The sequence below is a fragment of the Flavobacterium sp. xlx-214 genome (assembly GCF_013874595.1).
Classification (GTDB): Bacteria; Bacteroidota; Bacteroidia; order Flavobacteriales; family Flavobacteriaceae; genus Flavobacterium.
This window is the reverse complement of the sequence record NZ_CP059431.1, coordinates 2,595,217-2,651,823: the sequence shown is the minus strand read 5'-3', so window position 1 is coordinate 2,651,823 and position 56,607 is coordinate 2,595,217. Positions and strand designations below refer to the sequence as shown.

Below are 56,607 nucleotides of genomic sequence, written 5' to 3'. Positions count from 1 at the left end.
TAATTTCGCGTTAAATCAAAAAACAAAATAAAGAGGGGGTAATTGTATTTAAGTTCGTAATTTTGCAGTGTAATAAATTTGAATAAATCATGATGAATATTCCAGATTCTAGTAATCCTAGAGTCGTTATCATAGGTGGTGGTTTTGCTGGTGTATCTTTGGCAAGAAAATTAAAAAATAAAAACTTTCAGGTAGTGTTGTTAGACAAGCACAATTACCATAATTTTCAGCCTTTAATGTATCAGGTAGCTACGGGTGGATTAGAATCAGGATCCATTGCTTATCCAATTCGTAAAATTATTAAAGAGCATAAAGAAGCTTTCTTTAGAATGGCTTTGGTAGAGCAAATTGATACCAAAAATAAAAAGGTAATTACCGATATTGGTACTATTTATTACGATTATTTGGTTATTGCCACAGGTTCTACCAATAATTATTTTGGAAACAAGGAAATTGAAAAAAACAGTATGGTAATGAAAACCATACCAGAAGCATTAAATATTCGCAGTTTAATTTTAGAGAATTTTGAATTAGCATTGCAAACCAATGATGCAGCTGAACGAAAAGCTTTAATGAATTTTGTTATTGTTGGAGCCGGACCTACAGGAGTTGAACTTGCTGGAGCTTTAGCTGAAATGAAAAAAGCGGTTTTACCAAAAGATTATCCAGATTTAGATGTTTCAATGATGGAGATTAACTTGGTGCAAGGTTCACAAAACGTATTAGATGCAATGACCAACAAATCGTCTAAAGCAGCAGAAAAATATCTAAAAGCGTTAGGCGTAAAAATACATTTAAAAACCATTGTTACAGGTTATGATGGTAATACTGTATCTACTAAAGATGGTCTTTCTTTTAAAACGCAAGCTGTTATTTGGTCTGCCGGAGTTAAAGGAGCTCCTACCGAAGGTATTGCCGAAACTTTAGATAGAGCCAACCGTATTCGTGTAAATGATTATAACCAAGTTGAAGGTTTTGAGGATATTTTTGCTTTGGGTGATGTTGCAGCAATGTATGGTGAAAAATATCAATACGGTCATCCAATGATGGCACAGCCTGCAATTCAACAAGGACAACTTTTAGCTGAAAATTTAGAGCGTTTGGTAAAAAAACAATCGCTTAAGAAGTTTGTTTATAACGATAAAGGATCCATGGCAACTATTGGTCGTAATAAAGCGGTAGTTGATTTACCTAAATTGCATTTCAATGGTGTATTTGCATGGTTTGTTTGGATGTTTGTGCATCTTTTTTCATTGATAGGATTTAAAAATAAAACACTTGTTTTCTGGAGTTGGGTTTATAATTATTTTGTGTTTGATAGAGAATCACGTGTAATAATCCGTCCTTTTAGAAAAAATAGAGATTTAGAACAACAAATGAATCAATAAATTTCAGGAAATTTTTTGTTGTAATTAATCAATAAATCTACAAATTTATTGTATGATTGTATACCATCTTTTTGGTTGTTCATTTTTAAAAAACGACCATAAAGTTGTTTGAAAAAAAACGAAGAAATATTTCTTTTACTTTCCCAAAAAGCTTCACTGTCTGTAATATTTTGTTGCACACCGTAATGTAATTGGTTAAAAAGTGATTGATATGTTTCTTCGTTTTCATTTCTATATTGTCTTAAACAATACTTCAAAGCATATAAATTTGCTGTGTATTGAAACTGTAAATCATCGCTTTGTTTCATCACCTGATATCCAAAAAAATTAGCTTCGGTTTCACTTGCAATTCCTAATTGATGTGCCATTTCATGTGCTACTGTAATGGGCATGCCAATAGTTGGTATCTCAATATTTACTTGATTTTCATGTGTAAATGGGTTAAAATATCCACTAAAGCCCATATAAGATTGTAACCACGAATAAAACGATGGTTTTACCTGATTAATTTCAGTTTTTGCAAGGATATTTTGCAATTTACTAGGCAGTTTTTTATAATTATCAATTGCTTCTACATTAAATTGCTTTAAATTTTTCTCTAAAACTACTTTTTTAGAAACATTGTTGGTTAATGATAATTGTTGGTTATTTACAATTGAAATTAAATGTTGCGTAAAAATGTCTAAATCGTTTTTTTCGTAACCAATTGTTAAATCAAGTTGCTTTGCCACAGAAAATTTATAATTGTTAAATCCCCACATCAATTGAAACAATCCAAAAAAAAGAAGAATACATGTGGTTAGAAATAAACCTAATTTTTTAAATTCTTTGCCTTTAATGTACTTAATTGATTTAAAAACTAGATAAACAACTATAAAAGCATACAAAATATCTCCTATAGAAAAAGGAAGCCAATTTGTTGTAAAGTGTAAGAAATAATCAATGCCAGCATATATCTTTTGATTATATATAGTTGAGAAAAAATGAGGGAATTGTGGCGCAATTAAATACCCGCATATTACAACAATCAACAAACCAATAACTAAGAGATATTTTTTTTGCATTTTTTAATTTTTTATTTAGAACAAATAAAAATAATAATGTATATTTGTACTCGTTAAAGATAAGGATAATGAGTAAATGTAATTCTTTGGATGATGTAATTTATTTTTGCGACGGAAAAAAATGTTGTAGATATAATGAAGAGGCTAAGTCGTGTATTAAAAGCTTGTTATCAGAAACAGGTCTTAATAAAAGTATTTCATTAGAAAAAATGAAATGCCAAGGAATGTGCAAAAGCGCTCCTGTATTTTATATTGATTCTGAGAAGAAATATAAAAAAGAAGTAACTAAGAAAAAAGCAAAAAAAATATTTGATAAATATTTTATTGCTTAAATTGATTTTAATTATTGTTTTATTTTGTATGATTAGAGTATGCCTTTGGCATACTCTTTTTTCTATTCTACATAAACTTACCTAAAATCCAGTACAGAATTATAAAAACAATGATGGTACCAAAGCAGCCAAAGCCTGCTTTTTTAGCACCCCAACCTGCAATTAATGCGCGCAATAAATCTTTCATAATTTTCTTTTTTTAATAAAGATAATTGAAAGTTATTTTTTTTCCAACTTTTTAACTATATCCCAATAAACATCTAATTCATTTAAAGATAAGTTTCCTAATTGTTTACTATCTTTTTTTATTAGATCTTCCATTTTTGTAAATCGGTTTATGAATTTGTTATTTGTTTTATTCAAAGCTTCTTCGGGATCTATATCACAAAAACGGGCATAATTAATTAGTGCAAATAATACATCGCCAAACTCTTGTTCTTGCTTTTCAAAATTATTTGACGAAACTTCAAACTTAAATTCATCTAGCTCTTCTTCAACTTTTTTCCAAACATCTTCTTTATTATCCCAATCAAAGCCTACTCCTTTTACTTTATCTTGAATTCTATATGCTTTTACAATTGCAGGCAAACTTTTAGGAACACCACTTAAAACCGACTTGTTGCCTTCTTTTAGTTTAAGCTTTTCCCAATTCTCTTTTACCGTTTTTTCATCATTTGCTTCTACATTTCCATAAATATGCGGGTGACGGTAAATCAACTTTTCGCAAAGTGTATTACAAACATCTTCAATATCAAACAATTGTGTTTCACTTCCTATTTTAGCATAAAATACTAAATGAAGAAGTAAATCGCCAATTTCTTTCTTAATTTCGGTAGGATTGTTTTCAGAAATTGCATCATTTAACTCATAAACTTCTTCTATTGTTAAATGTTTTAATGATTGAAAGGTTTGTTTTTGATCCCAAGGACATTTCTCTCTTAAATCGTCCATGATATCTAACAATCTTTCAAATGCTTTTAATTGATTAGCTCTGTTGTTCATAAATAATCAGATATAAAAAATCCAGCACAAGGCTGGATTTTGTTTTATTCTTCGCTTTCTTCTTTCTTTTTTCTAGTGCGTTTTGCTTTTGGTTTTTCTTCAGCTTCTACTTCTACAGTTTCTGGCTGAGCTACTGCATCAATAGTTACAGAACCAGTTGTTGTAACAGCTGCTTCGTTTAATCTAGTAACATAGTTTGCCTTTTGTAAAATATTATACCAATTTAAAACTTTTTTGATATCTGACACATAAACTCGGTCACGATCAAAATCTGGAACAATTTCACCAAAATAAACTAATAATTCATCATTACTTGCTTTATGGTCTAATGCAGTTCCGTTGTTTTCTTTTTTTGCAATACGTGCAAAAACTTCAAACAATTTTAATTCATCTGTTTCAGTATAAATCGAAATTTCTGATAATAAGCTTACATTACTGCGTAAACCTACAGTTAATTTTTTTCCATCGATTAACGATTCTGCAATAAATCCAGATCTTGTTTGGATTTTTAATTCATATAGTCCTGGTTTTCCAGATATAGCTAAAACTTTTTCTACGCTCATTATTTAATTTTTTACAAGGTCACAAATATCCTAATTTGAAATTAATATCCAAAATTATCTTCCCTTTTTATTAATAAATTTCATTTTATAATCAGGAAATACTTTTCCTTCCATAATATTATTTAATCTTTTGGTATTTAATTTCTTTTTTAAAGTTGAAATTTTATCAGTAAATAAAATACCTTCTATATGGTCATATTCATGTTGAATTACCCTAGCTGCATAGCCTGAAAAATCTTTGGTATGCTTAGTGAAATTTTCATCGTAATATTCAATTGTGATATTTGGCTTACGATATACGTCTTCACGTACACCAGGAATACTTAAACAACCTTCGTTAAAAGCCCACTCTTTGCCTTCTTCGTTTAAAATTTTGGCATTTATAAAAGTACTTGAAAAATTGGCAAGAAATTCTTGCTCTTCTTTTGATAAATCTTCATCTTCACTAAAAGGTTTGGTACTAACAACAAATAAACGAATAGGTAAACCTATTTGCGGTGCAGCTAAACCAACGCCATATGCATGATCCATTGTTTCATACATATTACTTATAAGCTCTTGTAATTGAGGATATTCTGGAGTTATTTCTTCACATTTTTTACGTAAAACAGGATCTCCGTATCCTACAATAGATAAAATCATTTTTCCTTTTTTAAAATAATAATGGCAAAGTTACAAAATATAGTAAAAATTGCAGTTAATTATTTTAACTTTAATGTTTGAAATAAGTATTCAATTCTTATTTAATGTACTTCTTACAATGTTTGATAAATTAATTTTAAAATTTGGCGACAATCAGTTTTATAACGCTATAAAAATTACGTTTACGGCAATAATTGCTTTTTTTATTTTTTCTAGTACAGCCGATTTTTCTGCTGCTTTTACAGTTACTTTGGGCGCCATGTTATGTGCACCTATTGATATATCGAGTAATTTTAAACATAAAGTTATTGGTTTAATATTGGTTTCGCTTTTAATTCCAATAATTTCTTTTACACTGACTATAACATATGATTACTTTTTTTTGTTTTCGTTACTTTTCTGTGTTTTTGTCTTTTTTTCGGCTATAATATCGTTGTATGGTCACAGAGCTAATTTATTATCGTTTACCTTATTATTAACTATTAGTTTATCATTTATTCATCATGATGAACCCGAAATATTAATAACCAATTGCTTGTATTTATTGGCTGGAGGTTTATTTTACACAATAATTTCAATTGTTTTCTACTTTATAAAACCAAGCAGATACATTAATTTAGAGGTTGCAGAATGTATTGAAATTACCAGTGAATACCTTAATTTACGTTCTCAATTATGGTTACCAAACGCCGATAGAGAAAAAATCAATCATGAGTTATTAAAAAAGCAAGTTAGAATTAACGAATTACACGAACATATTCGTGAATATTTGGTTTACAATAAAGCTAGAACGTTAAACTCTAATAACAATAGAAAGCTTTTAGTAGCATTAACATCGTTGGTAGAAATTTTAGAATTAGCTATGGCAAATACTTTTGACCATAAAGAATTCATTAACTTTTTTAAAGATGATGCTAGCATACTTGAAGAATATCAAACACTGGCTAGTAATTTCTCTAAAACGCTACAAGCATTATCATTTACAATAAAAACAAACAAAAAATACCATTCTCCTTATAGTTTAACAAACGATTTTAAAAACTTAAAAATTAAAATTGATCAATACGTAAAAAATCAAAACATATCAATTTTTGATGAGCATGCTGTTCATGTTAATAACCTACTTTTTTACGCTGATAAGCAGGTTGAGAAAATAAAAGGTTTGGAACGAATTTATAAAGAGCGTGTTAATGCTGATGAATTAAGAGGTAAATACCGCGATTTAGAAAAGTTTTTCACACCAGAACATTATCGTTTTAAAACATTGGTTGAGCATTTGAATTTTAAATCTACCACTTTTAGATATGCATTGCGTATTACTTTAACCATGTTTGTTGGTTTAATTATAGGTAAGATTTTTAATTTTGAAAACGCTTATTGGATTTTACTAACCATTGTTGTTATTATGCGTCCAGGTTATGGTCTTACCAAACAAAGATCAACTCATCGGGTAATAGGAACTGTTATTGGCGGTATTTTAGGAATATCGACTCTTATCCTAATCGATAATAACATTATTTTAAGCATTTTAACAATTATTTCAATGCTTTTAGGATATTGGCTTACAGGTGTTGATTATAAAATAGGCGTTACTTTTGTTACCTATTATGTAATATTAATTTATGGTTTATTATCGGGCAACGCAGAGTCGCAATTAGTTTATAGAATTTTAGATACAGTTGTTGGTGCTTTACTTGCTTATTTTGCTACACGCTTTATTTGGCCAACCTGGGAGCTTTACTCAATGAATAATCATCTAGAAAATTCATTAAAAGCAATCAAGCACTATATAATTGAAGTAAAATATTATTACATAAAAAAGGGAGAACCTTCAACATCATACAAAATAGCTCGAAAAAATGCTTTTATTGAAGTAGGTAATTTAATGGCGAGTTTTCAAAGAATGATTCAAGAGCCAAAGCGTAAACAGTTGAATAGAGCCGAATTGTATGAATTAACTGTTTTAAACCAGACCCTTGTTTCATCTGCAACAAGTATTGGAACGTATATTCGTTTTCATAAAACAACCGAAGCTTCAAAATCATTCAAATTGGTTATGGATTACATTAACAATAACCTTAGCAAGTCATTACACAACCTTGATTTTGATTCGGAAATCACTCAAGATATTGAAGATGATTTTAAAATTAGTATTACACAATTAAAGGCAATTCGCAGACAAGAAGTTGAATTGATGAACATTGATGAAGCACATAAAATTCAAAAGTTAGAAGAAGCCCAACTAATTATAGATCAATTAATTTGGATGAGTAACTTATCAGAACAAATTGAAAAAATAACACTGAAAATGAAGTGATTTTAAAGTGTTGAAATAGATTTTATAGCTAAAAAAGGAAGAGTAAATTCCCTTCCTTTTTATAATTTATGTAATTTAGAATGTTACTCCACTTTCTTTTTAGGGATAGTGTGGCTATTTATTTTTAACTACTAATCTAAACCCTTCACCGTGAATATTTAAAATTTCAACATTCTCATCAGATTTTAGATATTTTCTAAGTTTAGCAATGTACACATCCATACTACGAGATGTGAAATAATTATCATCTCTCCAAATTTTTGTTAAGGCAACTTCACGTGGCATTAAATCATTTTCATATAAAGCTAACATTTTTAAAAGCTCGTTTTCTTTTGGAGATAATTTAATTGGCTCATCATTCTCAAAAGTTAAGAAACGTAATTTTGAATTTAAATGAAATCTACCTATTTCAAATTCAAACTTTGTATTTTCAGCTTTTACTTCAGATGATTTACGAAGCATGATTGCTTTGATTTTCATTAATAAAACTTCTGAGTCAAAAGGTTTATTTAAATAATCATCCGCACCTACTTTATATCCTTTTAAAACATCTTCTTTCATTGTTTTAGCTGTAAGGAAAATAATAGGAATTTCTTTATTTTTATCTCTAATCTCACGTGCTAAAGTAAATCCGTCTTTATAAGGCATCATTACATCTAAAATACACAAATCATATGTGTCTTTTTTGAATTTTTCGAAACCTTCCATACCATTTTTGGCTAAAGTTACATCGAAATCATTCATCACTAAATAATCTTTTAAAATAGATCCGAAATTTGGATCATCCTCTACTAATAAGATTTTTTTGTTACTTACTTCCATTGTTTACCTATTTGTTGTTTGTTACTTTTTAATTAATTAGTGGCAATTTTACTATGAAGGTACTGCCTTTACCTTTTTCACTTTCTACATATACTTGACCATTATGGTCATCAACTATTTGTTTTACATAAGCCAAACCTAAACCGTGACCTTTTACATTGTGCACATCGCCAGTATGTTCTCTGTAAAACTTGTCAAATATTTTCTTGGTTGCTGTTTTGCTCATACCAGCACCTTGATCTTTAATTCTAACCACAATAAAATCTTTAATATTCTCTGTAGTTATGTTTATTACAGGCGCATTAGGCGAATATTTAATTGCATTGTCTAAAATATTCACAAAAACACTTGTAAAATGTGTTGGGTTGATTAAAACAGTATCGCGTTGAGCATTTAAATTTGTGGTTAAAGTACCTTCACGATCCTCAATTAATAAAGAAATATGATCAATGGCTACTTCTAAAATCTCTGTCAATTCAATTTTTTCTTTCGGAATATCTAATTCTTTCTTTTCTAATTTTGATATTCTAAGAATATTTTCAATTTGCGCATGCATTCTTTTATTTTCTTCACGAATCATTTGTACATAACGCATTACCTTTTCATTATCATCAATAATTTTAGGGTTTTTAATGGCATCTAAAGCTAGGTTAATAGTAGCAATAGGTGTTTTAAACTCATGAGTCATATTATTGATAAAATCGTTCTTAATTTCTGAAATTTGTCTTTGCGTAATTAATTGACGAATTGCACTGTAATACGCTGCAATGATGACAATTGTAAACAAAAGAGAAATTAAAATAAAAGGCAATAAATCTGATGCTAAAAACTTTTGTTTTTGAGGAAAACTGATATACAGCTGGTATTTTGAATGATTTTCAATATCGGTTAAAATAGGAATTGAATACGTGTTGTTTTCTTTGAAAACAAAGTTTCCTGATTTTATAGATGTTGCTAAACCATTATTAAAAACCGCAAATTCAAAATTAGTATCTAATTTATTATGAGCTAATTCTTGTTTTATCAATGAACTTAAATTCTTAACATTTAAGCGTTCTTCAATGGCATAAGTTGAAACAACATCATTATAGGTATAATCAAGTACCATTCTATTTAAATCAACAACATCACCTTCTTTAACAATAACTTCATCAGGCTGTGTGTCTTTATTTAAAGATCTGTGGATATCGTTTCCTAAACCATCAATTGATTCACTTTTTCCGCGAAAAATTTCTGTTTTTCTTTTACTTACGTAATTTTTGTAATCTTTCTTTTTGCCACTAGCGCTATCAATTAAGGCAGAACCTAAAATAGCATCGTTTAAATTTTCAACAGAAATGATATTGGTATAAACAATTTCTTCATTTGTTTCGGTGTTTTTTTCTGTATGAAAAATTTTCCTAACTTCTGTTTTATCAGGCACTTTACCTGTTTTATTTCTATAATCTAATAGTTTTTTCTGAAAATCATATCTTTCTTTTTCCTTTACTTTGTCAGCAACTTTTCCTATGGTTTGACTAACTAAATGCTGAAATTGAATGTCTTTATTTTCATATGTTGTGCTAATCCAATACAGCTGAATTAAAATAATTCCTAATAAAGCCATACTCATTAAAACAACCAAAAACTGAAATCTATATCTATTCATTACTTTTAAAATACATTCAAATTTAACATTTTAACAATTAATAATATACTCATTTAACCTAAAGTTAACAATAGAGTTATTGAATTAAAATTTTATCTAAAATGCTGTCAATCTGTAAAAATGCATTATTTAATTCGATATTTTGCACTACAAAGTTTGCTTTGAGTTCTTTTTCCTCTTCGCTCATTTGATTTTTAATTCTGTTTAAAACTTCTTCTTTTGAAACACCATCTCTTTTGATAACTCTCTGAATTCTAATATCTTCTGGAGCTGTTATTAAAATAGTAAAATCACAAGACTTGTAAGCGTTTGATTCAAACAAAACAGCACTTTCCTTTACAATTATTGCAGCTTTTTTATTATTTTCTTTAAAATCTTCAAAGTCTAAAGCAACTGCTGGGTGTACAATATTGTTTAATTGTGCTAACTTTTCTGAATTGTTGAAAACAATACTTGCAATTTTTTTTCGATCAAGCAATCCATTTGCTAAAAGAACTTCATTATTAAAAAGGGCATTAACCTTATCAATAATTTCCTGATGTTCCATAACCCTCTTTCCAGCATCATCTGCAATATAAACAGGTATTCCTTTTGTTTCAATATAGCGCGTTATGGTAGTTTTACCACTGCCTATACCACCTGTTAAACCGATAATCTTTGTCATTACTTAAAAAACATTTCAGGTAAAGCCGTTTCGGCTTTTTCTTTTTTAATATTTAGCAAAAAATAACTATACAAAAACCCTGCCCCATATCCATAAAACTGAATAAAAGTTGCAATTATCGTTAAAAATGCAATTTTTATATTTTTAGTTTTGATAAAACTTTCTACAAATAATATCAAAAAATACAAAATATAACAGCCAATAAAATATTTAAAGTTAATTAAGAGAAGTAATATTGAAGCAATAAGTCCTAAGATAAAAACAGATGGAAACCAAAATGTAATTTTTGCGTATTGCGGATATCTTTGATTTAAAATAGGGCGTGCTTTTCCAAACTTGTTGACTTGTTTGTAGAATTTTTCCCAATCTATTCTTCGTTTGTGGAAAACATATGCATTTGGTATTAACGCTGTTTTAAAACCAAGATTCCATAACCTAATTGATAAATCAGGATCTTCGCCTGGATGAATTTTTCCAAAACCATTAGATGCTTCAAAAGCAGTTTTAGAGATTCCCATATTAAAACTTCTTGGCTGAAATTTTCCCAATTTCTCACTTCCACCTCTTATACCTCCAGTAGTTAAAAAAGACGTCATGCTTTGATTAATAGCCTTTTGAACATCAGAAAAAGATTCATGTGCAGCATCTGGTCCTCCAAAACAATCAACAAAATTCTTACTTAAATAAGCATCAACTTCGTTTAAATAGTTTGCAGGAATAATACAATCAGAATCTAAAATAATGAAATACGAACCTTTAGCTACCCTCATTCCAAAATTGCGAGAATCGCCTGGACCAGAATTCGATTTATAATAGTAAGAAATATTTAAAACAGCTTGATACTTAGCTACAATAGCATCGCATTTTACAGTAGAACCATCTTCAACAACCACTATTTCAAACTCATTTTTATATTGTTGATGTACCAAACTTTCTAAAAGTTCATCAATTTCATCGGGTCTGTTGTACACCGGTATTACAAACGAATAATACATTTAATAAGAGATAAATTACTTAACAAAGTTATCATGAAACATTTTATTAATAAAATTTATAGCCAAAATATTCTTAAAACATAATTTTTTGCATCATTTTTGCCTTAAAATTACACTGCAATTCTCTAATTATTTAGTGAATTTAATGTATTATTTTTTTAACTTTAACAGGCTTTTATTTTTAAGCATATAATTATGAATGTAAACGAAATTAAAATATTATGGGTTGATGATGAAATTGACCTATTAAAACCACACATCTTATTTTTAGAGAAAAAGGGATATATAGTAACCACGGCAACAAACGGCCAGGATGCTATTGATTTGTTTGATGAAGATAATTTTGATGTAGTTTTCTTAGATGAAAACATGCCGGGTATTACTGGTTTAGAAACTTTACAAGAGCTTAAAGAAAAAAAATCGACTACTCCTATAATAATGATTACCAAAAGTGAAGAGGAATATATTATGGATGAAGCAATTGGTTCTAAAATTGCCGATTATTTGATTAAACCTGTAAATCCGAATCAAATTCTTTTAAGTTTAAAAAAGAATTTAGATCATTCTAGATTGGTTTCAGAGAAAACGTCTTTAGATTATCAAAAAGAGTTTCGAAAAATTGCCATGGATATGATGCAAGCAAATTCGCATCAAGATTGGGCAGATCTTTACAAAAGATTAATTTTTTGGGAAATGCAACTTGAAAATATTGAAGATCAAAATTTAACGGAAATTCTAGAAAAACAAAAAGAAGAAGCTAATTTTCAATTTGGCAAATTTGTCGAAAAAAATTACGAAGAATGGATCAATGATGAAGAAATTGCACCTTTATTTTCGCACAAGCTTTTTGTTAGAAAAGTAGTTCCTGAATTACGTTCTGATGAAAATGTTCTTTTTGTGGTGATTGATAATTTACGTTACGATCAATGGAAAGCATTTGAAGGTATTATCAACAATCATTTTAAAGTAGAAAAAGAAGATTATTACTATTCAATACTTCCTACAGCAACACAATATGCTAGAAACGCTATTTTTTCTGGGTTAACGCCGTTACAAATGGAAAAACAATTGCCTCAATACTGGAAAAATGATGTAGATGATGGAGGTAAAAATATGTTTGAAGCCGAGTTTTTAGAAGAGCAACTAAAACGTTTGCGTTTGAATATAAAGCACGAGTATCATAAAATTACCAATTTAAAAGACGGTAAAAAGTTTGCTGATAACTTTAAAGCAATGAAAGACAATAAATTAATTGCTTTGGTTTATAATTTTGTTGATATGATTTCTCATGCTAAAACCGAGATGGAAGTTATTAAAGAACTAGCATCAACAGATAAAGCATATCGATCTTTAACTCAAAGTTGGTTTAGAAATTCGCCTTTATTTGAAATCATTCAACAAGCACAATCGGCTGGTTTTAAATTAATTATCACAACAGATCATGGTACCATCAATTGTAAAAATCCATCACAAGTTATTGGTGATAAAAACACAAGTTTAAATCTTAGATATAAAACAGGTAAATCATTAACATACGAAGCAAAAGATGTATATGCTGTAAAAGATCCTAAACGTATTCAGTTACCAGCTATAAATATTAGTAGTTCGTTTATTTTTGCAAAAAGTGATTATTTTTTGGCGTATATTAACAATTACAATTATTACGTAAGTTATTTTAAAAATACCTATCAACATGGAGGTATTTCGTTAGAAGAAATTATTGTGCCATTTGTAGTCTTAAATCCAAAAAAATAAAATGAATTGTACCTATTCTATAAACGATTTAGATACTGTATCAAAACAATTAATTAAAGCAAGCAAATATAAAACGTGGATTTTTAACGCGTCAATGGGTGCCGGAAAAACAACTTTAATTAAAGCAATTGTGAAAAATTTAGGCGTAAATGATGTAGCTAATAGTCCTACTTTCTCAATTGTAAATGAATATTTAGGAAATAATAACGAAGCTATTTATCACTTTGATTTATATCGTTTAAAAAATAATGAAGAAGCGTATGATATGGGATTAGATGAATATTTTGATGATGACAATTGGTGTTTTGTTGAATGGCCCAATCAAGCTGAAAGTATTTTACCAGATAATTTTCATACTATTTCAATCAATATAATAGATAAAAACACCCGTGAATTAAATTTTGATTAATTATGGATATAACAAGCCCTTTTTCCAAATCGGAATTAATGCCTCAAGAAGAAAAATTAGACGTTCGTAAAAAACGCGGACAATTATATATTGGTATTCCTAAGGAAGATTTTAAAGTGGAAAAACGCATTTGTTTAACTCCAGAATCTGTGAGTATGCTTGTAAAAGCTGGTCATAAAGTTTTAATTGAAGCTGGCGCTGGTGAAGAAGCAAGTTATAACGATTTAAAGTATAGCAATGCTGGTGCAACCATTACAAATGATAGAGAAAAGGTATTTGGATGTCCTATTATTTTAAAAGTAGAACCACCTACATTAGAAGAAATTAAGTTAATTAAACCAAGAACATATCTTTTTTCGGCCTTACAATTAAGAACTCAAAAAAAGGAATATTTTGAAGCCATTGCAAAGAAAAAAATAACCGCTTTATGCTATGAATTTATTAAAGATCGTTATGGTGCGTATCCTTTTTTAAATGCAATTAGTGAAATGGCGGGCATAGCTTCTATTCAAATTGCCACCGATTATATGTGCAGTATGAATGGTGGTAAAGGATTGCTTTTTGGAAATATTACAGGCGTACCGCCAACCGAAGTTGTTATAATAGGTGCTGGTTTGGTTGGCGAATCTGCTGCGCGTACTGCCTTAGCATTGGGAGTTAACGTAAAAGTTTTTGATAATAACATTCATAAATTAAAACGATTACAAAAATCGTTAAATCATCAAATTTTCACATCAACCATACAAGAACGCGTTTTAACTAAAGCATTAATGCGTTGCGATGTGGCAATTGGCGCTGTAAAAGGATGTAATAGATCACCAATATTAGTAAGCGAAGAAATGGTTCAACGTATGAAACCAGGTTCTGTAATTATTGACGTTTGTATTGATAATGGTGGTTGTTTTGAAACTTCAGAAGTAACCTCTCATGAAAATCCTGTCATTAGTAAATTTGATGTAATACATTATGGAGTGCCCAATATTACTGCAAAATATTCTAAAACAGCCTCACTAGCAATAAGCAATATTATTTCGCCCTATCTTTTAGAAATCAGCGAAAGCGGAACCATTGAAGATGCTATTCATTACGATAATACAATACGTTCGGGCATTTATATGTACAAAGGTATTTTAGTGAACGAAGCCATTGCCAAGTGGTTTTCATTGAATTTTAAAGATATTAATTTAATAATTCTATAAGTAATAGAACAAATTATAAGTTGTACTTTTGCACAAATTATTTTTGTATGAAATTTTCACAGCGCTTAGCATATTATTTATTAGGGTTATTTATTGGAGGATTATTTGTTTATATTTTCCTAGATGCAAAAGATACTCAGTTTTGCTATTTACCAAATTGTAGAGTTTTAAAAGACTTAAGAAACAAACCATTAACAATAAGTGACAAAGCGCAAATAAAATTTGATGAAGCTTTAATTAATATGAATGATGTTAAAATGTGTTTAACATATGGCGATGTTGATTTTGATAAAAGCAATGTAAAAGAAGGAAATGGAAAACTTTATGTAATAGAAGGACAAAACTCTAAAAAAGAACCAATTACAGTTGAAATGATAAATTTTAGCGAAAAAGTGACCATTAAGGATGTTTATCCTACCAAAAAATAATTTATTTTTTTTCTAATTGATTTTTAATTACTTAGAAAATAATTAAAAAAAAAACAACGTAAAGCCTTGCAGAATCGGAAAACCTTCCTATATTTGCATCACAATTAAGGAACGAAAGATTTTAATTGTAGACCAAAGGAGAAATGGCAGAGTGGTCGAATGCGGCAGTCTTGAAAACTGTTGACTGTAACAGGTCCGGGGGTTCGAATCCCTCTTTCTCCGCAGAAAAATAACGGCTAGGGGAGATACTCAAGCGGCCAACGAGGACGGACTGTAAATCCGTTGGGAAACCTTCGCAGGTTCGAATCCTGCTCTCCCCACAAAAAAACCAACCTTATTTAGGTTGGTTTTTTTTATATTTAAAAGCTAGTTGAAAACAATATTATTTCTAAAATAGATTTTATTTTATTGTAAAATCTATCTTTAGATTTGGAGATTTAAATAATGCAAAAGAACGACATTTAACAGAGTATGTATTAATTGGAACATTATTAAGTTTTGGATGTGCCATTTTAATTGGTTTACTTTATAACTATTTTATAAGTTTTTTGAATGGATAATATTGAAGATTTTAGAGATTATTGTTTGTCGTTTAAAGGAGTTTCAGAGAAGTTTCCTTTTGATGAAAGAACATTGGTTTTTTATGTAATGAATAAAGTGTTTTGTTTGGTTGATATTGAAGAATTTGAGTATTGTAATTTAAAGTGTGATCCTGATGAAGCTTTAGAATTACGATCGCAGTATGAAGGCGTTAAACCTGGGTATCACATGAATAAAAAACATTGGAATAGTGTTTATTTTAACAGCGATGTGCCTGTAAAACATTTTAAAGAAATGATTGTTAACTCTTACAATCTTGTTGCAAAGGGTTTAAAAAAAGCAGATAAAGATTTTTTACAAAACTTGTAAATATTTCTCCTAAAAACTTGTTGATTTAAAATTTTCAAATAACTTTGTAATTCAAAGTGAATTTTATGAATCAGAAAATTTCAGATGATTTAGCTCATATCAAAAGTATGATGGAACGCTCTTCAAGGTTTATATCCTTAAGTGGTTTATCTGGAGTAGGAGCGGGTATTGTAGGTTTAATAACAGGTGTTTTAGCTATGTATTTCACCAATGGTTTTGTTGGTTTAAATCAAAGCGAGGACATACTTTACAATAGCCAAACTATTTCAAAGTTAATTTTACTTGGAGTTTTTGCTTTGTTTTTTGCCATTTCTTTCGGAAGTTTCTTCACTATTCGAAAAAGTAAAAAATTAGGATTACAAATTTGGACATCAACTACAAAAAAAATATTAAGTAGTTTAACCATTCCGTTAGTAGTTGGCGGTGTTTTTGTGTTGGCTTTATTACAATACGGTTTATATGGCTTAATTGCGGGTACTACTTTAATTTTTTATGGTTTAGCATTGGTAAATGCCGAAAAGTACACTTTTTCTGATATTAAATATTTAGGTTTTTTAGAAATAGTATTAGGGTGTTTATCCTTGTTTTTCATTGGTAAAGGTTTGCTTTTTTGGACAATAGGTTTTGGTGTTTTACATATTATTTACGGAATTATTTTACATAGAAAGTATAACTAGTGAGTATTATTAGCGGTTTAAATAAAGAGTTTGAAAGTAGAGTACGCCTTGGAGTGATGTCTGTTCTTATGGTGAATGATTGGGTTGATTTTACCGAAATGAAAAATCTTTTACAAGTCACCGATGGTAATTTAGCAAGCCATTCTACCGCATTAGAGAAAAGCAATTATATAGAAATAAAAAAGGAGTTTGTGGGGAAAAAGCCACGTACATCTTATAAAATTACCACATTAGGAAAACAAGCTTTTAAGACACATTTACAGTTTCTTGAAAAAATGTTGAAATGATAATTCAATTTTTTTTATCATTTAACTTTGAATTACAAAGTACTTTTAAATTAATGTTTTATGAAAAAGCAATTTTTAATTTTAATTAGCACAGTTTTGTTTGCTATTTTGTTTTACAATCAAGAATTAGGCTTAAACCTATCCATTTTTGCATTGTTTTTATTGGTCATTCAGCTTGTAATGCAACCCAAATTAATGCGCGATAAAAGAGCACTTTTATTAGCAGGGTGTATTGTAGTAACTTGTATATCCAACGCTTGGTTGTTATCGTTTTCTACTTTTATAGCAGTAATGATTTCGTCGTTTGTGTTTCGATATTATTTAATCGATCCACAATTAAAACTCGTTTCACAAGCGTTTAATTTTCTATTGAATTGGCCTGCTTTTGTGGTGCATGTTTTTTTAGTGGATACTTGGCTTGAATTTAAAGAGGACGATTCTAAAAAAACATTTGTGACCATTTTTGCTTATATTATTTTACCTGTTATTATACTATCGGTGTTTTTTGGTTTGTATGTTTCATCAAGCGAAATGCTTAGTAATTGGTATAATAGATATGAGTTTAACATTGATGGATTAATTCTTCTGGTATTGCTTTTTGGATTTTTTATAAGCTTTGTTTTCTGGTATCTAAAAGTTTTTGATTTTCTAAAGTTGATTGATCGTACTTTAAAAACCAATTTCTCAAAAAGCGACATTGAAAGTATCAAACCAACTTTTGATTTTATTCCACTGCAATTTGAAGTACGAAGCGGTATCATCACACTTATTTCGTTAAACGCCATGTTGTTATTTTTTGTGATTGTTTTTAACATAGAAAATGCTCAACAAAGCATTCAACAACTATCCGATTACAGCAATCGTACGCACAATCAAATCTACCTCATTATTGTTTCGGTTTTCTTAGCCATGTTGGTGGTTTTGCTTTTCTTTAAAGGTGCTTTAAACTTTATTAAAGGCAATAAATGGTTGTTACTTTTTACTAAAATTTGGATTGTTCTAAACATCGTTTTGTTAATTTCAGCCTTCTATCAAAACTCGGTTTACATAAATGCTTTGGGTTTAACATACAAGAGGTTAGGGGTTTATTTATTTTTGATTTTATGCGGAATTGGTTTGATATTCTCGTTCTTAAAAATTCAAAATAAAAAGACCAATTTCTACTTAATTGATAAAATGAGCTGGACGCTTTTTTATAGTCTGATATTTTGTTCGATTTTTAATTGGAGTAGCATTATAACCACCTATAATTTACAAAAAGATACTATTGATTTACAGTATTTGGTTTATGAATTAAATGGAAATGAAAAAGATTTGATACCTTATTTTAAAAAGCACAATATGGAAGTTCCTGAAGATGTTTTAACCCGATTAAATTATTACGAGAATTTACCATTTTTATCTAAGCAGTTATATTATAATAATTTTTAAGACAAATTAATGAATTGAAAATCTATTTTATTCTGACTAAAACCAATGGAAGAATGTATCAATACTTAACACTTTTGATATTCCTAATATGATTTAATCATTGAAGGATAAATAAAATCCGAGTTTTTAAACTCGGATTTATTTATTAATATTTCTAATATCTATTTCTGTTGGTTTTCTAACATTAATCTTCATTTCAAATTCACAGGCTCCAAAAGATTCGAAATTTTTTCTTCCTTGAATTAGAGAAACTCTGTTAGGACCGTATTCTTCATTAGGGTTTTCAGTTTGATAAATATCATCCTCCCAAAAACAAATTTCGCAAATTTCATAAGTTCCATTAGGAAAATGTGTTAGAGTATTGTACCCACAACATTTACAAAAGAACTTCCCATTAGCTTGATGTTTTTGGTCATCTATTTTATGCATAATCTTCAAATTAAAGGCAAAGATTTATTTATTTCTACGTTCGTTTCGTAATGGGCGTTGTTCTGTAAACTTCTTTTTAAAATCTTTTCGATCCTTTGTAGGTGCTGGATTTTTATTTACCAACACTTTTTCGGTTTTTGGTAAACTACCTTCTTCTGTTTTGGTACTATCGCCAATTAATCGGTTTAGTTCATCCATTTCAGCATTTGTAATTTCGCGGTATTTTCCCACAGGAACATCTAACGAAATATTTACAATACGGATACGTTTTAAAGCAACAACAGTGTAATCAAAATACTCGCACATACGGCGAATTTGTCGGTTTAATCCTTGAGTTAGAAAGATGCGAAACGTAGTATTACTGATTTTTTCAACTCTACATTCTTTTGTAACTGTATCTAAAATAGGCACGCCACTTCGCATTCTGGTTATAAAACGATCTGTAATTGGCTTGTTAACCGTCACAATATACTCTTTTTCGTGATTATTACGTGCGCGAAGAATTTTATTTACAATATCACCATCATTGGTCATGATAATTAATCCTTCAGAATCTTTATCTAATCGTCCAACAGGAAAAATGCGTTCATGATAATTAATATAATCTACAATATTATTTTTAACAGATTGATTTGTAGTACATTCTATACCAACAGGTTTGTTAAAAGCTAAGTAAATTTTAGCATCGTTGCGCTCGTTAATTAATTTTCCGTTTACACGTACTTCATCAGTTGGTAAAACTTTAGTTCCCATTTCGGGAATTACATCGTTAATAGTAACTCTACCTTGTTCTATAAGTTTATCTGCTTCTCTACGAGAGCAAAAACCTGCTTCAGACAAAAATTTATTTACACGTACACCTTGATCCATCTTACAAAATTACAATTTAAAGCGGTTGTTTTCTAAAAAATAAACAATTTGTTTATTTACGGTTTCATTATACAAACTGTGTCCTAAATTGTGAGTGGTAAAAAAGGGAATTCTGGGATGTTTTTCTAAAATTTCAATGCTATCTTTATAAGGTACAATGGTATCAATATCATCATGAATAATGCCAATAGGAACCAAAATATCATCAATAAAATGGGCGCTATTAAATGTTTTAGGATTTATTTTAAAACGTTTTTCAAATTCTAACAAAAAGTTTTGATATGATTTTTTACTTAACGATAACATATTTTTGTAGTTATCTGTAATACGTAAAAACCGATTTGGAGCTGCCAATGAAACAATTTTTTCTACAAATTTTGGTTTGTATTTAGACATATAATACAACATGGTCATACCACCCAAAGAATGCCCAATTAAGAATTGCGGTTTGTAATGATTGGCTACTTCATTAATAAACTCACTATATAAAACGGCATTAAATTCTTTGCCATCGCTTAAACCTTGCCCAGGCGCATCTAAAGCTACAATACGGTATTTTTTCTTCTTTAAAAACTGAATAACACCTTGCCAGCGATTGGCGTTGCTTTCCCAACCATGAATTAAGAGAATGGTTTCTTTTTCACCTTCCCAAGCATACGTTTTAATACGTTGTTTACCAAAGAACAGATCTTTAGTTTTACTAGAGTTTAAAAAAGTAGGCAAGTTCTTTAACAAACCTTGTCTAGGAACCGAAAATAAAGTATACGCTGTATTTGCCGCAAATTTTGCGTTTAAATAATGTAAGGAGTTGATGTAAAAACCAAACCCTTTTGTTAATAGCGTGTATTTAATTTTTTTAAAGTACTCCATAAAAAAAGCCTCTAGAGTTAGAGGCTTAAATTTATTTTAAATTTTCGATAATTGCATCAATTTTTTCTCTTTCTTCTTGAGCTAAAGCTGCATCTACTAAAATTCTTCCACTGTGCTCATCTGTCATGATTTTTTTACGAGCAGCAATTTCAACTTGTACTTGAGGTGGAATGGTAAAGAACGATCCTGCCGAAGCACCGCGCTCAATAGAAACAACTGCTAAACGGTTTTTAACACCTTCTCTAATTCTTGTGTAAGCTGTTAATAAACGATCGTCAATGATAGAAGAATATTCTTCAGATTTTTCTAATAACGCTTTTTCTTCGCGTTCTGTTTCAGCTAAAATACCTTTTAATTCACTTTCTTTGTGTTTTAAATGTGTTTTTTTGCTATCTAATTTTTCTGAAGTTTGCTCAATAACATGTTTTTTGTGCTCAATATTAGATTTGAACTCTTTAATATGTTTTTCAGATAATTCTATTTCTAAATTTTGATATTCAATTTCTTTAGTTAAAGAGTTGAATTCTCTATTGTTACGAACATCTTTTTGTTGATCGTTGTATTTTTTAATAGCAATTTTGTGCGATTCAATATCGTTTTTCTTTGCTTTAATTTGTTCATCAATTGATTGAACATCGTGTGTAAGCTTCTCTAAACGAGTAGTTAGTCCAGCAACTTCGTCTTTTAAATCTTCTACTTCAAGAGGTAATTCGCCTCTCATGTTTTGAATTTCGTCGATTCTTGAATCAATTAATTGTAGATCGTATAACGCTCTTAATTTTTCTTCAACAGTTTCTGCTTTTTTTGCCATGATTATAGATAGTTAACTGGATTTGTTTTTTTATCAGATAAAATAATTGCAAAAGTAGGGATTTTTTTTGTAAGAAAATCAAAAATGTAATTTTTTACGTAACGTTCGCTTTCAAAATGACCAACATCGGCCAAAAGAATTTGATTTTCGGCTTGAAAAAAGTCGTGGTATTTTAAATCGGCAGTTATTAAAACATCAGCACCATTAGCTTTTGCAGCATTTATAGCAAAACTACCCGAGCCTCCTAAAACAGCAACTTTTTTTACTTTTTTATTTAAAAAATCAGAATGACGAATGCCACCAGTTTGTACTTTATCTTTTACAAAATGAAGAAAATCTAGTTCAGATACTTCTGTTTCTAGCTCGCCAATCATTCCTAAACCAATATTTTGGTGTTGATTTTCTAGTTTGGTAATTTCATAAGCTACTTCTTCATAAGGATGCGCATTGAATAAAGCCTTTAAAATTGAAGATTGTAAATGTTTTTCAAAAGTAACTTCTAACTTTGTTTCTTCTACTTCTGTATAAACATTTTGCGAACCAATTACCGGATTACTTTCATCATTTCCTGCAAATGATCCAATACCATTTGATTGAAAGCTACAATCGTAATAATTACCTATAGATCCTGCACCAGCTGCGAATACCGCTTTTTGCACTTTTGAAAAATCGTTTTTAGGGATAAAAGTCGTGAGTTTGTAAATAAAATTTCCCTTAGGAATTAATATTTTGGTATTGATTAACCCTAAAGTATCGCACAAAATTTTATTAACGCCTAATTTGTGATTATCTAAACCAGTATGAACGGCGTAAATGGCAATGTCGTTTTTAATAGCTTTTATAACAGCACGTTCTACATAATTTTTACCTGTTATTTTTTTGATTCCCGAAAAAAGTATAGGATGAAAACAGACAATTAAGTTGCATTTTTTTTCAATAGCTTCTGTAACAACATCTTCTAAGGCATCGTGGCAAACTAAAATACCTGTAATTGGTTTATTAACATCGCCAACAAGCAAACCTACATTGTCAAAATCTTCAGCATAGGCTGTAGGCGCCATTTCTTCTAGAATCGAAATAATTTGTTTTAACTGCACAATATTCGTTTTAGTGTTTTTCAAAGATAAAAATAATCGTACTTTCGTTAATAATAAAACATTTAAAATGTTCAAAGCATCATTAGGAACCTCTATAAAAGTAACTACAATTATTATTGTTGTACTTTTAGTTTCTATAATATTGTTATTGTTTTTTCTATTTATTATAAGCTTATTAAGTAATAAATTTGAAAATAAGGATGTAATGATGCCTATTTTGGCGTTTGGTATTTTTGGAGTTTTGTTGTACACTTTTAATCAACGCATAAAAGGTTACAATGTTTCAACTGAAGGTATAAAAGTTATAAAGAGGAAAGGAAGTGATTTTATTAAGAAAGAAACTATAGTTGAATTAAAACCTATTACTTATAAAGATATTCGTTTTTCTATTAGAACCTTTGGTATTGGAGGTGTTTTTAGTATGTCTGGTTCTTTTACTAATAATAAATTTGGTGACATGACTTGGTATATTACTCGAAAAGATTCATTATTGATGATTATTACACAGAAGGAAAAGTTTGTTATTTCACCTGATGCCCCTCAAGATTTTATTAAAGAAGTAGAAAAGTTATTAAATGAAAACCCTGCGTAAAATATTATTTCCTTTTTCATTAATTTATGATATTGTTACTAGTATTCGTAACTTTTTGTATGATAAAAATATTTTAAAATCAACATCTTTTAATGTACCTATTATTGCTGTTGGCAATTTATCTGTGGGTGGTACTGGCAAAACGCCAATGGTTGAATATTTGATTCGATTACTTTCTAACAATTATAAAATTGCAACATTAAGTAGAGGATATAAGCGAAAATCAGAAGGTTTTTTATTAGCAAATGCATCTACTAAGATGGAGGAAATTGGTGATGAACCTTTTCAATATCATTCAAAATTTAAAAATATAGATGTTGCTGTTGATGTTAATAGAGTAGAAGGGGTAACCGAAATTTTAAAATTAAAGCCTGAAACCAGTGTAGTTTTATTAGATGATGCTTTTCAACACAGAAAAATAAAGGCAGGTTTTTATATAATGTTAACTGCTTATAACGATTTGTTTTACAATGATTTGTTGTTGCCTGCAGGTAATTTAAGAGAATCAAAAAGAGGTGTAAAACGTGCTGATGTTGTTGTGGTTACAAAATGTCCTGAGCATTTGTCAGATAATGAAATTCAAAAAATCAAAAGTGAAATAGCTGTTGATAGTAAACGTATCTTTTTTACAACAATAAAATACGATTCAAAGATTACAAATACTATTTCAACACTTTCTTTAAATGAAATTGAAGACAATTTTATTGCAGTGGCTGGAATTGCTAAGCCAGAATATTTTTATAAATATTTAAATTGTAGTCTTGAAAATTGTTTAACATTCCCAGATCATCATGATTTTACTTCAAAAGATATTGCGTTGATTTTACAAAAAGCAGGCAATAAAAAAATGGTTACAACAGAGAAAGATTATATGCGTTTGGCTCCTTTTATTGCTAAAGAGCAGTTGTATTATTTACCTATTGCAATAGATTTTCTACAGAATAAGGATGACTTTAATCAAACGGTTACTGATTTTATAGCACAAAATTAAAAAGAGGTTGTTTATTAAACAACCTCTTTTTTGTATAACTAATTTAATTTTTCAACTGTTTGTCTCCAAATTTCTAATTCTGGGATTCCTGGTTTGCGTTTTCCAAAAAACTGAACAATAATATCGCCCATTTCGTTAAAAACTTCAATAGCAGTTACTACACCGTCTTCAGTTGGTTTACGAACAACCCAAGTTTGCGCAATTTTACTCATATCTAAATGCATATTAAAATCAGGATCCATCACATTATACCATTGCTCGTGCCACATGGTTTTACGAATAGGACCTGTATGAATTTGAATATTTCCTTTGTTGCCTGTAAACACCATAATAGGCGTTTTTTCTTTAGCAACTTCTTCTAACATGGTAACAATTGCTTCTTTTGAAATAGGTGCTGCATAGTATTTTGAAGGAGCCAAACGCAATGCCTGTGTACGTGTAACGCCAAATTTACGTAGCATCATAAAGAAATCGTGCGTGTCTTTTAAATCAACCCAAGCTTTTTGAAAACCAACAATATCAATTTCACTGTCGGGCTTTTCATCAACATTTACCTCATAAACCTCCGTTGATTCAGTCGTTTCTTGGTTATCGTTTTTGTATTTATTAACTAAAACATCAAAAGCAGCATCGTTGCTATCAGCAGTTAAAAATATTTTGTGAATAGCTTCGCCATCTTTTCCAAAAAATTGTAAGCTTTTAGAAATACCTCTTGCATTTTCTTCCACTACAGCAAAAGCTTTTTTCCAATGAGTTAAGAAAATACGCATATCAATATCTTCACCTACAAATAAACTTGCGTGTGGCGATGAAAAATCACCATTCAAATAAACACCTTTGCGCTCATGCACACATTCGTTATTACGTGTTAAAGCCATTACTTTTCCTAAAGATTCTATTTCTGATAAAATTTCTTTAAATTCTGGTTTTAAACGTGTTACACCATTGCCTGTTTTTGTTGCTAATAATTCCATTTCGCTTACACCTAATTGTTGTGCAGCATTGCGTATTCTTAAATGAGGATTTTCTTTCTTAAGATTTTCCCATTGTGTTGCTAAATTTTCTGTTGTATTCATATTTTTTAATTTATCCAAATAATATTATAGAGTGTTGTGTTACAGGGTGTTTTGTTATGGTACAAGGATATTTATACACAGTTGTAATGCGTTCTTGAGTTAAAACTTTTGTAGGAACATCAAACATTTCAATAGTGCTGTTGTTCATTAAAATTAAACGATCTGCAAATTGCGATGCTATGTTTAAATCGTGTAAAACCACTAAAGCTGTGTTGTTTTGTTGCGTAAATTCTTTAATTAAATGCAAGGTTTTGAATTGATGCGCAACATCTAAATTATTCAAAGGTTCATCTAACAAAAGTAATTTGTTTTGCACATTATTATCTAACTGGGTAAAAACACGTGCAATGTGTAAACGCTGTTTTTCACCGCCCGATAATTGTTCATAAGCGCGATCGTTTAAGTGATGGGTTTCGGTTTTAGTCATCCATTTAGAAACGATTTCGATATCCGAAGTATTAGCATCATTTTTAAAATAAGGATAGCGACCCATTAATACAATTTCATCATTTTTTAAATTGATTTCGCTTGATTGATGTTGCGAAAATTTGGCTCTGTGTAAAGGGATTTCGCTTCTTGAGTAACTTGAAATTGGCTGATTTTTAAAGTTGAATGTTTGCGCTTGATAAGCAATTTCATTTGCTAAACAGCTTAAAAATGTCGATTTTCCTGCACCATTTGGCCCAACAATAGCAATAAGTTCACCAGCTTGTATTTCCACATCGATTTTTTGCAATAGAAAACGATTCTTTACCTTAAAGTTTAAATCAACAATTTGTATCATTTTAGTTTTCTTTTGTAATTAATTAAAATCGAAATAAAAACGGGCGCGCCCATTAATGCTGTTAAAATACCAATTGGTAATTCGGCTGGAATAACAATTAATCTACTCATAGTATCGGCAATTAAAAAAATAACAGCACCCAAAAGCATTGATAAAGGTAGTAATATGTTGTAATTTGAGTTAAAAACAAATCTTAAAATATACGGAACTACCAAGCCAATAAAACCAATTGTACCATTAAAAGCAACCACGCTACCAACCATTAATGATGAAATAATGATGATTTGACGTTTGTTTTTTTCAATGTCAAATCCTAAATGAACCGCTTCTTTTTCGCCTAACATTAAAGCATTTAAAACTTTTCCTTTTTTTAGAAGAATGATACTACCTACCGCTACAATACCAAAAACAAGGGCAACTTTCCACCAATTTGAACCAGCTAAACTACCTAACGACCAAAAAGTGATGTTTCGCAATTCTTCTTCGGTTGAAATATAAGTTAGAAAACCGGTCACAGCCCCCGATAAAGCAGTTATTGCAACTCCCGATAACAATAATATAAGTATGTGTGTTTTACCATTTGATGTTGCCATTTTGTACACAAACCACATAGTTGTTAAAGCGCCTACAAATGCCATAATGCTTAATAAAACATAACGAAAAAATGCAGGTAATAAGTGCATTACTGTCGATCCAAAAACAATGGTTAATGCAGCAAATAAAACGGCACCAGATGTAATACCTATTAAATCGGGCGATGCCAACGGATTTTTAAACAAGCCTTGCAAACTTGTACCGCTAATTGCTAAAGCCGCTCCTGTTAAAATAGCCATTAAAATTCTGGGTATGCGCAATTCAATCAATACAAAAGAATCGGCTGTATGTGTTTTTGTTTTTAAATATGTGCTTATGATTTCAACCATTGATTGATTAAAATCATAAGCACCTAAATACAATGCCGTTACAAACGCAACCGTTAGTAAAACAAAAAAAGCTAATTTGTAAACAGCAATTTTTTTCTTCATTATTGTAATTTGTTATGTAATTCTATTACAGCTTCGCCTAAACGTGGTCCAAAACCTGATAATAATTGACCATCCATAGTAACTACTTTTTTGTTTTTACCTGCGTTTGTAGCTGCAATACCTTCTACTTTTAACAAGCCATCTACACCACCTAAACTTTGTAAACCACTATCAAACATTAAAATAACATCAGGATTTGTAGTTAACAATGCTTCAGGAGTTAAAGGTTTAAAATCGGTTAAAGCAGCAGCAGCATTTTCAGCTCCAGCTAATTCAATCATGCTGTGTAAAGGCGTTTCTTTTCCTGCAACCATTAAATTACCAGCACCGCGAGCGTAAATAAATAATACTTTAGGTTTTTTATCAAATGGTTTAACAGTTGCAATTTTACTTGAAATGTTATCTAATAAGGGTTGATAATTTTCTTTTTTAAGTGTTTTAGCAATTTCGGTAATTAAATTTTTAGTGCCATCAACACTGTATTGTTGATCGATTAAAATCAAAGAAACATTTGCTTTTTTTAACTGCTCATTTAAAGTTGGGTTTACATCTTTTGATGTTCCAAAAACAACAGTTGGTTTTAAAGCTAAAATACTTTCTGCAGTAATTGAACGTACATGACCTAAATCGGTAGCCTTTAAATCGGTAGGAAAAGTAGAGGTAACATCTTTTCCAACAATAGTACCAGCAGCATCAAGCGAAGCTAATGTTTCTGTAATAGCTCCATTTAATGAAACAATACGATCTGTTTTTACTTCTGTAGTTGTTGTTTCTTTTTCTACAACTGTTTCTTCTGCCTTTTTGTTGCAGCTTGCAAATATTGCAGCTATGGCAAGTACTGAAAATAGTTTTTTCATAATTTTTATTTGTACTGATTAAAAATAATTATCGGCACAAAACTAAAGATTTTTTTAAACAATCAAAATTAATTTAGAATAAATAAAAATAATATTTTACTTTTGCGACATTCAATTAATTTAGAATAAATAAAAATAATGAAAATTCAAAAGGTAATAGTTCCAGTATTTTGTTTGAATGCTTTGATTTCTCAAGCACAAACCGATTCATTGGCTATTTATAAAGATGATACCACTTTAGAAGAAATAGTTATTACAGGTCAGTTTGAACCACAGTCTATTAAAAAGTCAATTAATAATGTGCGTATTATAACCAAAGAAGATATCACCAATTTAGGTGCTGTTAACTTAGGAGATGTTCTAAATCAGTATATAAACATAACGGTCACTCCTAGTAGCTCTACAGGACGTTCTACTGTTTCTATGTTTGGTTTGGATGCTAATTATTTTAAGGTTTTGGTAGATAATGTACCTATAATTAATGAAAGCGGATTAGGAAATAATACTGATTTATCGCAAATTAACTTGAATGATGTAGAGCGTATTGAGATTATTGAAGGGGCAATGGGTGTTACACATGGAGCTAATGCAGTAAGCGGAATTTTAAACATTATTACTAAAAAAAAATCAGCTAATAATTGGGAAATACAATTAACATCTCAAGAAGAAACAGTTGGTAAGGAGTTTTCTTTTTTTGATAAAGGGCGTCATATTCAAGCTTTAAAGGTTAATCATAATATCAACGATAATTGGTTTGTATCAATAGGCTTAAATCGAAATGATTTTCAAGGTTTTCAGGGTAATCAAAAAGGTCAGTTTTATGAATTTAACGATTCAAAACGCGGATATAAATGGTTACCTAAAGAACAATTTCAAGGAAATGCATTGATCAATTATAAGACAGAAGATTTTCAGTTGTTTTACAAGTTTGAGTTTTTAAAAGAAGATGTAGATTATTATAGTTCTACAGTTCAATCAGGTTATAGTGATGTTTTAGGAAGTTATAAATATGGTAACGATGAGCGTTATTTTACTAATAGAATATATCAACATTTAAATGCTTCGGGGCAAATTTATAAGCAAGTAAACTACAATATCTCACTTTCGCACCAGCTGCAAAAAAGAGAAAATGAAAAGTTTCGTTATAATTTAAGTCATGATGTTGAAAGCTTAAATACTAAAAGTAAAGATCAATCAATGGAGGTACTATATTCAACAGGTACTTTTACAAATTTCTTCACAAATAAACTTTTTAATTTACAACTAGGTTACGAAATAGCATCAAATAAAGGATTTGCAGTTGTTGATGCCGAAGCTAATAAAACGAAAGAAGTAAATAAAACGCTTAATAATTATGATTTTTATGCAGTTTCAGAGATAACATTAAACGATAAATTTTCTTTACGACCTGGTTTTAGATATTCATTTCAGTCGTTATTTAATAATCAATATGCTTACTCTTTAGGCACTCGATATTTAATGAGTAATGGTTTTGAAACCCGTGCTGCAATAGGAAAATCTTTTAGAACACCCAATTTTGAAGAGCTTTATTCACGTCAAGTTTTTGACGGACATTATTTTGTAGGAAATGAAAATTTACTTCCAGAAGAAAGTACTTCGTTTGAGGCAAGTATAAAAAAGATAACGCATTTCAAAAATGAAAAAAACACCTCTTTTTTATCCAATCATTTAATGTTAAGTCATAATAATATCCAAGATCGTATTACAAGTGCTTTAATTGGGTATGATGGCGCTACACCAATGTACCAAAATATTAATGTTAGTAAATATAAAAGCATTAATCTATCATCTACAAATCAATATCAAGTGAATAACTGGGATTTTAATATAAGTGGTTCGCTTACTTGGTTTTCGCAATTAATTGATAATGCGGAATTTAAAACTACCAATGAATATTTGTTTAGTTATAGTGCTAATGCAAAAATTGCTTATACGGTACCAAAATGGAATACCACTTTTGCAGCATATTATAAATTTATTGGAAAGAATCCAATGTGGGTTGTGGGTAATCAAAGCTATATAATTTCAGAAATAGATTCATACAGCTGGCTTGATGCATCTATACGTAAAACTTTTTGGAATAATAAATTAGAAACAACTGTTGGTGCCCGTAATATTTTAAATGTATCAGATGTTAATCAATCACGAGTAAACGAAGGGGGTGGACATGCCGTATCATCCCAATTATTACTTGCTTATGGACGCAGTTATTTTATCAAGTTAACATATAATTTCAATTTTAATTAATATTTTTTAGATATGAAAAAATCAATTTTCATTTTAGCATTCGCTTCATTTATTTTCGCATCTTGTTCAGATGATAACACTACAGTAGATGAGCCAGTAATTGTAAAACCAATTGAGAGTGGTACAGTAAAAGCAGCTGTAGGTGGACCAAATCAACCAAATCAAGTTTTTGTTGATTTAAGTACAAATACACAAACGGGTATTAAAAGAGATACTTGGGATTTAGGTTTTTCAACAGGATCAGATTTTAGAGTCATTATAAACGGTTCTGTAAAAATGGCAGTTAAAAAGTTAGATACAAACAATATTGATGCTGTCCAAACAGCAGATGCTACTGTTGCTGTAGGTTACACTACACTTTCAACATTAGGTTATGTTGATGATCCAACAGGTGTACTAGCAGGAAGTGGAGCTGGTATTGGTACTGCAATAGCCGAAATTTCTGCAACAGCTGCCGATAATAAGGTTTATTTAGTAAATATGGGCTTTGAAGTAGGTACAACAACACCGAATGTAGGTTCTGTAGCTTTAGATGGTACTGCACGTGGTTGGAAAAAAATTAGAATTATTAGAGAAGGAAACGATTACATTGTAGATTATGCTAACTTGGCTGATACTACACACAAAACAGTGAAAATTTCTAAAAAAGCAGATTTTAATTTTACCTTTTTAAATTTAACTTCTGGGCAAGAAGTTAGTGTTCAACCAGCTAAAAAACAATGGGATTTGTCATTCACAGGTTTTACAAATTATTTTCCAAGTGGTGAAAGTAATATAACTTATTATTTTGCCGATTTTATTACAACTAATGTACACGGTGGATCATCTGTTTATATGGTAGAATCAAGTGCAGAAACTATTGATGCTGAATATACCGCTTTTGCTAAAGCAAATGTGCTTGAAACAAATTTTACTAAATCAAAAACCGATCAACGTGTAATTGGTGATTCATGGAGAAATGGTGGAGGACCAAGTACTCAACCAAGTATAAAAGATACACGTTTTTATATTTTAAAAGATACAGATGGTAATGTATTTAAATTGCGCTTTAGAGCGTTAACAAATGATGCTGGTGAACGCGGTTATCCTGTTTTTGAATATCAATTACTAAAATAAAAATTGCTGTATTTATTTTTTACTTAGGGCTTGCAAATAAATGCAAGCCCTTATTTTTTGGAGCTATTTGTTAACGAAAACTTATAAAAATATTGAAAATCAGTCGTTTAAATTTTAATTTGTATCTTTGCCCTCGGAAATTCAAATAGTGACAGTGTTTGAGAAATGAAAATGAATGATTAAAAAATGTTCTTATTTTATTGTAACTGCTAGTGCAATTGCTGTAATAACGATGGCTTTTAGAGGTGTTGAAACAACATTGGTAACCAATGATTTTTACAAAGTAAGCGAGCCAATGGCTTATAATGTACCAACATCTAAAAACACAATTGAACGTATTAATGAAGAATTATCAGACAATTTTTCGTTAGAAACCAACAATACGTTTATTGATTTCAAAGAAGCTTTAGCTATTAGAGAATCGGATGGTGATTACAATACAGTAAATTCTTATGGCTATATGGGAAAGTATCAATTTGGAAAAGGTACTTTAAAGTTCATAGGAATAAAAAATGCTAAGGATTTTATTAATAATCCAGCATTACAAGAAAAAGCTTTTGTAGCGTATATTCAAAAAAACAAATGGATTTTACGCAAAGAAATTCAAAAGTATGCGGGTAAAAAAATGAAAGGAATTTTAATTACCGAATCGGGAATGCTTGCCGCAGCACATTTAGGAGGCGCAGGTGCCGTACAAGATTTTGTACGATCAAACGGAGAGGTTTCATTTGTTGATGGCTACGGAACCGATATTAAAACTTATTTAAAATCATTTGCTCATTATGATGTATCATCAATAAAAGCAGAAAAAAATCCTAAAATCTCAAGTTAAAGTCGAACTAAATGTTCGACTTTTTTTATTATTTTTATAAAAAAATTAGTTATGAAACTTCTAAAAATAGATGAAGTTACCAGCATCACTAAAAAAGATTTTATAAAAAATTATAAAAAAAAACAAAAGCCTCTTCTTATAAAAGGGTATGCTAAACAATGGCCTACTTTTAACCAATGGAATTTAGATTATATAAAAGAAAGGGCTAAAGGGCAACAGGTGCCAATTTACAATAATAAGCCTGCTGACGCTGATAAAAGCTCAGATACCCCTGCATTGTTTATGAATATGGAAGATTTTATTACTGAAATACAAAATCAACCTTCAGATAAACGTATTTTTTTCTACATAATAAAGCATAAATTACCAGAATTATTAGAGCATTTTACTTATCCCGATTTGGGAATGAAAATATTTAAGCAAATACATACTTTGTTTTTTGGCGGAAGTAAAGCACGTGTTTTAATGCATTATGATGTTGATATGAGCGATTTTTTACATGTACATTTTGAAGGAAGAAAACGTATTTTGTTATTTGATCAAAAACAATCAAAGTATTTGTATCGTGTACCTTTATCAGTGCATACTATTGAAGCTATTGATTACGAAAATCCAGATTATGAAAAATATCCTGCTTTAAAAAAGGCGCAAGGTTTTGAAGTATTTATGGAACACGGTGATTTATTATACATTCCTTGCGCTTGGTGGCATTTTAATAGGTATTTGGAACCTGGTTTTTCTATGTCTATGCGTGAAATGCCAAGTCCGCTTCGTTTTAAAAATTTCATGAATACCATTTATCACGTGTTTATTATGCGTTATACCGATAAAATTTGTAGAAAAATAGGCAAAGAAAAATGGATTAGATACAAAGAAAACTGGGCATTTAAGAATGCAACTAAATAAAAAAATCCTCAATTGAGGATTTTTTTATTTTAAAACACCAACCATTTCTTCAGGTTTTACCCATTCGTCAAATTCTTCAGCGGTTACATATCCTAATGCAATGGCTGTTTCCTTTAATGTTGTGTTGTTTTTATGAGCTGTTTGTGCAATTTCAGCAGCTTTGTAGTAGCCAATTTTGGTATTAAGTGCTGTTACCAACATTAATGAGTTGTCTACTAATTCTTTAATGCGAGTGTAATTTGGTTCAATTCCCTGCGCGCAATGTTCATCAAAAGAAACACAAGCATCTCCTAACAATCTTGCCGATTGTAAAAAGTTTGCAGCCATTAACGGTTTAAAAACATTTAATTCATAATGACCTTGCGTTCCGCCAATTGTAATTGCCACATCGTTACCCATTACCTGAGCAGCAACCATTGTTAAAGCTTCGCATTGTGTTGGGTTTACTTTTCCAGGCATGATAGACGAGCCTGGTTCGTTTTCAGGAATAAGAATTTCTCCAATACCAGATCTTGGTCCTGAAGCTAACATACGAACGTCATTCGCAATTTTATTTAAAGAAACCGCTAATTGTTTTAAAGCTCCATGTGTTTCCACAATTGCATCGTGAGCTGCCAACGCTTCAAATTTATTTTCTGCCGTTACAAAAGGTAAGCCTGTAAATTGGGCAATATATTTTGCTACAAGCACATCATATCCTTCAGGCGTATTTAAACCTGTTCCTACGGCAGTTCCTCCTAAAGCTAGTTCAGATAAATGTGGTAATGTGTTACGCAATGCTTTTAAGCCGTAATTTAATTGAGCTGCATAGCCCGATAATTCTTGTCCTAGAGTTAAAGGCGTAGCATCCATTAAGTGGGTACGACCAATTTTAACTACATTCATATAATCTTTAGATTTTTTTGCTAAAGTATCACGTAGTTGCTCAACGCCAGGGATAGTAACTTCTACAATAGCTTTATAAGCTGCAATATGCATACCTGTAGGAAAAGTATCGTTTGATGATTGCGATTTGTTTACATCATCGTTTGCTTTAAGAACAGGTTCGCCTTCACCAATCTTAAAACCTGCAATAACCTGTGCGCGGTTAGCAATAACTTCATTCACGTTCATATTTGATTGTGTGCCCGATCCTGTTTGCCAGATAACTAATGGAAATTGATCATTTAATTTATCTTCCAAAATTTCATCACAAACAGCTGCAATTGCATCTCGTTTTTCAACTGATAAGACATTTAAATCTGAATTAGCATAAGCAGCCGCCTTTTTTAAATAGGCAAAACCGTTGATTATTTCTTTAGGCATTGATGCTGAAGGACCAATTTTAAAATTATTTCTTGATCTTTCTGTTTGCGCACCCCAATATTTATCAGCAGGCACTTTTACTTCGCCCATAGTATCTTTTTCAATTCTATATTCCATAGTATGCTATTTATAATTATTTTAAATAAAGTTACAAAAAGATAGATTACGAAGCGTTGTACTTTAAATAAATTTTAGAATAAATTAAGATTTAGTTTGAAGAGTTAAAGTTTCGTTATATATTTGTACTTGTATACAAAAAAATCCGGAATCATGTTTGAATTTCAACAATTTATAGCTTTTTTAATAGGTCTTACTATATTAACTATGGGTTTTTGGTTGATGTTTTTCCTTGTTAGCTTTGTTTTTTACTGGGCTACAGGTGGAGCAATTGACTTAATGAAAGAGAAAAAAGCTAAAAAGAATGCATAATTAATTTATGTGAATAAAAAACTCCCTTAAGCAAGGGAGTTTTTTATTTTTAGTAATTAATACAAATAATAAAGCGCTTTCATTGAAAGCGCTTTTATTTCTTAAAATAGACTTTTTATTAAATCCATTAAGGTTTGGCCAATTAATAATAATAAATAAAACATAAGCTTTTGTTTTTAATTAATGGTGTTATTGTTTGTATTAATCAATGTTCCTTTATCATCAAACTTATAAACGTTTTTACCTTCATCAGCATTTAAATTCCAAAAATAGCGGTTATCGTTTCCGTTTAATTTAATTTTTTTATCAGCTGTTAAATACACTTTTATATTTACACTGTTATCTTCAGTAAAATCGTTGTAAGTAGCTAATATTTTGTTTGATAGTGCTAAAGTATCACTTTTTATTGAATAATTGTATCTTAAAGTGGTACTATTTTTATTTGGCTCTACTTTTAATTCATATTTGCCTAAAGATTTAAAATTGAGTCTTTTGTTATTGAAAATTTTCTCTTCAATTTCTATGTACGATTTACCTGTGTTTGATTCTAAAATATCAACATGTACACCTTCAATTTCGCTTATTTTTTTATCGCTGCTAATAGTGTCATTAATCGTGTAAATTCGTTCATCTTTATTAAAAATCAAAAATAATGTATCGTTTTGCTTTAAATCAAGATCCACTTTTGAGTATTTAGATTCATAAGATTCTTCAAACAAATCACGTATTTTGTCTTGCTCAATATCAGCATTAATCATTACATAACAAAAAACAAATACAGCAACTAGCCAAATAAAACCTAAGGCTGCCGATACTAAACCGATGTGTTTTGTTTTAGGTTTTAAAATTTTGATACCTAAAATGAACAATACAATAAAAGGAATTGCCGACATTAAGAACAAACTTAAATTTAATGCCCAGAAAGGAATACCAATTTGAGATTCGTTAAAAGTAATGATGTTGTTAAAAACAAATTCTTTTTGTGCATTAAAAGCTATAGGGGCAAAAAAACTACCAAATATTGAAAGTGATGCAAAAACAATTAAAGAGATACCTATTACTTTTCTAAAAACTGTAGCTGCAGTTGCTGCATTGTTGTTATAATTTAAAGGAATACCGTCTTTAAATCTTTTTTCAATGTTGGATATGTTTACAGGTTCACCTCTCATTTCTAGTATTTCAGAAGTAGTTCTTGCCTTTGGGATAATAATCCATAGAATTAGGTAAATTAAAACACTGGTACCGTATAAAAACAACAATAATATAAAAATGATACGTATCCAAACAGGGTCAACATTTAAATAATGCCCTAAACCAGAACAAACACCACCTAAAATTCGTTTTTCACCGTCACGATATATCTTTTTTGGTTGCTTAATTGATGAATAATTAGGTTGTTGGTACGGAATTTCGTCATCAATTACATAATCTTCTGGTTTACCCATAATATTCATGATTTCATCAACATGGTTCATACGAATAACCCCTGATTGTGCATCAATACGTTCAGAAAAAAGTTCGCCAATGCGTGCTTCAATATCCGAAATGATTTCTTCTTCGCCATCTTGTTGAATTGATGTACGTACCGCTTTTAGGTAAGAATCTAATCTGTAGTAAGCTTCTTCGTCTATATGATAAACAAATCCTGCTATATTTATGGTTACTGTTTTATTCATGACTATTTTTTTTAGTAATTGTGTTTACGGCTTCGCTTAGTTCGGTCCAAGTTGTTCCTAATTCTTTTAAAAATTCCGATCCTTGTTCTGTTAATCGATAGTATTTTCGGGGTGGGCCAGAGGTTGATTCTTCCCAACGGTAACTTAACAAGTCATCGTTTTTTAGGCGTGTTAATAAAGGATAAACGGTACCCTCTACCACCAATAGTTTGGCATCTTTTAGTACTTCTAAAATTTCAGACGTATAACAATCTTTATCTTTTAATACAGAAAGAATACAAAACTCTAAAATGCCTTTGCGCATTTGTGCTTTAGTGTTTTCAATATTCATAGAACGTTTATTTATTTGAAGAGAAAGTTGATTTTTGTAAGCTTGAGTATTGAGTAAACTTTAAACTAATTCTATTGTAATATGATTTGTGTTGTTTTGTTACAAAAAATCAAACTTTCTTACTTCAATGATTATAGTATCATTTTGATATAGCAAAGATATATACAAAAGCATGTACTTTGTATTACATAGTACTAATAATTAACTTTTTTTTAACAAATGTATTTGATTTTAATTAACCGACCTTTTTTTGTAAATTAGCCAAAAGCCTTTGAAATATGGAGTTTACTGTAAGAAATTTGAATTTATTTTTATTAAAGAATTTGCCATCGGCGTATTTTTGCGGAGTTCGTGTGGCACAATTATCATCAAATAATTGTGTTGTTACCGTAAAACATAAGTGGTTTAATCAAAATCCGTTTCGTTCTATGTATTTTGCAGTTCAAAATATGGGAGCCGAGTTAACTACAGGAGCTTTGGTAATGAAAGCTATTAAAGATTCTAATAAAAAAGTATCCATGTTGGTTTTAAGTCAAAAATCGCAGTTTACTAAAAAGGCTACGGGGTTAATTACTTTTAAATGTGAGCAAGGCTTGCTTATTCAAGAAAAGGTTAACGAAGCTTTACAATCAAAAGAAGGTATTTCGTTTTGGTTACAATCGGTTGGTTATGATGAAAAAGGTGATAAAGTAGGTGTGTACGATTTTGAATGGACTTTAAAAGTGAAGTAATAAATGAAAATTCTGGTAACAGGTGCCAATGGTTTTATAGGTTCTGCTTTATGTGCATTGCTTTTAAGCAACGGACATGAAATTCATTATGTTACAACATCAATTAAAAAAATTAAGAATACCCCTAATTTTAAAGGTTTTTTATGGAAACCTCATAATAATGAAATTGATTTACATTGTTTAAATGGGGTAGAAGCTATTATAAATTTGGCTGGACATACTATTAATTGCCCTTGGACAGAACGAAACAAAGCGCTTATTTTAGAAAGCAGATTAAATACTTCTCAATTACTTTTTAATACATTACAAAATAATCAAAATACTGTAAAATACATCATAAGTGCTTCTGCAATTGGTATTTATAAATCTAGTGTTACAGAAATGTATTTTGAAGAGTCAACTAATTTAGGAGATGATTTTTTAGCTACAGTTTGCAAACAATGGGAAAAGGAAAATTTACGTTTTAATGATTTAGGTATAAAAACAGCTATTGTGCGTTTTGGACTTATTTTATCAAAAGAGCACGGTGTTTTGTATGAATTAGCCAAAGTAGTTTCGAAAGGATTTGGTGCTTGTTTAGGAAACGGAAAACAATGGATGTCTTGGATTCATTTTGAAGATGTTATTCAAATTATATTGCATTTGCTTGTATCTAATAGAGTAGGCGTTTTTAATTTGGTAGGCCCTTCTGTAGTTACCCAAAAACAATTTTTAACATTGCTAGCACACCAATTAGATAAACCCTTATGGCTGCCTAATATTCCTTCTTTTGCAATAAAAATGGCTTTAGGAGAGCGTTCTGCTTTGGTATTATCAAGTCAAAAAGTGTCATCGTTAAAAATTGAAAAAACAGGATATGCATTTAAATTTCAAGCCTTAGATATTGCTTTAAAAGATCTTTATAATACATAAAAAAAACCTTAGAAAACTAAGGTTTATATTTTAAAGGCAAGTGCACTACTTTTTTGGTTTCAAAAAATTCATCCTTAAAAAAATCGCTTAAATTATATAACGTTGCTTTTGGAAAATCTTTCAATTCTTCGGTTAAATCGCCTCCTTTTAAGTATAAAATACCATTTTCTAAGGTGTGATTTGATGTTTTTTTAGTTTTTCCTTTTACCCAAGTAACAAAATCGGGCATATTGGTAACAGCTCTACTTACAATAAAATCAAATTTTTTAACAACCAACTCAGCTCTTTTTTGTTCGGCTTTTAAATTCTTTAATCCTAAAGCAGTGGCTACTTCGTTTACTACTTTAATTTTCTTAGCAATTACATCAATGGCATAAAAATTAGTTTCAGGAAACAAAATTGCTAACGGTATTGCAGGAAAACCACCTCCTGTACCAACATCCATAACATCAGCATTTGGTTTAAATTCCATAATTTTAGCAATTCCTAAAGAATGTAATACGTGTTTAGTATACAATTCATCAATATCTTTTCTAGAAATAACATTTATTTTGGCATTCCAATCTTGATACAAATGATATAACTGTTGAAACTGATTAATTTGTAATTCACTTAAATTAGGAAATTGAACTAAAATTTCTTCCATGTGTATTGTTTTTTGCAAAAGTACAGTTTTTTGCCCATAAAAAAGGTATATTTATGTAATTGAACTTGTTTTTAAGATAACTTTTAAGTTACATTAATTTGATTTCTTTGTAAAAAATATATAGTTATGAGAAAAATAATTACATTTCTTTTTTTAGTTTTTTCAATTTGTGCAAGCGCTCAAGAAACGTTAAACACTATGTTTTATAATTTGTTTAAGTTTCCTAACTCTTTGCCTCAGAATAGACAACTTATTTTGCGTGATATTTTAGATGAATACAAGCCCGATTTATTTATGGTTTGTGAATTGGCAACCGAAAATGCGGCAAATTTAATTTTAAATACATCGCTTCAAAATCAAACCGATTTGTTTGCTAGAGCAGCTTTTACACCAGACTTAACAGATTTGGCCGATCCTTTGCAAACAATGGTTTTTTACAATACTAGAAAATTAACTTTGGTTGGTCAGCAAAAATTGCCAACGGTTTATAGAGACATCAATCAATATTCTTTTAAAGTTAATGTAGATCCTACAAATCCTATTTATTTAGAGGTTTTTGTGGCGCATTTAAAGTCAAGCACAGGCACAGCAGAACAGCAAATGCGCTTGCAAATGGTACAACAAGTTACTCAAGCTTTGCAAAATTTAACACAACCTAATACCTATGTTTTGTTTGCTGGCGATTTTAATTTTTACAAATCTACTGAACCAGGATATCAAGAAATTCTTAATCCGGCAAATGCTATAAAATTAATCGACCCAATAAACACACCTGGTAATTGGCAAAATAATGCAGCATTTAGTCCGATACACACACAAAGCACAAGAGTTTCTAATGCAGGTTTTGGTGGCGGAGCAAATTCTGGAGCTTCAGGTGGATTAGACGATCGGTTTGATTTTATTATGATGAGCGAAAACTTTAGTAACAGCGCACGTTTTCAATATGTGTCAAATACTTATAAAGCTTACGGTAATAATGGAAATTGTTTTGATAAAGATGTAAAAGACCCAACTTGTACAGGCGTTTTTTCGCAAACTTTACGAAATAATTTATATAATATGAGTGATCATTTACCTGTTGTAATGCAGTTTTTAATTAATGAGCCATTAAAGATTCCTTCATTCAGTACAAAACAACTCATGTGGTTTGAATCATCTAATGTAGCAGAAAGCGAAGTTATGATAGGTATAGATGATTCTAAATTAAATGATAATAGTCAATTACTTATTTACAATCAAATAGGTCAATTACTGCAAACAATCAATATAGATAAGCAAAAAAGTATTGTAATTTCTACTCAGAAATTAGCAAGTGGTATTTACTTTATAAAGCTCAATTCAAATGTTTCTGTATTAAAATTTATAAAAAAATAGCATCTCTATCATAAGACAAATAATTAAAAAAACGTTAGCAATATTGTATAATACATTGCAATATCGTTACCTTTGAAATTATAAATTTCAGAAAAATGAGCGCAAAAATTTTATCGGATAGAATTAATAATCTATCGGTTTCTCAAACTTTAGCAATGGCTGCAAAGGCAAGAGAATTAAAAGCTTTAGGAAAAGATATCATTAGTTTAAGTTTAGGTGAGCCTGATTTTAATACACCCGATTTTGTTAAGGAAGCTGCTAAACAAGCAATTGACGAAAACTGGAGTACTTACCCACCAGTTGATGGATATCCTGAATTAAAGCAAGCTATTATTAAAAAGTTTAAGCGCGATAATAATTTAGATTATCAACCTGCTAATATTGTAGTTTCAACAGGAGCAAAACAATCGTTGTACAATATTGCACAAGCAATGATTAATGAAGGTGATGAGGTTATTTTACCTGCACCTTACTGGGTTAGTTATTATGAAATTATTAAAATGGCAGGCGGAATTCCAGTTGAAGTTCCTACTACTGTTGAATCTGATTTTAAAATTACCCCAGAGCAATTAGCTGCTGCAATTACCTCTAAAACAAAAATGATGTGGTTTAGTTCGCCTTGTAACCCATCAGGATCTGTATATAATAAAGAAGAATTAACAGCTTTAGCTAAAGTTTTAGAGCAGCATAAGGATATTTATGTAGTTTCTGATGAAATTTATGAGCATATTAATTTTGCAGGAAGTTTTTGTAGTATTGGTTCTATTCCTGGTATGTTTGATCGTACTATAACGGTAAATGGTGTTGCCAAAGCTTTTGCTATGACAGGGTGGAGAATAGGCTACATTGGAGCGCCTGAATTTATTGCTAAAGCATGTACTAAATTACAAGGACAAGTTACTAGTGGTGCAAATTCTATTGCTCAAAGAGCTACTATTGCTGCATTAGAGGCAGATCCTTCAGAAATTAGCTATATGGTTGATGCGTTTCATAGAAGAAGAGATTTAGTTTTAGGTTTGGTAAACGATATTCCAGGTTTAAAAGTAAACCAACCAGAAGGTGCTTTTTATGTTTTTCCTGATGTTTCTTACTATTTTGGTAAAACTATAAACGGTACATTTATTAAAGATGCTGATGATTTAGCTATTTATTTGTTAGAGCACGCAAATGTTGCAACAGTTACTGGAGCAGCTTTTGGAAATCCTAATTGTATTAGATTGTCTTATGCAACTAGTGAAGACTTACTGATAGAAGCTTTTAAAAGAATAAAAAACGCATTAAGTTTATAAAATAAAAAAAACTCCTAAGATTTCTTAGGAGTTTTTTTATGATTATATGGTAAACGAACCATTTGTTCTTATTTCAGGTTCTTGATTTTGAGGTTCTTCTTGTTTTGGTAAATCACCTTTCATTAAGAATGAAATTACATCTTTATTGATGCTTTGCATGGTTTTTTTAAACAATTCAAACGCTTCAAACTTGTAAACCAATAATGGATCTTTTTGTTCGTGAACGGCTAATTGAACTGATTGTTTTAACTCGTCCATTTTACGTAAGTGCTTTTTCCAAGCTTCATCAACAATTGATAAAACGATGTTTTTCTCAAAATCGTTAATCAAAGTTTTTCCTTCACTTTCGTAAGCTTTGTTTAAATCGGTTACTACATTAATTGTTTTAATACCATCGGTAAAAGGAACAACCATACGCTCATAACCACCGTTTTCATATACATTTTTAATTACTTTGAAAGCTTCTGTTCCGCTTTCTTCGCATTTAGCAATGTATTTTTTGTAAACTGCTTCGTATAATTTATCGGTTAATTCATTTTCATGAATTCTATTAAAATCATCTTCTGTAAAAGGAGATTCCATTCCGAAGATTTTGATCATATCGTATTCAAAGTTTTTAAAGTCGTTTCCTACTTTATTTCCTTCTACTAAATAGTCACATAAATCAAACATCATGTTAGCGATATCTACTTTTAAACGATCTCCGTGTAATGCATGACGACGACGTTTGTAAACTACTTCACGTTGTGCATTCATAACATCATCATACTCTAATAAACGTTTACGAACACCAAAGTTGTTTTCTTCTACGCGTTTTTGCGCTCTTTCAATAGATTTTGTCATCCAAGAGTGTTGAATAACTTCACCTTCTTTCAAGCCCATTCCGTCCATGATTTTTGCTACACGCTCTGATCCAAATAAACGCATTAAGTTATCCTCAAGCGATACATAGAATTGAGACGAACCAACATCACCTTGACGACCTGCACGACCACGTAACTGACGGTCTACACGACGAGAATCATGACGTTCTGTACCAATAATTGCTAAACCACCTGCTTCTTTAACTTCTGGCGTTAATTTAATATCGGTACCACGACCAGCCATATTGGTTGCAATGGTTACAATTCCAGAATTACCCGCTTCTTCAACAATTTCAGCCTCTTTCTTGTGTAATTTTGCATTTAACACATTGTGTTTAATACCGCGCATTTTTAACATACGGCTTAATAACTCAGAATTTTCAACTGAAGTTGTACCAATTAATACTGGACGACCAGCTTCTGATAATTCAACAACATCTTCAATAACTGCATTGAATTTTTCACGAATTGAACGGTAAATTTTATCTTCACGGTCATCACGAGAAATAGCGCGGTTGGTTGGAATTTCAACAACATCTAATTTGTAAATTTCCCATAATTCACCTGCTTCTGTAATAGCTGTACCTGTCATTCCCGCTAATTTGTTGTACATACGGAAATAATTCTGTAAAGTAATGGTTGCAAATGTTTGGGTTGCAGCCTCAATTTTCACATTTTCTTTAGCTTCAATTGCTTGGTGTAAACCATCTGAGTAACGACGACCATCCATGATACGACCTGTTTGCTCATCAACAATCATTACTTTATTATCAACAACAACGTATTCTGAATCTTTTTCAAATAAAGAATAGGCTTTTAATAACTGTGTTAAAGTATGAATACGCTCTGATTTAATACCGAAATCTTGAAATAAAATTTCTTTTCTTTCTGACATTTCTTCAGAAGAAATATTCATTTTTTCAATTTTAGCAATCTCAGTTCCAATGTCTGGTAAAACAAAGAAATGTTCATCCATTCCTTGAGATAAAGCTTTGATACCGTTATCAGTTAACTCAACTTGATTGTTTTTCTCATTGATTACAAACAATAAAGCTTCATCTACTTTTTTCATTTCACGGTTATTATCTTGCATGAAATGATTTTCGGTTTTTTGAAGGATTTGTTTTATACCTTCTTCAGATAAAAACTTAATTAATGCTTTGTTTTTAGGCAATGCACGGTATGATCTTAATAAATTGAAACCACCTTGTTTAGTATCGCCCGCTTTAATTAAGCGTTTTGCTTCGGTTAAAAAGTTGTTTGATAATAAACGTTGCTGTGCAACTAAGTTATCAACTTTTGGTTTTAATTCTAAAAACTCATGACGATCGCCCATTGGTACTGGTCCCGAAATAATTAACGGTGTACGTGCATCATCAACCAAAACAGAGTCAACCTCATCCACAATAGCAAAATTGTGTTTGCGTTGTACTAATTCTTCTGGCGTATGTGCCATGTTATCACGTAGGTAATCAAAACCAAATTCGTTGTTAGTACCGTAAGTAACATCAGCTTGATAAGCATCACGACGCCCTTGAGAATTTGGTTGGTGATTATCAATACAATCAACTGTTAAGCCGTGGAATTCAAACAAAGGAGCATTCCATTGGCAGTCACGTTTTGCTAAGTAGTCATTCACCGTTACAACGTGTACGCCATTACCAGCAAGTGCGTTTAAATAAATTGGCGATGTAGAAACCAACGTTTTACCTTCACCTGTTTGCATTTCGGCAATTTTTCCTTGGTGAATAACAGTACCACCAATCATTTGTACATCGTAATGAACCATGTTCCAAGGAATCATTTTTCCTGCAACTTCCCATGTGTTAGACCAAATAGCTTGATCTCCTTCAATGCGAACATTACCTTTAAACTGCGCAAACTTTCTGTCTTGCTCTGTTGCAGTTACAACCAATTCAGAATTGTTTGTGAAACGACGCGATGTTTCTTTTACCACTGCAAAAGCTTCTGGTAAAATTTCTAACAATGCTTTTTCAGATAACGTATAGGCTTCTTTTTCTAATGTATCAATAGAAGCATAAATGGTTTCTCTTTTATCAATGTCGGTTGTTTTTTCCAATTCTTCACGATACGATGCAATTTTAGCATCTTGCCCTGCGCGAGATTGTTTGATTTTTTCTTGAAAAGAAATTGTTTTTGATCGTAACTCATCGTTTGATAAATTTTCAAACGAAGTGTAATACTGGTTAATTTTATCTACAAGAGGGCGAATTGCTTTTACATCTTTCTGAGATTTATCTCCAACAAACGCCTTTAAGATACTATTTATGATGCTCATAAATATCTTTTTTTAATTAATAATCCGTGTGATATATAGCTACAAAAAAAGTCTCTTAATTACCGAGACTTTTTTGTATGTATTTTAATATTCATCCTCGTTCCAAAGATAATCTTCGTCTGAAGGATAATCTGGCCAAATTTCTTCCATTGATTCGTAAATCTCACCCTCATCTTCAATTGATTGTAGATTTTCAACAACTTCTAAAGGTGCACCAGTTCTAATGGCATAATCTATAAGTTCATCTTTTGTAGCAGGCCAAGGGGCATCACTTAAATACGACGCTAACTCTAATGTCCAATACATCTTTAATATTTTTAGTAATTATGTGCAAAAATAAATTTTAAAATGAAAAAATCAACTTTTTTTTCATTAAATATTTTTTAAAAAAAGAACGTTTTGTAAAAGGTTCAATTAATTCTTTTCAGGAATCCATTTAACCTCTTCCGCTTGCAAGTCAAAAGTCAACTTTCGTGCCAACACAAATAAATAGTCAGAAAGTCGGTTTAAATACTTTAAAACCATGACGTCGGTTGGTTCTATGTCATTTAAATGGGTTGACAAACGCTCCGCTCTACGGCAAACACAACGTGATATATGACAAAATGACACTGTTGTATGACCTCCTGGCAAAACAAAATGTGTCATTTGAGGCAATTCCGTTTCCATTTGATCAATTGCATTTTCTAAAAAGGCAACATCTTCATCGCTAATTTTAGGTATGTTTAAGCGTTCTTTTCCATTTTTTAAAACCGCTTTTTCAGGATCTGTAGCTAAAATAGCACCCAAAGTGAACAATTTATCTTGAATATGAATTAATTGCTCTTTGTAAAGTGTGTTAATTTGCTGATCTCTAATTAAACCAATGTATGAGTTTAGTTCATCTACAGTACCGTAACTTTCAATACGTATATGGTATTTAGGAACACGTGTTCCTCCAAATAGTGCTGTGGTACCTTTATCGCCTGTTTTTGTATATACTTTCATAAAAAAAATTTAGTAAATATACACTAAAAAAATAAGTTGCACGTTTAGGTTAGATTAAGTATATTGTAACGTTAACAAAATGTATTTTACATTTATAACAAAATGTTTATGAAATTGAATGCTACAAAAATAGATCCTAAATTATTAAATATAGGATTGTTATTAATACGTTTAAGTTTAGGTGGATTAATGATTGCGAATCATGGCTGGATGAAAATTATAAAATACGAAGTTTTAAAAACTGAGTTTTTTGATTTTATAGGTCTTGGTTCAAATATTTCATTGATATTAGCAATAGTTGCAGAAGTTTTATGCTCTATTTTACTGGTGTTTGGCTTGTACACTCGTTTGGCATTAATACCGTTAATTGTTACTATGTTGGTAGCTATTAGTTCTCATGGTTGGGAGATTTTTGGAGCTGCCGAAATTGGCTTTTTATATCTTTTAGGATATGTTTTCTTGTTTTTGGTTGGTCCTGGCGATAAAAGTATTGATGCTAGAATGAACAAAAGATCGTTTTATTAATATCTAATGTGAAAATTTTGTTTTAGTTGTTCGGTACGTTTTGATATTAAACAACCATAGTAAAAATCAATCATTACGATGATATCAACGTTTTTTCGTAATTCATCAAAAAAAGATTTTGGGTAAGTATAGCAAGCAATTAATAGTAATTGCGAATTACTCATGTTCTTTATGGTTTGTACTATACGTGTTTGATTTTCGGGTGCGTAACGTTCTAAAATTAAATCGGCATCAGTTAATTCAACACTTTTATTTGTGTATACTTTCCAAGCAATAACCGATAAACCATCATTTAAAAAACAAATTGAGTTGGGTTTAAAGTATTGTATCGATTGTAATAACCATTGATTGGTTTTATGTTGCACATATTTAAATTCATTTTGTTGATACAAACCTTTGGTAATATAATTGTAAACAAAAGGCGAATGAACTCCATGTTGATTGGTAGATTGTAATAAAAAACGTAAGTAAGAAAGCACTTTTATTTAATTAAATAAGAAATCAAAGATATTTTAAGTTTTACGATCTACAAAGATTTATTGAAGAATTCTTAACAGTTTCAAAACAAATCACTTACCATTTATATGGATTTTTTTAGTTAAAAAGTGTGTAAAACATTTGGTTTTATAAAAGAAAACATCCTATATTTGCACCGTTAAATAATAACACGGCGATGTGGCGCAACTGAATAGCGCACTTGATTACGGCTCAAGAGGTTGCAGGTTTGAATCCTGCCATCGTCACAAAATAAAATAAATACATCAAGGCGATGTGGCGCAACTGAATAGCGCATCTGATTACGGCTCAGAAGGTTGCAGGTTTGAATCCTGCCATCGTCACAAAAAAAGCAACTCATTTGAGTTGCTTTTTTTATACTTCTATAATTCGTGATGTAGTTGTTTTATTATTGAAAGTATCTAAGTAAAAATCAATTCTACCAACACGTACACCATAACATCCAACTTGGTTTACCAATACTTCTTTTCCTTCTGTGTTTAAAACAATTGTAGGTTTGTCTAAAAATGTATGTGTATGCCCGCCAATGATTAAATCAATATTTTTGGTTTTTAATGCTAAATCCAAATCAGAAATCATTTGTGCATTTTCAGCATATTTATAGCCCAAATGTGATAAACAAATAATCAAATCGCACTTAAGATCATCCTTTAAAATACGAGTCATGTCTTGAGTAATTTCAATAGGATTATTCCAAACTGTTTCTCCGTATTCTGTTTTGTTTACTAAACCTTCTAATTTAACACCTAAACCAAAAATACCAATTCTTACACCTTCTTTTTCAAATACTTGATAAGGCTTTGTTAAACCATTCATTAAAGTATTTTTAAAATCATAATTAGCATTAATAATGCTAAAATTAGCTTTAACAACTTGCTCTGCTAATCCATTTACGCCATTGTCAAATTCATGATTACCTATGGTGGTAGCATCATATTGCAAAAGATTCATTACTTTAATTTCAAGCTCTCCTCCATAATAATTAAAGTAGGGTGTACCTTGAAACATATCACCAGCATCTAAAATTAAAGTATTAGGATTTTCTTTTTTGATATTGTTAAAAATTGTGGCTCTTTTAGCTGCACCACCTTGATTAGGAAACTTAGGATCGTTAGCTGAAAAAGGATCTAAATGACTATGTGTATCATTAGTGTGCAAAATAGTAATGTGCTTACTTTTGTTATTTGTAAAACTACTTAAACTTAAACCACCAATGGTTAACAAAGCTGTAGATGCAGTAGTTTTGTAGATAAAATCGCGTCTTTTCATTATTCAAAAATTATCCTTGGTTGTGTTGATGGTGTTAAAGTGTCTTTTGCGGTAAAATAGTTAATAAACATGTTTCTTAACTTATAGTCTAAAGGATACGATGTTTGCGCTTTTAGAAAAAAAGTCATGTTATCGCCTCCTTTTGCTAAATAATCGTTAGTAATAAAGTAGTAAATTGTATTCTTATCAATGCTTTTTTGATTGATTTTAATATCCTTTATCGTATCATCTTTAACTATAATTTCAATTCCACTTAAAGGATGCGCTACTTTATTAGTTAAAATATATTGTGCCATTTCATAAACAGCACTTCCTTTTAAGCCTAACACAATAGCACTGTTTTCAAAAGGCATGATATCAAAAGCGGTACGGGTTGTAACAGATCCTTTAGGTATGGTAGCACGTATGCCTCCATAATTCAGCATACAAAAATCGATCTTCTTGCCATATCTTTTTTCAAAAATAAAGTTTCCTTGTTCTAGAATAGCATCTGCATAAAAATTAGTCATTTTGTTTTGCCATTTTGCTTCCGTTCTATCCAAATCATAGGGATTGTAAGCAAGAACTTTAGATAAATCTTTTTCAATATGATTTCTGTAAGGCGTTAAAAATGAATCAATAGCGGTGTTGTCTATTATATTTTGATTTATTTCAATATAATTGCCCTTAATTTTTGTAATTGCTTTTTTTTGCGGGGTACAAGCTCCAACTAAAAGAAAACAACTTATACCAATACCAACATTAAAAAAATGCTTAGAAACACTGTTTTTTTTCATGATTTTTAACTCAAAATAAGTAACTTTGTTTGATTACAAAATTACAATGAATATTTTGTAAACTTTAGAAATTAGCTTATTTTATTATAAAAATGAAATCATTTGTAGGAACAGGAGTTGCATTGATTACTCCATTTAAAAAAGATTTAACAGTTGATGTTGAGGCTTTAAAAAGAATTGTAGCACATAATATTGAAGGAGGTGTTGAATATTTAGTAGTGTTAGGAACAACTGCTGAAACAGCTACTTTAACTAAGGATGAGCAAGCTTTGGTTAAGCAAACAATTATAGAAGCTAATAATGGTAAGTTGCCTTTGGTTTTAGGTGTTGGCGGTAATAATACCATGCAGGTTGTAAGTGAGTTAAACGCTGAAAATTTAAAAGGTTTTGATGCAATTTTATCAGTATCTCCTTATTATAACAAACCTACGCAAGAAGGAATTTATCAACATTTTAAGGCTATTGCAGAAAAGTCGCCTTTGCCAATTATTATTTACAATGTACCAGGGCGTACGTCAAGCAATATGTTGCCAAGTACAGTTGTGCGTTTAGCTAATGATTTTAAAAATATTATAGGAATTAAAGAAGCTGCTGGCGATGTTGTGCAAGCAATGGAATTAATTCGTAAAACACCTAAAGGCTTTTTAGTGATTTCGGGCGATGATATCATTACATTACCAATGGTTTTAGCAGGAGGCGCAGGGGTTATCTCAGTAATTGGGGAAGCTTATCCAAAAGAGTTTTCAGAAATGGTTCGTTTAGGTTTAAACAGAAAAGTAAACGAAGCTTATGAAATTCATTATAAATTAACAGATGCTATTAACATGATTTTTGAACAAGGCAACCCTGGTGGTGTAAAAGAATTGTTTATGCATTTAGGTTTATGTGACAATAATTTAAGATTACCTTTAGTAAATGTTAACGATGATTTATCAAATAGATTAGCATCTTTCGTTAAAAAATTTCTAACTTTATAAAAAAGAAAAATAAATATGTTATCAAAAGAGTTACAAACAGCATTAAATAATCAAGTAAAAATAGAAGGCGATTCATCACAAATTTATCTAGCTATGGCTGGTTGGGCAGAATGCCAAGGTTTTGAAGGTATTGCTTCTTTTATGTATGCACAATCTGATGAGGAGCGTATGCATATGTTAAAATTAATAAAATACATCAATCAAAGAGGGGGCGAGGCTACCATACCAGCTGTTGAGAAACCATCTTTAGATCATTCATCATTCAAAACATTGTTTAGTCAATTGTTTGAGCATGAGGTTTTTGTATCAAAAAGTATTAATGATTTAGTACATATTTCGTTACAAGAACGCGATTATGCTACACATAATTTTTTACAATGGTATGTGGCTGAACAAATTGAGGAAGAATCAACTGCGCGCACTATTTTAGATAAAATTAACTTAATTGGCGATGATAAAGGTGGATTGTATTTGTTTGATAATGACATCAAAAAATTTCCATTACAACAAGCTGATCAAGGAATATAATAATTTAACGAATTATTAAGTTGAATTCTATAAAAAGATGTCTTATTTTGGGACATCTTTTTTGTTGAAAAGATATTGTAGTATAAAAAGATAAATAGTAACTTTGCATTTGCTATTAAATCAAATAGATTTAGTATAAACACAAAACAATTTATGAAACACATTTCGTATGTATTTTTTACAGCATTAGTATTAGCAAGCTGTTCGCCTCTTCAAAAAGCTTTAAAAGTTGATGATACTGCTTATAAAAATGAAGTTGCCGATCAATTATACGAAAAAGGAAAGTATAAACAAGCTATTCGCTTATATGAGCAAATTGAAAAGAAAGAAGGATGGACTTCCAATTTTCAATCTATGTATTACAAATACAGTAAAGCATATTATAACTCTCGTAAATGGGAAGCTTCAAAACCAATGTTTCAAAAATTTAATTTGTTGTATTTGTCAAGTCCAAATCGTGAGGAAACAATGTTCTTAGAGGCAATGTCAGCTTATGAAATGTCAGAAGTTTTTACATTAGACCAGCATGTAACTTATGAAGGAATTCAAAAATTTGATACTTTTTTAACTGCTTATCCAGATTCACAATACAAGGATCAAGCATTAAAAAACTCTAAAGAGTTAAAAGAGAAAATCGAGCGTAAAGCATTTGAATCGGCAAAATTATACAACAAAATTGGTGAATATACACGTGATTATAATGCAGCAATTGTAGCTTTAGATAACTTTTTATTAGATTATCCGGGTACTGTTTACAAAACCGATGCGTTATATTATAAATATGATTCAGCATACAAATTAGCTTTAAACAGTGTTTATTCTAAAATGGAAGAACGTTTAAAGAAAGCCATAGATTATCATGATGATTTGGTTTCTTATGAGCCAAATACTAAGTATAAAGAAGAAGCAGATAAAATGCTTGAAAGATTAAAGAAAGAATTACAACAATTTGCAACTAAATAAGGAAATGGATTTAAAGAAAACACAAGCTCCGGTAAACACAGTTACCTACAACAAATTAGAAGTTGAAAAACCAACAGGTAATATTTACGAAGCAATTACAATTATTGCTAAAAGAGCTAACCAAATCAATACCGAAATTAAAAAGGAATTAATTGATAAGTTAGATGAGTTTGCAACTTATAATGATAGCTTAGATGAAGTTTTTGAAAACAAAGAGCAAATCGAAGTATCAAAATATTACGAAAAATTACCAAAACCACACGCTTTAGCAGTAGAAGAGTGGTTAAAAGGAGACATAACATTTAAAGAATAGATACAAAAATGTCTGTATTAAGCGGTAAAAGAATTATTCTGGGAATTTCAGGGGGTATTGCCGCTTATAAAACGGCACATTTAGTACGATTATTAATAAAAGCAGGTGCGCAGGTTCAAGTAATCATGACACCTGCTTCTTGTGCTTTTGTAAGTCCGTTAACATTAGCTACATTATCTAAAAGACCTGTTTATACCCAATTTGAAAAAGATTTTGGTGAGTGGACCAACCATGTTGAATTAGGCTTATGGGCCGATTTAATTGTTATGGCTCCAACAACAGCCAATACTTTAGCTAAAATGGCAAATGGCTTGTGCGATAATTTATTGTTAGCTACTTATTTGTCAGCAAAATGTCCTATTTACTTTGCACCTGCAATGGATTTAGATATGTTTGCTCATCCTACAACCAAAACAAATATTCAATTACTTAAAAGCTTTGGTGCTATAGAAATTCCTTCAGAATTTGGAGAATTAGCCTCTGGTTTAGTAGGTCAGGGTAGAATGGCAGAACCTGAAAATATAGTTAAAGTACTTGAAGATACACTTCTACAGAAACAAGATTTAACAGGGAAAAAAGTTTTAATTACTGCAGGTCCTACTTATGAACCTATAGATCCGGTGCGCTTTATTGGAAATCATTCAACAGGTAAAATGGGGTTTGATATTGCTATTGAAGCGGCAAAACGGGGTGCAGAAGTACATTTAATTTCTGGGCCTACTTCTTTGCAAATAAATGATAATCGCATCAATTTAATAAGAGTACAATCTGCTCAAGAAATGTACAATGCTTGTCATGAATTGTATGCGCAATCAGACATTGTTATTGGCGCAGCTGCTGTTGCCGATTATAGACCCAAAGTAGTTGCTTCGCAAAAAATTAAGAAAAACGACGAAGAGTTTACTATTGTCCTAGAGAAAAATCCTGATATTTTGGCTTCTTTAGGCGCTATTAAAACTTCGCAATATTTAGTTGGCTTTGCTTTAGAAACTGAAAATGAAGTTGAATATGCAAAATCAAAGCTTAAAAAGAAAAATTTAGATTTAATTGTATTAAATTCGTTAAACGATAAAGGTGCTGGTTTTGGAAAACCAACAAATAAAGTTACTTTTATTGATAAAGATTTTAATGTTTATCCACAAGAATTAAAATCAAAAGAAGCGGTTGCAAAGGATATTATCAATCAAATTGTTTTAAATTATGCTAAATAAACTTATTGTTTTAATTGTATTATTAGTTAGTTTCTCTGGAATTTCACAAGAATTAAATGCCACTGTTACCATAAATTCTGATAGAGTACAGCAAACAAATAAACAGGTGTTTACTACATTGCAAAATGCCATGCGCGATTTTTTAAACAATAATAAGTTTACCAATATAAATGTAAAACGCAATGAATTAATTGATTGTAATGTTATGTTAATTGTTAATGAGTACGATGCTAATGCTAATTCTTTTGTAGGAACTATGCAAATTCAAACATCTCGTCCTGTTTTCAATTCTGGTTATGGTACAACTGTTTTTAATTTTAACGATAAAAATATAAGTTTCAACTATATTGAATTTGAACCTTTAGTAAATTCTGAAAATGCTATTTCTTCAAAATTAGTAGGTTTGTTAAGTTTTTACGCCAATATGATCATTGGTATGGATGCCGATACTTTTGCTTTAAATGGCGGTACAGCAAATTACCAAAAGGCTGCAAATGTGGTATCTATGATGCAACAAGCAAGTGATAAAGGTTGGACATCAGGAGAAACAAACAATAGAAATGCTTTGGTAAATGATATTTTATCAAATGCTTTTTCACCTTACCGCGAGGCTTTGTATGAATATCATATAAAAGGGTTGGATGTAATGGCAGATAGTCCTGAGCAAGCAAAAGCAGGCATTTCTAATGCAATTTCAATATTATCTAACATTCATCGTAATAGACCTAATGCATTAACAACGCGTATATTTTTTGATGCTAAGTCTGATGAAATTACCAAAGTATTCAGCGCAGGACCAAAAACGGATAATACGCAACTTATTGAAACTTTAACGCGTATTAGTCCTTTAAACGGTGCAAAATGGAACCGTATGTAATCTTTATTGTTTGTAATGTTAACACACTTATCTATTAAAAATTTTGCGTTAATTGCGCATTCAACAATTGATTTTAGTACAAAATTGACCATAATTACTGGCGAAACTGGTGCCGGAAAATCAATTCTATTAGATGCTTTAGGATTGGTTTTAGGAAAACGCGCCGATTTAAATTCATTACGTAATAAAGAAGAAAAATGTGTGATTGAAGCAACTTTTTCTATTAACGCTTACCATTTAGAGTCTTTATTTACCTCACTTGATTTAGATTACGAGCCAGAAACTATCATTAGAAGAGAAATTTTACCTACAGGTAAATCGCGTGCTTTTGTGAACGACGTTCCTACTACTTTGCAAAATCTACAGCAATTAGGCGAGGTTTTAATTGATATTCACACACAACATCAAACCCAAGATTTATTTAATGAAGCATACCAATTAAATTTAATTGATGTTTTTGCTCAAAATGAATCCTTATTAAAAGACTATCAACAACAGTTACAACAATACAAAAAGTTACAACAACAGCTTGTTTTTTTAAAGGATAAGCAATCACAATCGGCTAAAGAGCAAGATTATAACTTGTTTTTATTAGATGAATTAAACAATGCCAATTTAAAAGCAGGTGAACAGGAAGAGTTAGAAGCTCAGTTTTCTGTTTTAGATAATGTTGAAAAAGTAGGCGGTTTGTTAGAACAAAGCTATGCTATTTTAACAAACGAAGAATTGGGTGTAAATAAGCAATTATACGAAGCTAAGTTGCAATTGCAAAAGCTAGCCCAGGTTAGTAATCAATACCAATCAATTAGTGAGCGAATAGAAAGTAGTTTTATTGAATTGGAAGATATTGCCGATGAATTGCAAAATAGCTTACAAAATGTAACTGCAGATCCTCAACAATTAGAACTCATCAATCAAAAATTGCAGTTAATTTATCAATTGCAAAAAAAGCATAATGTTTCTACAGTAGAAGAATTGTTAGAAATAGAAACAAGTTTGTCTTTTCAAGTGTCTGAAACTGAAGGTTTAGATAGTGAAATTCAACTTATTGAAAATCAAATAGTAAATAAAGAATCAGAACTTAATGTATTAGCAGTAAGTTTAAGAGAAAGACGTTTGGCAGTGTTACCCCAAATAAGCGATGAAATTACCTCTTTAATTAAACCGTTGGGTATGCCAAATGCACAATTTGATATCCAATTAATTTCAAAAGAAATGTTTCAAACAACAGGAAAAGATGATGTTCAATGGTTGTTTTCAGCAAATAAAGGACTACAATTTGGGTTGTTAAAGAAAACAGCTTCTGGCGGTGAATTATCACGAATTATGTTAGCTATTAAGTCTATTTTAGCAGCTAAAAGTAATTTGCCAACCATTATTTTTGATGAAATTGATACAGGAGTTTCTGGCGATGTTGCAGATAAAATGGGTAACATTATGAAAGAAATGGGTAACCATATGCAAATTTTTGCCATTACGCATTTGCCACAAGTAGCCGCTAAAGGAAATCAACATTTTAAAGTAACCAAATTTGATGATGATGTTGCTACAATTTCGGATATTAAATCTTTAAGCCAAGAAGAACGTATTCAAGAAATTGCCCAAATGCTTTCTGGAAACGAAATTACCAATGCGGCTTTAGAACACGCTAAGCAACTGCTTAATTAAACAGCTAATGAAGTATTGCTTTTTATTTTGGTGTATTTTATTGCTAGTTAGTTGTCAATCACCAGTAAAAGATACACATCAAACTACCGTTTTAGTGAAGCAATATAAAGGATTTCCTAAAAACGAAGTTGATACGGTAACAACTATTTTACAAAAAGTTTATGGTGTCAAAGTAATTATTGCTCAAAATCAAGAGTTATATGAAAATGCTTTTATTGATGTAAAATCGCCTCGATACAGGGCAGATAGTATCATAAAATTGCAAAAAGCAGACTTAAAAGATTCTATTGATTATATTTTAGGATTGACCTCAAAAGATATTTCTACTACCAAAAAAGACGATTCAGGAAATGTAAAAAAACCTGAATATAAATACCAAGATTGGGGCATTATGGGGTTGGCTTATTGTCCAGGAAATAGTTGTGTTGTTTCTTCTTTTCGCATCAAACATAAAAATAAAGCAGTTTATTTTGATCGATTAAAAAAGGTATCGGTCCACGAATTTGGACATAATTTGGGTTTACCGCATTGCCCTGATAAAAAATGCGTGATGACCGATGCTGTTGAAAGTGTAAAGACTATTGATAACGCAAAATTGAAGTTATGCAACAATTGTAATGCTAAAATTTAATGAATATTTCTACAGGTTTTAACGATATATTAAAATCCTACAAGGTTGTAAAACCTTGCAGGATATCAAAATTTAATAATTTCCGTTTAATAAAGTACCGCCAATAGGCGCTTTGGCTTCTAAACCTAATTTCTTCATCATTTCGTACGTTGTACAAACTGCAGCTGATGTAACAGGTATACCGATTTCTTTTTCAATTAAATCAATAGCTTCTAACGAAGGCATTTGCACACAAGCCGAAACCACCAATACATCAATTCCTGTTAAATCTAATTGCTTATAAATTTGCAATAAATTCATTGGATCTTGAGCTGCAACTTCTAAATTATCAGGAATTTCAAGGGCAATACTTTCTTTTACTTTAATACCTTGATGTTCGATATAATCAACAACTAAATCAGTTAACGGACGCATATAAGGTGTAATTACTGAAATAGTTTTAGCACCTAAAACAT

At 30.4% G+C, this 56,607-nt stretch carries 60 protein-coding genes, 4 tRNA genes and 1 pseudogene (1 of these 65 only partly in view); 36 read left to right on the top strand and 29 right to left on the bottom strand.

All coding sequences use genetic code 11. The annotated features are described in order from the left end of the window. The first annotated feature begins 89 nt into the window (after positions 1-89). Positions 90-1,388, top strand: coding sequence for an NAD(P)/FAD-dependent oxidoreductase (locus tag H1R17_RS12455; RefSeq protein ID WP_163432891.1), 1,299 nt, complete (start codon positions 90-92; stop codon positions 1,386-1,388). Here the strand turns inward: H1R17_RS12455 and H1R17_RS12450 are convergent. Continuing rightward, on the bottom strand, positions 1,382-2,452 hold the full coding sequence (locus H1R17_RS12450; protein WP_163432890.1) for a DUF3810 domain-containing protein: 1,071 nt from the start codon (positions 2,450-2,452) through the stop codon (positions 1,382-1,384). The genes H1R17_RS12455 and H1R17_RS12450 overlap by 7 nt on opposite strands. A gap of 68 nt (positions 2,453-2,520) precedes the next feature. Here H1R17_RS12450 and H1R17_RS12445 point away from each other — a divergent pair, with 68 nt between their 5' ends. After that, positions 2,521-2,784 (top strand): (2Fe-2S) ferredoxin domain-containing protein, encoded by a 264-nt coding sequence (locus tag H1R17_RS12445; protein WP_163432889.1) that lies wholly within the window; start codon positions 2,521-2,523, stop codon positions 2,782-2,784. A 67-nt stretch (positions 2,785-2,851) separates the two neighbouring features. Here H1R17_RS12445 and H1R17_RS14225 read toward each other — a convergent pair whose 3' ends face one another. From H1R17_RS14225 to def, 4 genes are read right to left on the bottom strand one after another with little or no spacing between them, the layout of a single operon-like run. Further along, positions 2,852-2,971: an ATP synthase F0 subunit B gene (locus H1R17_RS14225; RefSeq protein WP_163432888.1), complete on the bottom strand. Its 120-nt coding sequence runs from the start codon at positions 2,969-2,971 to the stop codon at positions 2,852-2,854. A gap of 32 nt (positions 2,972-3,003) precedes the next feature. Then, positions 3,004-3,786, bottom strand: a complete 783-nt coding sequence (gene mazG / locus H1R17_RS12440; protein WP_163432887.1) for a nucleoside triphosphate pyrophosphohydrolase — start codon at positions 3,784-3,786, stop codon at positions 3,004-3,006. 44 nt (positions 3,787-3,830) lie between these two features. Beyond that, positions 3,831-4,349: a DUF5606 domain-containing protein gene (locus tag H1R17_RS12435; RefSeq protein WP_163432886.1), complete on the bottom strand. Its 519-nt coding sequence runs from the start codon at positions 4,347-4,349 to the stop codon at positions 3,831-3,833. A gap of 54 nt (positions 4,350-4,403) precedes the next feature. Beyond that, on the bottom strand, positions 4,404-4,991 hold the full coding sequence (gene def, locus H1R17_RS12430; RefSeq protein ID WP_163432885.1) for a peptide deformylase: 588 nt from the start codon (positions 4,989-4,991) through the stop codon (positions 4,404-4,406). A gap of 49 nt (positions 4,992-5,040) precedes the next feature. Here def and H1R17_RS12425 point away from each other — a divergent pair, with 49 nt between their 5' ends. Further along, entirely contained in the window at positions 5,041-7,308 is a 2,268-nt protein-coding gene (locus tag H1R17_RS12425) for an FUSC family membrane protein (RefSeq protein ID WP_163432884.1), read from the top strand. A gap of 114 nt (positions 7,309-7,422) precedes the next feature. Here H1R17_RS12425 and H1R17_RS12420 read toward each other — a convergent pair whose 3' ends face one another. The 4 genes from H1R17_RS12420 to H1R17_RS12405 all read right to left on the bottom strand — a co-directional run bounded on the left by H1R17_RS12420 (position 7,423) and on the right by H1R17_RS12405 (position 11,437). Further along, positions 7,423-8,130, bottom strand: coding sequence for a response regulator transcription factor (locus H1R17_RS12420; RefSeq protein WP_163432883.1), 708 nt, complete (start codon positions 8,128-8,130; stop codon positions 7,423-7,425). A 28-nt stretch (positions 8,131-8,158) separates the two neighbouring features. Beyond that, entirely contained in the window at positions 8,159-9,778 is a 1,620-nt protein-coding gene (locus tag H1R17_RS12415; RefSeq protein ID WP_163432882.1) for a sensor histidine kinase KdpD, read from the bottom strand. Between the two features lie 76 nt (positions 9,779-9,854). Then, complete coding sequence (gene coaE / locus H1R17_RS12410; RefSeq protein WP_163432881.1) at positions 9,855-10,442, bottom strand: dephospho-CoA kinase; 588 nt, start codon at positions 10,440-10,442, stop codon at positions 9,855-9,857. Beyond that, a complete protein-coding gene (locus tag H1R17_RS12405; protein ID WP_163432880.1) occupies positions 10,442-11,437 on the bottom strand; it encodes a glycosyltransferase family 2 protein in 996 nt (331 codons plus the stop codon). Before H1R17_RS12405 ends, coaE begins: the two co-directional genes overlap by 1 nt. Before the next feature lie 195 nt (positions 11,438-11,632). Between H1R17_RS12405 and H1R17_RS12400 the strand changes: the two genes are divergently transcribed. From H1R17_RS12400 to H1R17_RS12355, 11 genes and pseudogenes are all read left to right on the top strand, one after another. Continuing rightward, on the top strand, positions 11,633-13,192 hold the full coding sequence (locus tag H1R17_RS12400) for a response regulator (protein WP_163432879.1): 1,560 nt from the start codon (positions 11,633-11,635) through the stop codon (positions 13,190-13,192). Between the two features lies 1 nt (position 13,193). Continuing rightward, positions 13,194-13,601, top strand: a complete 408-nt coding sequence (gene tsaE / locus H1R17_RS12395; RefSeq protein ID WP_163432878.1) for a tRNA (adenosine(37)-N6)-threonylcarbamoyltransferase complex ATPase subunit type 1 TsaE — start codon at positions 13,194-13,196, stop codon at positions 13,599-13,601. 2 nt (positions 13,602-13,603) lie between these two features. Further along, positions 13,604-14,800: an alanine dehydrogenase gene (locus H1R17_RS12390; protein ID WP_163432877.1), complete on the top strand. Its 1,197-nt coding sequence runs from the start codon at positions 13,604-13,606 to the stop codon at positions 14,798-14,800. A gap of 47 nt (positions 14,801-14,847) precedes the next feature. Beyond that, a complete protein-coding gene (locus H1R17_RS12385) occupies positions 14,848-15,228 on the top strand; it encodes a DUF4258 domain-containing protein (RefSeq protein ID WP_163432876.1) in 381 nt (126 codons plus the stop codon). A 137-nt stretch (positions 15,229-15,365) separates the two neighbouring features. After that, positions 15,366-15,450, top strand: a tRNA-Ser gene (locus tag H1R17_RS12380). Positions 15,451-15,467: 17 nt separating this feature from the next. Beyond that, positions 15,468-15,548 (top strand) — tRNA-Tyr (locus H1R17_RS12375). A gap of 78 nt (positions 15,549-15,626) precedes the next feature. Beyond that, a pseudogene (locus H1R17_RS14215) lies at positions 15,627-15,788 on the top strand (DUF3307 domain-containing protein); the annotation flags it as partial. Continuing rightward, a complete protein-coding gene (locus H1R17_RS12370; protein WP_163432875.1) occupies positions 15,781-16,137 on the top strand; it encodes an MmcQ/YjbR family DNA-binding protein in 357 nt (118 codons plus the stop codon). The pseudogene H1R17_RS14215 and the gene H1R17_RS12370, both read left to right, overlap by 8 nt. 65 nt (positions 16,138-16,202) lie before the next feature. Then, entirely contained in the window at positions 16,203-16,814 is a 612-nt protein-coding gene (locus tag H1R17_RS12365; RefSeq protein ID WP_163432874.1) for a hypothetical protein, read from the top strand. Continuing rightward, positions 16,814-17,101, top strand: coding sequence for a transcriptional regulator (locus H1R17_RS12360; RefSeq protein ID WP_163432873.1), 288 nt, complete (start codon positions 16,814-16,816; stop codon positions 17,099-17,101). The genes H1R17_RS12365 and H1R17_RS12360 overlap by 1 nt, the downstream gene beginning before the upstream one ends. Positions 17,102-17,161: 60 nt before the next feature. Next, positions 17,162-18,532: a DUF4153 domain-containing protein gene (locus H1R17_RS12355; protein WP_163432872.1), complete on the top strand. Its 1,371-nt coding sequence runs from the start codon at positions 17,162-17,164 to the stop codon at positions 18,530-18,532. Positions 18,533-18,670: 138 nt separating this feature from the next. On the opposite strand, the gene H1R17_RS12350 is transcribed toward H1R17_RS12355, so the two are convergent. The 5 genes from H1R17_RS12350 to H1R17_RS12330 are packed head-to-tail and all read right to left on the bottom strand — an operon-like array spanning position 18,671 to position 22,609. Further along, positions 18,671-18,961 (bottom strand): CPCC family cysteine-rich protein, encoded by a 291-nt coding sequence (locus tag H1R17_RS12350; RefSeq protein WP_163432871.1) that lies wholly within the window; start codon positions 18,959-18,961, stop codon positions 18,671-18,673. A 24-nt stretch (positions 18,962-18,985) separates the two neighbouring features. Beyond that, positions 18,986-19,831 carry a 23S rRNA pseudouridine(2604) synthase RluF gene (gene rluF, locus H1R17_RS12345; protein ID WP_163432870.1) on the bottom strand — a complete coding sequence of 282 codons (846 nt, stop codon included), beginning with the start codon at positions 19,829-19,831 and terminating at the stop codon, positions 18,986-18,988. A gap of 9 nt (positions 19,832-19,840) precedes the next feature. Next, positions 19,841-20,701: an alpha/beta hydrolase gene (locus H1R17_RS12340; RefSeq protein ID WP_163432869.1), complete on the bottom strand. Its 861-nt coding sequence runs from the start codon at positions 20,699-20,701 to the stop codon at positions 19,841-19,843. Between the two features lie 31 nt (positions 20,702-20,732). Continuing rightward, entirely contained in the window at positions 20,733-21,512 is a 780-nt protein-coding gene (locus H1R17_RS12335) for a zinc ribbon domain-containing protein (RefSeq protein ID WP_163432868.1), read from the bottom strand. Between the two features lie 2 nt (positions 21,513-21,514). Beyond that, positions 21,515-22,609 (bottom strand): Nif3-like dinuclear metal center hexameric protein, encoded by a 1,095-nt coding sequence (locus H1R17_RS12330; protein WP_163432867.1) that lies wholly within the window; start codon positions 22,607-22,609, stop codon positions 21,515-21,517. 67 nt (positions 22,610-22,676) lie between these two features. Between H1R17_RS12330 and H1R17_RS12325 the strand changes: the two genes are divergently transcribed. After that, a complete protein-coding gene (locus H1R17_RS12325; protein WP_163432866.1) occupies positions 22,677-23,201 on the top strand; it encodes a PH domain-containing protein in 525 nt (174 codons plus the stop codon). After that, positions 23,185-24,192: a tetraacyldisaccharide 4'-kinase gene (gene lpxK / locus H1R17_RS12320; protein WP_163432865.1), complete on the top strand. Its 1,008-nt coding sequence runs from the start codon at positions 23,185-23,187 to the stop codon at positions 24,190-24,192. Before H1R17_RS12325 ends, lpxK begins: the two co-directional genes overlap by 17 nt. A gap of 38 nt (positions 24,193-24,230) precedes the next feature. On the opposite strand, the gene H1R17_RS12315 is transcribed toward lpxK, so the two are convergent. The 4 genes from H1R17_RS12315 to H1R17_RS12300 are packed head-to-tail and all read right to left on the bottom strand — an operon-like array spanning position 24,231 to position 27,934. After that, positions 24,231-25,268 carry a hemin-degrading factor gene (locus tag H1R17_RS12315; RefSeq protein ID WP_163432864.1) on the bottom strand — a complete coding sequence of 346 codons (1,038 nt, stop codon included), beginning with the start codon at positions 25,266-25,268 and terminating at the stop codon, positions 24,231-24,233. Positions 25,269-25,278: 10 nt separating this feature from the next. After that, entirely contained in the window at positions 25,279-26,052 is a 774-nt protein-coding gene (locus tag H1R17_RS12310) for a heme ABC transporter ATP-binding protein (protein ID WP_163432863.1), read from the bottom strand. Further along, a complete protein-coding gene (locus H1R17_RS12305) occupies positions 26,049-27,077 on the bottom strand; it encodes an iron ABC transporter permease (protein ID WP_163432862.1) in 1,029 nt (342 codons plus the stop codon). Before H1R17_RS12305 ends, H1R17_RS12310 begins: the two co-directional genes overlap by 4 nt. Continuing rightward, positions 27,077-27,934 carry a hemin ABC transporter substrate-binding protein gene (locus tag H1R17_RS12300; protein ID WP_163432861.1) on the bottom strand — a complete coding sequence of 286 codons (858 nt, stop codon included), beginning with the start codon at positions 27,932-27,934 and terminating at the stop codon, positions 27,077-27,079. The genes H1R17_RS12305 and H1R17_RS12300 overlap by 1 nt, the downstream gene beginning before the upstream one ends. 138 nt (positions 27,935-28,072) lie before the next feature. Here H1R17_RS12300 and H1R17_RS12295 point away from each other — a divergent pair, with 138 nt between their 5' ends. The 4 genes from H1R17_RS12295 to H1R17_RS12280 all read left to right on the top strand — a co-directional run bounded on the left by H1R17_RS12295 (position 28,073) and on the right by H1R17_RS12280 (position 33,056). Then, complete coding sequence (locus H1R17_RS12295; RefSeq protein WP_163432860.1) at positions 28,073-30,202, top strand: TonB-dependent siderophore receptor; 2,130 nt, start codon at positions 28,073-28,075, stop codon at positions 30,200-30,202. A gap of 12 nt (positions 30,203-30,214) precedes the next feature. After that, complete coding sequence (locus H1R17_RS12290; protein WP_163432859.1) at positions 30,215-31,318, top strand: HmuY family protein; 1,104 nt, start codon at positions 30,215-30,217, stop codon at positions 31,316-31,318. 175 nt (positions 31,319-31,493) lie between these two features. Further along, entirely contained in the window at positions 31,494-32,150 is a 657-nt protein-coding gene (locus H1R17_RS12285; protein ID WP_220458685.1) for a peptidoglycan-binding protein LysM, read from the top strand. Between the two features lie 51 nt (positions 32,151-32,201). Beyond that, on the top strand, positions 32,202-33,056 hold the full coding sequence (locus H1R17_RS12280; protein WP_163432858.1) for a cupin-like domain-containing protein: 855 nt from the start codon (positions 32,202-32,204) through the stop codon (positions 33,054-33,056). Positions 33,057-33,080: 24 nt separating this feature from the next. Here the strand turns inward: H1R17_RS12280 and fumC are convergent, their stop codons facing one another. Beyond that, the gene (gene fumC / locus H1R17_RS12275; protein ID WP_163432857.1) at positions 33,081-34,478 is read right to left on the bottom strand and encodes a class II fumarate hydratase; all 1,398 of its coding nucleotides are present in this window, start codon (positions 34,476-34,478) and stop codon (positions 33,081-33,083) included. A 153-nt stretch (positions 34,479-34,631) separates the two neighbouring features. Here fumC and H1R17_RS12270 point away from each other — a divergent pair, with 153 nt between their 5' ends. Beyond that, complete coding sequence (locus H1R17_RS12270; protein WP_163432856.1) at positions 34,632-34,790, top strand: hypothetical protein; 159 nt, start codon at positions 34,632-34,634, stop codon at positions 34,788-34,790. Positions 34,791-34,966: 176 nt separating this feature from the next. Here the strand turns inward: H1R17_RS12270 and H1R17_RS12265 are convergent, their stop codons facing one another. Together H1R17_RS12265 and H1R17_RS12260 are read right to left on the bottom strand one after the other, a co-directional pair. Then, positions 34,967-36,466 (bottom strand): PspC domain-containing protein, encoded by a 1,500-nt coding sequence (locus H1R17_RS12265; RefSeq protein ID WP_163432855.1) that lies wholly within the window; start codon positions 36,464-36,466, stop codon positions 34,967-34,969. Continuing rightward, positions 36,459-36,797 carry a PadR family transcriptional regulator gene (locus tag H1R17_RS12260; RefSeq protein ID WP_163432854.1) on the bottom strand — a complete coding sequence of 113 codons (339 nt, stop codon included), beginning with the start codon at positions 36,795-36,797 and terminating at the stop codon, positions 36,459-36,461. The genes H1R17_RS12265 and H1R17_RS12260 overlap by 8 nt, the downstream gene beginning before the upstream one ends. 278 nt (positions 36,798-37,075) lie before the next feature. Between H1R17_RS12260 and H1R17_RS12255 the strand changes: the two genes are divergently transcribed. Beyond that, positions 37,076-37,528, top strand: a complete 453-nt coding sequence (locus tag H1R17_RS12255) for a DUF4442 domain-containing protein (RefSeq protein WP_163432853.1) — start codon at positions 37,076-37,078, stop codon at positions 37,526-37,528. Positions 37,529-37,531: 3 nt separating this feature from the next. Beyond that, entirely contained in the window at positions 37,532-38,440 is a 909-nt protein-coding gene (locus H1R17_RS12250; protein ID WP_163432852.1) for a TIGR01777 family oxidoreductase, read from the top strand. 16 nt (positions 38,441-38,456) lie between these two features. Here H1R17_RS12250 and rsmG read toward each other — a convergent pair whose 3' ends face one another. Then, a complete protein-coding gene (gene rsmG, locus H1R17_RS12245; RefSeq protein WP_163432851.1) occupies positions 38,457-39,086 on the bottom strand; it encodes a 16S rRNA (guanine(527)-N(7))-methyltransferase RsmG in 630 nt (209 codons plus the stop codon). 126 nt (positions 39,087-39,212) lie between these two features. Here rsmG and H1R17_RS12240 point away from each other — a divergent pair, with 126 nt between their 5' ends. Both H1R17_RS12240 and H1R17_RS12235 read left to right on the top strand, forming a co-directional pair. Continuing rightward, positions 39,213-40,460 carry a T9SS type A sorting domain-containing protein gene (locus H1R17_RS12240; RefSeq protein WP_163432850.1) on the top strand — a complete coding sequence of 416 codons (1,248 nt, stop codon included), beginning with the start codon at positions 39,213-39,215 and terminating at the stop codon, positions 40,458-40,460. A 95-nt stretch (positions 40,461-40,555) separates the two neighbouring features. Next, positions 40,556-41,749, top strand: a complete 1,194-nt coding sequence (locus H1R17_RS12235; protein ID WP_163432849.1) for a pyridoxal phosphate-dependent aminotransferase — start codon at positions 40,556-40,558, stop codon at positions 41,747-41,749. Positions 41,750-41,791: 42 nt separating this feature from the next. On the opposite strand, the gene secA is transcribed toward H1R17_RS12235, so the two are convergent. From secA to H1R17_RS12220, 3 genes are all read right to left on the bottom strand, one after another. After that, entirely contained in the window at positions 41,792-44,911 is a 3,120-nt protein-coding gene (secA, locus tag H1R17_RS12230) for a preprotein translocase subunit SecA (RefSeq protein WP_163432848.1), read from the bottom strand. A gap of 84 nt (positions 44,912-44,995) precedes the next feature. Then, positions 44,996-45,217: a DUF2795 domain-containing protein gene (locus tag H1R17_RS12225; protein ID WP_014166495.1), complete on the bottom strand. Its 222-nt coding sequence runs from the start codon at positions 45,215-45,217 to the stop codon at positions 44,996-44,998. Between the two features lie 108 nt (positions 45,218-45,325). After that, positions 45,326-45,898 (bottom strand): cob(I)yrinic acid a,c-diamide adenosyltransferase, encoded by a 573-nt coding sequence (locus H1R17_RS12220; protein ID WP_163432847.1) that lies wholly within the window; start codon positions 45,896-45,898, stop codon positions 45,326-45,328. A gap of 108 nt (positions 45,899-46,006) precedes the next feature. On the opposite strand from H1R17_RS12220, the gene H1R17_RS12215 reads away from it, so the two are divergent. After that, positions 46,007-46,423: a DoxX family protein gene (locus H1R17_RS12215; RefSeq protein ID WP_163432846.1), complete on the top strand. Its 417-nt coding sequence runs from the start codon at positions 46,007-46,009 to the stop codon at positions 46,421-46,423. Here the strand turns inward: H1R17_RS12215 and H1R17_RS12210 are convergent. Further along, the gene (locus tag H1R17_RS12210; protein ID WP_163432845.1) at positions 46,420-46,902 is read right to left on the bottom strand and encodes a hypothetical protein; all 483 of its coding nucleotides are present in this window, start codon (positions 46,900-46,902) and stop codon (positions 46,420-46,422) included. The genes H1R17_RS12215 and H1R17_RS12210 overlap by 4 nt on opposite strands. A 190-nt stretch (positions 46,903-47,092) precedes the next feature. Here H1R17_RS12210 and H1R17_RS12205 point away from each other — a divergent pair. Then, positions 47,093-47,166, top strand: a tRNA-Arg gene (locus H1R17_RS12205). Between the two features lie 22 nt (positions 47,167-47,188). After that, positions 47,189-47,262: transfer RNA gene (locus H1R17_RS12200), tRNA-Arg, on the top strand. 31 nt (positions 47,263-47,293) lie between these two features. On the opposite strand, the gene H1R17_RS12195 is transcribed toward H1R17_RS12200, so the two are convergent. Next, complete coding sequence (locus tag H1R17_RS12195; protein WP_163432844.1) at positions 47,294-48,208, bottom strand: bifunctional UDP-sugar hydrolase/5'-nucleotidase; 915 nt, start codon at positions 48,206-48,208, stop codon at positions 47,294-47,296. Further along, positions 48,208-48,984, bottom strand: coding sequence for a 5'-nucleotidase C-terminal domain-containing protein (locus H1R17_RS12190; RefSeq protein WP_163432843.1), 777 nt, complete (start codon positions 48,982-48,984; stop codon positions 48,208-48,210). Before H1R17_RS12190 ends, H1R17_RS12195 begins: the two co-directional genes overlap by 1 nt. A 92-nt stretch (positions 48,985-49,076) precedes the next feature. Here H1R17_RS12190 and dapA point away from each other — a divergent pair, with 92 nt between their 5' ends. From dapA to H1R17_RS12150, 8 genes are all read left to right on the top strand, one after another. Further along, complete coding sequence (dapA, locus tag H1R17_RS12185) at positions 49,077-49,961, top strand: 4-hydroxy-tetrahydrodipicolinate synthase (protein WP_163432842.1); 885 nt, start codon at positions 49,077-49,079, stop codon at positions 49,959-49,961. Between the two features lie 15 nt (positions 49,962-49,976). Then, positions 49,977-50,489, top strand: a complete 513-nt coding sequence (locus H1R17_RS12180; RefSeq protein ID WP_163432841.1) for a ferritin — start codon at positions 49,977-49,979, stop codon at positions 50,487-50,489. Between the two features lie 153 nt (positions 50,490-50,642). After that, positions 50,643-51,452, top strand: coding sequence for an outer membrane protein assembly factor BamD (locus H1R17_RS12175; RefSeq protein WP_163432840.1), 810 nt, complete (start codon positions 50,643-50,645; stop codon positions 51,450-51,452). Between the two features lie 4 nt (positions 51,453-51,456). Then, the gene (locus tag H1R17_RS12170) at positions 51,457-51,765 is read left to right on the top strand and encodes a DNA-directed RNA polymerase subunit omega (protein WP_163432839.1); all 309 of its coding nucleotides are present in this window, start codon (positions 51,457-51,459) and stop codon (positions 51,763-51,765) included. 8 nt (positions 51,766-51,773) lie between these two features. Next, complete coding sequence (coaBC, locus tag H1R17_RS12165) at positions 51,774-52,976, top strand: bifunctional phosphopantothenoylcysteine decarboxylase/phosphopantothenate--cysteine ligase CoaBC (RefSeq protein ID WP_163432838.1); 1,203 nt, start codon at positions 51,774-51,776, stop codon at positions 52,974-52,976. Continuing rightward, positions 52,966-53,853 carry a DUF4835 family protein gene (locus H1R17_RS12160; protein ID WP_163432837.1) on the top strand — a complete coding sequence of 296 codons (888 nt, stop codon included), beginning with the start codon at positions 52,966-52,968 and terminating at the stop codon, positions 53,851-53,853. Before coaBC ends, H1R17_RS12160 begins: the two co-directional genes overlap by 11 nt. Positions 53,854-53,868: 15 nt before the next feature. Beyond that, complete coding sequence (gene recN, locus H1R17_RS12155) at positions 53,869-55,521, top strand: DNA repair protein RecN (protein WP_163432836.1); 1,653 nt, start codon at positions 53,869-53,871, stop codon at positions 55,519-55,521. A 7-nt stretch (positions 55,522-55,528) separates the two neighbouring features. Next, positions 55,529-56,152, top strand: coding sequence for a matrixin family metalloprotease (locus tag H1R17_RS12150; RefSeq protein WP_163432835.1), 624 nt, complete (start codon positions 55,529-55,531; stop codon positions 56,150-56,152). A gap of 72 nt (positions 56,153-56,224) precedes the next feature. Here the strand turns inward: H1R17_RS12150 and H1R17_RS12145 are convergent, their stop codons facing one another. Continuing rightward, positions 56,225-56,607, bottom strand: the 3' portion of a protein-coding gene (locus tag H1R17_RS12145; protein ID WP_163432834.1) for an Asp/Glu racemase. It continues 370 nt past the right edge of the window; only the last 383 of its 753 coding nucleotides appear in the window; the start codon falls outside the window, past its right edge — the gene reads right to left on this strand; its stop codon occupies positions 56,225-56,227.

Excerpts from the sequence above, each read along its gene's own strand:
- fumC (WP_163432857.1), bottom strand. The coding sequence starts at position 34,478 with ATGGAATATAGAATTGAAAAAGATACTATGGGCGAAGTAAAAGTGCCT.
- H1R17_RS12450 (WP_163432890.1), bottom strand. The coding sequence starts at position 2,452 with ATGCAAAAAAAATATCTCTTAGTTATTGGTTTGTTGATTGTTGTAATA.
- H1R17_RS12180 (WP_163432841.1), top strand. The coding sequence starts at position 49,977 with ATGTTATCAAAAGAGTTACAAACAGCATTAAATAATCAAGTAAAAATA.
- rsmG (WP_163432851.1), bottom strand. The coding sequence starts at position 39,086 with ATGGAAGAAATTTTAGTTCAATTTCCTAATTTAAGTGAATTACAAATT.
- H1R17_RS12280 (WP_163432858.1), top strand. The coding sequence starts at position 32,202 with ATGAAACTTCTAAAAATAGATGAAGTTACCAGCATCACTAAAAAAGAT.
- def (WP_163432885.1), bottom strand. The coding sequence starts at position 4,991 with ATGATTTTATCTATTGTAGGATACGGAGATCCTGTTTTACGTAAAAAA.
- H1R17_RS12355 (WP_163432872.1), top strand. The coding sequence starts at position 17,162 with ATGAAAAAGCAATTTTTAATTTTAATTAGCACAGTTTTGTTTGCTATT.
- H1R17_RS12255 (WP_163432853.1), top strand. The coding sequence starts at position 37,076 with ATGGAGTTTACTGTAAGAAATTTGAATTTATTTTTATTAAAGAATTTG.
- mazG (WP_163432887.1), bottom strand. The coding sequence starts at position 3,786 with ATGAACAACAGAGCTAATCAATTAAAAGCATTTGAAAGATTGTTAGAT.
- coaBC (WP_163432838.1), top strand. The coding sequence starts at position 51,774 with ATGTCTGTATTAAGCGGTAAAAGAATTATTCTGGGAATTTCAGGGGGT.
- H1R17_RS12285 (WP_220458685.1), top strand. The coding sequence starts at position 31,494 with ATGATTAAAAAATGTTCTTATTTTATTGTAACTGCTAGTGCAATTGCT.
- H1R17_RS14225 (WP_163432888.1), bottom strand. The coding sequence starts at position 2,971 with ATGAAAGATTTATTGCGCGCATTAATTGCAGGTTGGGGTGCTAAAAAA.
- H1R17_RS12390 (WP_163432877.1), top strand. The coding sequence starts at position 13,604 with ATGGATATAACAAGCCCTTTTTCCAAATCGGAATTAATGCCTCAAGAA.
- H1R17_RS12340 (WP_163432869.1), bottom strand. The coding sequence starts at position 20,701 with ATGGAGTACTTTAAAAAAATTAAATACACGCTATTAACAAAAGGGTTT.
- H1R17_RS12260 (WP_163432854.1), bottom strand. The coding sequence starts at position 36,797 with ATGAATATTGAAAACACTAAAGCACAAATGCGCAAAGGCATTTTAGAG.
- H1R17_RS12295 (WP_163432860.1), top strand. The coding sequence starts at position 28,073 with ATGAAAATTCAAAAGGTAATAGTTCCAGTATTTTGTTTGAATGCTTTG.
- H1R17_RS12215 (WP_163432846.1), top strand. The coding sequence starts at position 46,007 with ATGAAATTGAATGCTACAAAAATAGATCCTAAATTATTAAATATAGGA.
- H1R17_RS12365 (WP_163432874.1), top strand. The coding sequence starts at position 16,203 with ATGAATCAGAAAATTTCAGATGATTTAGCTCATATCAAAAGTATGATG.
- H1R17_RS12190 (WP_163432843.1), bottom strand. The coding sequence starts at position 48,984 with ATGAAAAAAAACAGTGTTTCTAAGCATTTTTTTAATGTTGGTATTGGT.
- H1R17_RS12370 (WP_163432875.1), top strand. The coding sequence starts at position 15,781 with ATGGATAATATTGAAGATTTTAGAGATTATTGTTTGTCGTTTAAAGGA.
- H1R17_RS12420 (WP_163432883.1), bottom strand. The coding sequence starts at position 8,130 with ATGGAAGTAAGTAACAAAAAAATCTTATTAGTAGAGGATGATCCAAAT.
- secA (WP_163432848.1), bottom strand. The coding sequence starts at position 44,911 with ATGAGCATCATAAATAGTATCTTAAAGGCGTTTGTTGGAGATAAATCT.
- H1R17_RS12175 (WP_163432840.1), top strand. The coding sequence starts at position 50,643 with ATGAAACACATTTCGTATGTATTTTTTACAGCATTAGTATTAGCAAGC.
- recN (WP_163432836.1), top strand. The coding sequence starts at position 53,869 with ATGTTAACACACTTATCTATTAAAAATTTTGCGTTAATTGCGCATTCA.
- dapA (WP_163432842.1), top strand. The coding sequence starts at position 49,077 with ATGAAATCATTTGTAGGAACAGGAGTTGCATTGATTACTCCATTTAAA.
- H1R17_RS12220 (WP_163432847.1), bottom strand. The coding sequence starts at position 45,898 with ATGAAAGTATATACAAAAACAGGCGATAAAGGTACCACAGCACTATTT.
- lpxK (WP_163432865.1), top strand. The coding sequence starts at position 23,185 with ATGAAAACCCTGCGTAAAATATTATTTCCTTTTTCATTAATTTATGAT.
- coaE (WP_163432881.1), bottom strand. The coding sequence starts at position 10,442 with ATGACAAAGATTATCGGTTTAACAGGTGGTATAGGCAGTGGTAAAACT.
- H1R17_RS12385 (WP_163432876.1), top strand. The coding sequence starts at position 14,848 with ATGAAATTTTCACAGCGCTTAGCATATTATTTATTAGGGTTATTTATT.
- H1R17_RS12405 (WP_163432880.1), bottom strand. The coding sequence starts at position 11,437 with ATGTATTATTCGTTTGTAATACCGGTGTACAACAGACCCGATGAAATT.
- tsaE (WP_163432878.1), top strand. The coding sequence starts at position 13,194 with ATGAATTGTACCTATTCTATAAACGATTTAGATACTGTATCAAAACAA.
- H1R17_RS12310 (WP_163432863.1), bottom strand. The coding sequence starts at position 26,052 with ATGATACAAATTGTTGATTTAAACTTTAAGGTAAAGAATCGTTTTCTA.
- H1R17_RS12300 (WP_163432861.1), bottom strand. The coding sequence starts at position 27,934 with ATGAAAAAACTATTTTCAGTACTTGCCATAGCTGCAATATTTGCAAGC.
- H1R17_RS12265 (WP_163432855.1), bottom strand. The coding sequence starts at position 36,466 with ATGAATAAAACAGTAACCATAAATATAGCAGGATTTGTTTATCATATA.
- H1R17_RS12455 (WP_163432891.1), top strand. The coding sequence starts at position 90 with ATGATGAATATTCCAGATTCTAGTAATCCTAGAGTCGTTATCATAGGT.
- H1R17_RS12270 (WP_163432856.1), top strand. The coding sequence starts at position 34,632 with ATGTTTGAATTTCAACAATTTATAGCTTTTTTAATAGGTCTTACTATA.
- H1R17_RS12400 (WP_163432879.1), top strand. The coding sequence starts at position 11,633 with ATGAATGTAAACGAAATTAAAATATTATGGGTTGATGATGAAATTGAC.
- H1R17_RS12305 (WP_163432862.1), bottom strand. The coding sequence starts at position 27,077 with ATGAAGAAAAAAATTGCTGTTTACAAATTAGCTTTTTTTGTTTTACTA.
- H1R17_RS12325 (WP_163432866.1), top strand. The coding sequence starts at position 22,677 with ATGTTCAAAGCATCATTAGGAACCTCTATAAAAGTAACTACAATTATT.
- H1R17_RS12170 (WP_163432839.1), top strand. The coding sequence starts at position 51,457 with ATGGATTTAAAGAAAACACAAGCTCCGGTAAACACAGTTACCTACAAC.
- H1R17_RS12335 (WP_163432868.1), bottom strand. The coding sequence starts at position 21,512 with ATGGCAAAAAAAGCAGAAACTGTTGAAGAAAAATTAAGAGCGTTATAC.
- H1R17_RS12160 (WP_163432837.1), top strand. The coding sequence starts at position 52,966 with ATGCTAAATAAACTTATTGTTTTAATTGTATTATTAGTTAGTTTCTCT.
- H1R17_RS12435 (WP_163432886.1), bottom strand. The coding sequence starts at position 4,349 with ATGAGCGTAGAAAAAGTTTTAGCTATATCTGGAAAACCAGGACTATAT.
- H1R17_RS12195 (WP_163432844.1), bottom strand. The coding sequence starts at position 48,208 with ATGAAAAGACGCGATTTTATCTACAAAACTACTGCATCTACAGCTTTG.
- H1R17_RS12415 (WP_163432882.1), bottom strand. The coding sequence starts at position 9,778 with ATGAATAGATATAGATTTCAGTTTTTGGTTGTTTTAATGAGTATGGCT.
- H1R17_RS12240 (WP_163432850.1), top strand. The coding sequence starts at position 39,213 with ATGAGAAAAATAATTACATTTCTTTTTTTAGTTTTTTCAATTTGTGCA.
- H1R17_RS12235 (WP_163432849.1), top strand. The coding sequence starts at position 40,556 with ATGAGCGCAAAAATTTTATCGGATAGAATTAATAATCTATCGGTTTCT.
- H1R17_RS12290 (WP_163432859.1), top strand. The coding sequence starts at position 30,215 with ATGAAAAAATCAATTTTCATTTTAGCATTCGCTTCATTTATTTTCGCA.
- H1R17_RS12225 (WP_014166495.1), bottom strand. The coding sequence starts at position 45,217 with ATGTATTGGACATTAGAGTTAGCGTCGTATTTAAGTGATGCCCCTTGG.
- H1R17_RS12350 (WP_163432871.1), bottom strand. The coding sequence starts at position 18,961 with ATGCATAAAATAGATGACCAAAAACATCAAGCTAATGGGAAGTTCTTT.
- H1R17_RS12445 (WP_163432889.1), top strand. The coding sequence starts at position 2,521 with ATGAGTAAATGTAATTCTTTGGATGATGTAATTTATTTTTGCGACGGA.
- rluF (WP_163432870.1), bottom strand. The coding sequence starts at position 19,831 with ATGGATCAAGGTGTACGTGTAAATAAATTTTTGTCTGAAGCAGGTTTT.
- H1R17_RS12150 (WP_163432835.1), top strand. The coding sequence starts at position 55,529 with ATGAAGTATTGCTTTTTATTTTGGTGTATTTTATTGCTAGTTAGTTGT.
- H1R17_RS12250 (WP_163432852.1), top strand. The coding sequence starts at position 37,532 with ATGAAAATTCTGGTAACAGGTGCCAATGGTTTTATAGGTTCTGCTTTA.
- H1R17_RS12315 (WP_163432864.1), bottom strand. The coding sequence starts at position 25,268 with ATGAATACAACAGAAAATTTAGCAACACAATGGGAAAATCTTAAGAAA.